This window comes from Thermococcus sibiricus MM 739, assembly GCF_000022545.1.
Lineage (GTDB): Archaea > Methanobacteriota_B > Thermococci > Thermococcales > Thermococcaceae > Thermococcus_A > Thermococcus_A sibiricus.
The window spans coordinates 286,410-340,417 of sequence record NC_012883.1; the positions used below are offsets into that span (position 1 = coordinate 286,410).

Sequence of the window (54,008 nt, forward strand, 5' to 3'; positions counted from 1 at the left end):
CGATTTTGCAGACGATGGTTTTGACTTGTTCCTTCATGAGCTCCCTGATGGGTGGTTAGTCAGGGTAGGTACTCCAACAGGACACATAATAGTGGATAAAAACATCAAGCTCTTTGAGGAAGTTACAACTCAAGATGTATGTGAGTTTAGGGAATTTGAAAATAAAAAACACCAAATGTTCAAGTATCATGAAGATTGGGGTAATCTCCGCTACTTACTCGAAATGGAAATGGAACATCCAATGTGGAATGAACAAAGTGAACTTTGTTTGGCCTGTGGTAACTGTAATTTAACATGTCCAACCTGTAGATGCTATGAGGTTCAAGACATCCCAAACCTTGATGGTGATACAGGTGCTAGGATTAGAAGATGGGATTCTTGTCAGTTAAGGAGTCACGGTCTTGTAGCTGGAAACCATAACTTTAGACCAACTAAAAAATCCCGTTTTATGAACAGGTATCTATGTAAGAACTCATACAACGAGAAGCTTGGTATAAGCTATTGTGTTGGATGTGGAAGGTGTACTTATTTCTGTCCAGCGGAGATAAGCTTTGTAGAAAACTTGAGAACTATTCTGGGATTAAAAGAAGATTCATGTCCACCTGAGATTACAGAGGAGATGCCGAAAAGAGGATTTGCTTATGGTACTTCTACTGGGGGTGAGGAACTATGAACAATCCAGGAGATTTAATCCCTAAGGAAATCATAATGCCTCAGGAAAATCCATATATCCTTCATAAAGCAAAAGTACTTAAAGTTTACAAATTAACAGAAACAGAAAAGTTATTCCTCTTCCGTTTTGAGGATCCAGAATTAGCTAAAAAATGGACTTTCAAACCAGGTCAATTCGTTCAACTTACAATTCCCGGTGTAGGGGAAGTTCCAATCAGTATATGCTCATCCGCTATGAGAAAAGGGTTCTTTGAATTATGTATCAGAAAAGCTGGGAGAGTTACTACAGTGATTCATAAACTTAAACCTGGAGACACAGTCTTGGTTAGAGGCCCCTATGGAAATGGGTTTCCTGTTGATGAGTGGGAGGGGATGGATTTACTCCTTATAGCGGCAGGCCTTGGAACTGCACCTCTTAGAAGTGTCTTTCTCTATGCAATGGACAACAGATGGAAGTACGGAAATATCACGTTCATAAATACTGCAAGGTATGGAAAAGACTTGCTGTTTTACAAAGAGTTAGAGGCAATGAAAGACCTTGCTGAAGCTGAAAATGTCAAGATAATCCAGAGTGTTACTAGGGATCCAGATTGGCCAGGACTAAAAGGAAGACCCCAGCAATTTGTTGTAGAGGCAAATACAAATCCAAAAAACACTGCAATAGCTGTGTGTGGGCCTCCAAGAATGTATAAAGCAGTTTTTGAGTCACTTATAAACTATGGTTATCGCCCAGAGAATATCTACGTAACACTTGAGAGGAAAATGAAATGTGGAATAGGCAAATGTGGTCACTGTAATGTAGGAACAAGTACCTCTTGGAAATACATATGTAAAGATGGGCCTGTATTTGGGTACTTTGACATAATCTCAACACCTGGATTGCTTGACTGAGGTGAGAAGAATGAGCGAGAAAGTTAAAATTGGATTTTACGCTTTAACTTCATGCTATGGCTGTCAGCTTCAATTTGCCATGATGGATGAAGTGCTCCAACTTTTAGATAAAGCAAATATAGAATGCTGGTTTATGCTAGAGAGAGGCAGTGATGAAGATAAAGAAGTTGATATAGCCTTCATAGAGGGGAGCGTTTCAACTCAAGAAGAAGTCGAGCTCGTAAAGAAGATCAGGGAAAAAGCAAAAATAGTCATAGCGGTAGGTTCATGTGCCGTTCATGGGGGTGTGCAAAGCTGGGATAAAGACAAAGAGTTCAATGAATTATGGAAAACTGTTTATGGAGATGCCCATGTCAAATTTGAACCAAAAATGGCCGAGCCAGTAGAAAAGTACATTAAAGTTGACTACAAGCTTTACGGTTGTCCACCAGAGAAGAAAGACTTCCTCTATGCATTAGGGACACTTCTCATTGGTTCATGGCCAGAAGATATAGATTATCCAGTGTGTGTCGAGTGTAGGCTCAGAGGCAATCCCTGCCTCCTTATAGAAAAAGGTGAACCATGTTTAGGTCCATTAACAGTTGCAGGATGTGATGCTAGGTGCCCGGCATTTAACATTGCTTGCATTGGATGCAGAGGGGCCGTTAAGGATGTTGCATGGTTCGATTCACTTGCATTGGAGTTGAAGAAAAAAGGCCTAAAAAAGGAGGAAATACTAGAGAGAATGAAAATATTCAACGCTCACAATCCCAAGCTTGAGGGGATGGTTAACAAGATATTTGAGGAGGGAGGATGATGTATATTCCGATTACAGTTGATCATATAGCCCGTGTGGAGGGAAAGGGCGGTATCGAGATAGTAACAAGTGATGAAGGGATTAAAGAAGTAAAGCTCAATATAATAGAAGGGCCAAGGTTTTTTGAAGCTATTACTCTTGGTAAAAAGCTTGAAGAAGCCTTGGCAGTCTACCCAAGGATTTGTTCATTCTGTTCAGCTGCTCACAAGCTTACTGCAGTGGAAGCAGCCGAAAAAGCTGTGGGTTTCACTCCAAGACCTGAAATTCAGGATCTAAGAGACCTACTTTACATCGGAGACATGATAGAAAGCCATGCCTTGCATCTTTACCTACTTGTTCTCCCGGATTATCTTGGCTATTCAAACCCCCTTGCAATGGTGGATAAATATATGAAAGAAATTGAGTATGCAATGGCCCTCAAGAACATTGGTTCGAAGATAATGGATTACCTTGCATCAAGAGCAATACATCAAGAAAACGCCATACTTGGTGGGTTTGGCAAACTTCCAACAAGGAGTCAGTTTGAGGAGCTTAAAAAGGAACTTAAAGAAGCCTTGCCTATGGCAGAGTACACTGTAGAGTTATTCTCGAAACTTGACCAGTATGAAGAAGTTAAAGACGAAGAAATGATCCACATGGCAGTTAAACCAAGAAACGGCGTTTATGGCATATTCGGAGACTATATCAAGGTAAGTGACGGATTTAAATTCCCTGTGGAAGATTACAAAAAGCACATAGTTGAAAAAGTTGTAGGCCATAGCTTTGCAAAGCACTCTTTCTACAATAATGAGAAGCATTTTATGGTTGGTGCGATCTCAAGAATAGTTAATAATGCTGACCTTCTCTATGGAAGAGCTAAGGAACTCTACAGTCAGTATAAAGACCTCCTAAGATACGACAACTGCTTTGCCAACAACTTTGCTCAAGCACTTGAGCTTGTTTACTTTGTGGAGAGGGCAATAGACATAATTGATGACACTCTCGCAAAATGGCCTATAAAAGAAAGAGATGAAGTAGAAATAAAGGATGGCTTTGGAGTAAGCATCACTGAGGCTCCAAGAGGGTTACTGGTTTATGCTCTTGAAGTCAAAGATGGGAAGGTAGACTATGTGGATATAATTACTCCAACTGCAATGAATCTAGCCATAATGGAGCGTCACGTTAGAATGATGGCAGAAAAACACTGGCAAGATGACCCAGAAACACTTAAATTGCTTACAGAGATGACTGTTAGAGCATACGATCCATGTATTTCATGTTCAGTACACGTAGTTAAGCTCTGATTTTCTCCAAACTTTTTAAGCACTTTCTCTAATTTTTGTTTGGTGGGAGTAATGAGCACTTTAATCCTTGCGCTTGGCAATGAGCTTATGAAAGATGATGGGGTGGGATTAAAAGTTGGTAGGATTTTAGCTGAGAAAGGGTATAATGTCCTTGAAGTGGGTACCGACATTTTTAGACTTCAACGGCATTATAGTGGTGAAGAAAGGATAATTATCATAGATGCAATATTGAGTGAAAAGTATAAACCTGGTCAAGTTGTTCATTTAAAGGGAGATGAAGCTTTTGAAAAGCTTAGAGCTGAAATACGAAGTGCTCATTTCATGGGGACAATTGATGGACTCAAACTGTTGAGGCTTATTGACAAGAGGCTTGCAAAAGCCGAAATCCATTTCGTTGGCATTGTTGCTAAAGAAATTGATCTTGGGATGGAACTTAGCGAGGAAGTTAAAGGTAATATTCATAACATTATTAATATAATAGAATCTCTTGTGGAATAGTTTTGCAAAAAATTTTCATACGTTTAAAGATGTAGGAGGGTGGAATAGTTCGAAAGTCTTTTAAATAAATTCTTTTTACCCCACTACAGCTTTAAAAATATAAAAATATAAAGGATGACTGAAATGGCATGGCATATCTTTATTCCAGATTCACTCCTCGAAGAGACATCGGATCCAAAAATCAAGACGTATAAAGTTGGACAAATTGGCAGGGCAGCAGCAATCTTTGGCGTGGAACACATATGGATTTACAAAGCTGGTGGCAGAGAAGGCAAATTCATTAAGCTTGTCTTGGAGTACATGGAAACCCCACAGTATCTACGAAAAACGCTCATTCCCCTTACTAAGGAGCTCAAATATGCGGGGATTTTGCCCCCACTAAGGACACCCCATCATAAACTCAAAAGAGAACCAAAAGTTGGAGAAATCAGAGAGGGAGTTATAATCAAAAAAGGTAAGAGGCTTTATGCAGATATTGGTCTTGATGAACTCGCCCTTGTGGAGGGGAGTGGAGAAGGCCGTATGACATTTGAAATAATATCAGTAATCCCTCTCAAAGTAGCACCAACAAAACCTCGGGAATATTGGGGGTATAGGGTTCACTTAACGAGGATGTCTCTGGCAAAAACACTTAAAAAGGCAAAACTTAACCTTGCAATCGCGACCTCACGAATGGGTGAGGATGTGAGAAAAGTGAACCTTCCTCCATTGGAAGGAGAAGTGGGATTTGTATTTGGATCTCCTCGGAAGGGGATAATGGAGATCCTGAGAGACTTCAATGAGGATTATCCCTTTGATTTAATCCTCAATACAATTCCAAATCAAAAAACGAAAACCGTTAGAACGGAGGAAGCCGTGTTGGTGACATTGGCGATATTTAATGTCATAAGGAGGGATTGAAATGGGAAGAATTAGCAGACCAAGAAGAGGTTCATTGGCATATTCTCCAAGAAAAAGAGCCAAGAGCATAGTCCCAAGAATTAGAAAGTGGCCGCAGGAACAAGAGGTTAGAATGCTTGGATTTGCAGGATACAAGGCCGGAATGACTCATGTGCTTATGATAGACGATGCTCCGGGGCTTACAAAGGGCAAAGAAATATTTGTCCCAGTCACGATAGTTGAAGCCCCACCACTCATGGTCTATGGCATTAGGGCTTACAAAAGAGGATACTTTGGTCTTGAAACCGCTACCGAAGTCATAGTTCCTGATTTCAAGCTTGAAAATTACCCATCAAAGAGAGCAAAGAATGTCACATTTTACAAACTCCTTGAAAGGAGAATCAAAACTCTTCCAAAAAACTACACAGAAGAAGTTTTCCAACAAAAGCTTGGGGAACTTGAAGATCTTGTAAAAACTGGAGAAGTTGTTGAATTAAGGGCATTAGTAGCAACTCAACCTTGGTTGGCACGCATAAAGAAAAAGCCAGAAGTTATGGAATATGCTGTCGGTGGAACAAGCATTGAAGAGAAATTCAATTATATCAAAGAGAAGCTTGGAAAAGAAATCAGAGTTGGAGAAATCCTTCAGGAAGGAGAACTTCTTGATATTGTGGCAGTTACTAAAGGGAAGGGAACCCAAGGGCCTGTCAAAAGATGGGGAGTTAAATTGACTTCTCACAAGGACAGCAAGGGCAGAAGAAAAGTTGCAACCATCGGCCCATGGCATCCCGCAAGGGTTATGTGGACAGTTCCAAGGGCTGGACAAATGGGTTTCCACCACAGAACAGAGTTTAACAAGAGACTTTTAAGAATAGGTGAGAATGGTAAACTCACCCTTAACGGGGAGAAAATCGAGATTACACCAAATGGTGGATTTCCACACTATGGAGTAGTCAAGAACGACTTCATAATGATTGCTGGAACTATACCTGGAGCAATAAAGAGAATCATTAGAATGAGGCCTGCAGTAAGGCCACCCGCAAAGAGGCCACCTGCTGAAGCTCCGCAGATCACATACATTAGTAGGGAATCAAAGCAATGAGGTGAGGATTTATGAAAGTTAAAGTATTTTCACTCAATGGCGAGCCGATAGAAGAGATAACGCTTCCGAAGGTATTCCAAACCCCATTTAGGCCAGATCTTATTAAAAGAGCTGTCATTGCCTCATGGACACACAGAATTCAACCCCAAGGGAGGGACCCCTTGGCAGGTAAAAGAAGGGTTACAGAGAATATAGGAAAAGGCCGTGGCATGGCAAGGGTAGAGAGAATAAAGACTTCCCCTAGATTTGCTGCATTTGTACCTTTTGCAAGAGGCGGAAGGAGAGCTCACCCACCAAAGGTTGAGAAGGTGATTTGGGAAGGCATAAACAAGAAAGAGAAGAAACTTGCTTTGATGAGTGCAATTGCTGCTACTGCTAACTATGATCTTGTAAGAGCTAGAGGACATGTAATTGACAACATACCTCAAGTTCCTCTTGTTGTTGAAAATGAACTTGAAAAAGTTTACAGAACCGCCCAAACAAGGGAAATATTCAAAAAACTCGGTATATGGGAAGACATTGAGAGAGCAAAGAGAAATACCAAAGTTAGGGCTGGAAAGGGCAAAATGAGAGGTAGAAGGTACAAAAAGGCAAAAGGCCCACTTATTGTGGTTGCAAAGAACGAGGGGATAATTCAAGGTGCAAGAAATCACCCAGGTGTGGATGTAGTTGTAGTTGACAACTTGGGGGTAGAGCTATTAGCTCCAGGTGCCCATCCTGGAAGACTTACCATATGGACAAAGGGAGCGATAGAGAGATTAAGGGAGTTTTATGGGTGATGAGACATGGATCCCTATAAGGTTATTGTAAGGCCTGTGGTTACAGAAAAAGCAATTTCAATGGTGGAAAGAGAAAATAAGCTTACTTTCATAGTGGACAAAAGAGCAACTAAGCCAGACATAAAGAAAGCGGTTGAAACAGTTTATGAAGTAAAAGTAGATAAAGTAAATATTGTTATAACTATGAAAGGCGAAAAGAAAGCTTATGTAAAGTTAAAACCTGAATACAGCGCAAGTGAGGTTGCTGCTAGAATAGGATTATTCTGAGGTGAGTGAGAATGGGTAAGAGTTTAATTCAACAAAGGAGAGGAAAGGGAACAACAACATTTAGAGCTCCATCTCATAGGTATAGAGGTGCTGTTAAATATGTTCCACTAAACTTTACTCAAGATAAGACTCTTGCTGGGAAAGTTGTTGAGATTTTGCATGATCCCGGAAGAACAGCCCCTGTTGCTAGAGTTAAGTTTGAAAATGGTTTAGAAAAACTTATCCTTGCTTCAGAAGGACTTTTAGTTGATCAAGAAGTTTATATTGGTCCAGAAGCTCCAATTGCAATTGGGAACACACTTCCACTCGAGAAAATCCCAGAGGGAACGTACGTTTACAACCTTGAAGCTTCACCCGGGGATGGCGGAAAATTCGTGAGGTCTGGAGGAAGTTATGCTTTAGTAGTTTCAAGAGAGAAAAATAGGGTTATTGTTCAACTTCCAAGTGGTGAACTCAAAGGTTTTCACCCTGGCTGCAGAGCAACAATAGGGGTAGTTGCTGGTGGAGGAAGGCTTGAAAAGCCAATAGTCAAAGCGGGTAAGGCATACTACATCATGAAAGCAAGAAACAGATTCTGGCCTAAGCCAAGAGGTGTCAAAATGAATGCTGTTAACCACCCGCATGGTGGTAAGGAGCATCATATTGGTAAACCAAGTACAATATCAAAGAGAGCTCCACCTGGAAGAAAAGTTGGTCACATAGGAGCGAGAAGAACTGGAAGAAAGAAGTGAGGTGGTTTAGATGGCAAGAAAAAAGGAGTTTAAATATCGCGGTTACACATTTGAAGAACTTATAAATATGTCGCTTGAAGACCTAAGCAAGTTACTTCCCTCAAGACAAAGGAGAAGCCTTAAGCGTGGTCTAACACCAGAACAAAAGAAACTCCTTAGGAAAATAAGGCTTGCAAAGAAAGGTAAATACAAAAAGCCCATAAGAACTCACAGTAGAGACATGGTTATACTCCCTGAAATGGTTGGGATGATGATCTATGTCCACAATGGTAAAGAATTTGTCCCAGTACAAATTAGAGAGGAAATGATTGGTCACTATATTGGAGAATTTGCTTTAACAAGAAAGAGAGTTCAACACGGATCACCGGGTGTTGGTGCTACAAGATCATCAATGTTCGTGGCAATCAAGTGAGGTGGTAAATAATGGCAAAGTTTTCCTACTCTTTCCAAAATTTTGACCCTGAGAGAATGGCAAAAGCAAGTAGGAGAGATTTGAGGATCTCACCAAAGCTTTCAATAGAAGTTTGCAGAGAAATCAAAGGCATGATGGTTAATGATGCTATAAAACTACTTGATGATGTGATTGCTAAGAAAAGACCTATTCACCTAAGGAGGTTCAACGACTCACAGGGACACAAGAGAGGCGACGGCTTTGGCCCTGGAAGATACCCAGTAAAAGTTGCTAAGGAAGTCAGAAAGTTGCTCTTAAATGTAAGGAATAATGCAGAACAGAAGGGCTTAGATCCAGATAGATTAAGAATAATCCATGTAGCAGCTCACAGGGGCCCAGTATTGAGAGGTTACATTCCAAGGGCATTCGGAAGAGCCACTCAGTTCAACGAACAGACAACACACATTGAGATAATTGTTGAGGAGATTAGGAGGTGAATCCATGGCGATCGAGAGATACTTCATAAAGGAAGGCATTAAGGAAATGCTCATCGATGAATATCTTGAAAAGGAATTAAGAAGAGCAGGTTATGGTGGACTAGATATCAAAAAGACTCCTCTCGGAACCAAGGTTGTTATCTTTGTCGAAAGGCCCGGATTTGTTATTGGAAGAGGAGGTAGAAAGATTAGAGAATTAACAAGGATTCTTGAAAGGCGTTTTAATCTAGAGAACCCACAAATAGAAGTGGAAGAAATCAAAAACTCCTACTTTAACGCCAAAGTCCAAGCAACCAGACTTGCCCAAGCACTAGAAAGAGGAGTTCACTTTAGAAGGGCTGCATATGCAGCAATAAGGGCCATTATGAGTAATGGTGCTAGAGGAGTAGAAATCAGGATCAGTGGTAAACTAACAGGAGAAAGAGCTAAGAGTGTTAGGTTCTACCAGGGATACATAGCAAAAGTTGGAAACCCTGCAGAAACCTTAGTTTCAAGAGGATATGCTCAAGCTTTACTTAAACTTGGAGTTCTTGGAGTAAAAGTTTCAATAATGCCACCTGATGCAAGACTTCCAGATGAGATTGAAATTGTTGAGAAGCCAATTGAAGAAGAGGTGAGCGAACAATGAAGCCAAGTGAGATTAGAGAGATGAACTTGGAAGAAATTGAGAAGAAAATTATAGAACTTAGACTTGAGCTTGCTAAGGAGAGAGGAATGCTCACTATGGGCACCTCCTTGGAAAACCCAATGGTTATTAGGGATCTCAGGAGGGATATCGCCCGTCTGTTGACAATAAAAAAGGAAAAGTTGAGGAGTAAAAGGTGATGGTTAGTGCCTAGGATTGTGAACCCCTTGGATGAGATGTTATTTAAAGAAGTATTGAAAGAACAGCAGAGAATAAGGGTTTATATTGAAAAAGCACGCTATGGAAAGCTCAAAACGATAATAGAGGGTATTGATGAGAAAGAGTTTAATCTTGATGAGATAGCAAAAAAACTCAAGGCGAAATTGGCATGTGGAGGAACAGCCAAAAATGGAAGAATAGAGCTTCAAGGAGACCACAGAGAAAAGGTGAAGCGCTTATTGACAAACTTTGGATTTTCAGAGGACTTGATAGAGGTAGAATGACAAAAAAGACATTGCTCATGCATGAACTCATAGGATTGAAAGTTAAAGTGGTCAAGAGCTCTCATCCAGGGTTGATAGGGATTGAGGGATATGTAATTGACGAAACTAAAAACACTCTCACAATCCTTGGAACTAAAGTGTGGGCAATCCCAAAAATCGTTGCGGAGTTTGAATTTGAAGTTGGCGATAAAAAAATTCGAATAAAGGGAGAAGAACTGGTTGGAAGGCCTGAGATGAGGTTAAAAAAGAGGTGAAAAGCATGAGAGACATTGGATTGAAAATACAGCCTCCTGCGGAAAAGTGTGATGATCCGAAGTGTCCATGGCATGGCCATACAAAAGTGCACGGTAGAGTATTCGAAGGAATAGTTGTTAGTGATAAACCAAGACACACTATCACTGTTGAGAGACAGTACTATCACTATCTAAGAAAGTACGAACGTTATGAACTCAGGAGAAGCAGGGTTCATGCTCATAATCCACCCTGTGTCAATGCAAAGGCTGGGGATAAAGTGATCGTAGCTGAGACTAGGCCCCTTAGCAAAACAAAGAGCTTTGTAGTAATAGCAGTTACACAAAAAGCAGAGGAGGGGTGATGAGACATGGCAAAGAAGGGTGCTGGTGCTACAAGAGGCGTATCCCCTGTGAGACCAACACGAGCTCTTCCTATCGGAGCTTACCTTAATGTAGCAGATAACTCTGGAGCAAAGGTCATTCAAGTTATTGGGGTAGTTGGTTACAAAGGCGTTAGAAGAAGACTAGCCTCAGCGGGTGTTGGAGATATGGTAATCGCAACAGTCAAGAAAGGAAGGCCAGATATAAGACACCAAGTTGTTAGAGCAGTTATAGTTAGGCAAAGAAAGGAATACAAGAGGCTTGATGGAATGAGGGTCAAGTTTGAAGATAATGCGGCAATCATAACAACTCCTGAAGGTGTTCCAAGAGGAACTGAAATTAGAGGGCCTGTGGCAAGGGAGGCAGCTGAAAAGTGGGTTAGAGTTGGAAGTATTGCGAGCATAATATTGTGAGGTGAGATAGATGAAATTGAAGAGTAAACAACCTAGGAAGCAGAGGAAGTTTTTGTACAATGCTCCTCTTCATTTAAGGCACAAAATAGTTAGTGCCCCCCTATCGGTAGAACTAAGACAAAAATATGGGATTAGGAGTTTACCAATAAGGAGCGGTGATAAGGTAAAGGTACTCAGAGGAGACTTCAAAGGTCATGAAGGAAAAGTGGTGGAAGTAGATCTTAAGAGATACAGAGTTCATGTTGAGGGAGCAACAATGAAGAAGGTAAGTGGAACCGAAGTGTTCTACCCTATCCATCCATCGAACGTTATGATTGTTGATCTAAATCTTGAAGATGAGAGAAGAAAGAAAATAATTGAGAGGAGGGCTTGAACATGGCGAGGAAAGGTGCTAAGAGACACCTTAAGAGACTTGCTGCTCCAACCCAATGGTATATTGAGAGAAAAGTCTTTAAGTGGGCAGTTAGGCCATCTCCGGGTCCACATGACATGAGGACTTCGATACCCCTCATTTACATAATTAGGGACTACTTGGGTTATGCAAAGACAGGAAGAGAGGTTAGGAAAGTCCTGAATGAGGAAAAGGTACTTGTGGACGGGAGAGTTAGGAAGGACTATAAGTTCCCAGTAGGTATAATGGACGTTGTGTCCATTCCTGAGACTGGAGAGCACTACAGGGTTCTTCCAAACAGAATTGGAAAATTGATCCTCCACCCAATAACTGAAGAAGAAGCCAAATTAAAGCCTCTTAGAATAAGCAATAAAAGGATGGTAAAAGGCGGTAACTTACAACTTAATTTCCATGATGGTACAAACCACTTGGTTAAGCTCAGTTCACTTACAGATGAAACCAAGGATTCATTTAGAACTGCAGACACTGTTCTAGTAAAGGTTCCAGAGAGAGAAATAGTGGAAGTAGTACCATTTGAAGTGGGTGCGTTTGTGTTTGTTGTCCAAGGTAAAAACGTTGCAAGAGTAGGGAAGATAGTTGAAGTGAGACACTTCCCAGGTGGATGGCCAGACGTGGTTACAATTGAAGACAGAGATGGAGAGCTCTTTGATACACTTAAGGATTATGCGTTTGTTTTGGGTAAAGAAGAGCCAAGGATTTCATTACCGTGAGGTGAAAAAAATGGTAGCTAACAGAGAGGCAATCCTAGCTGATTGGGAAGCTCATCCTATGAGAAAGCCGAGAATTGAAAAAGTCACTATAAACATTGGTGTTGGTGAGAGTGGGGAGAGATTAACAAAGGCAGAGAAAATGCTGGAGACATTTGTAGGGCAGAAACCAATAAGAAGAAAGGCAAAAAAAACTAACAGGGACTTTGGGATTAGGAGAGGAGAACCAATAGCCCTTAAGGTGACCCTTAGAGGAAAAAAAGCTTCTGACTTATTGAAGAGATTATTGGCTGCTGTTGACAACAGAATTAAGATTTCGAGCTTTGATGAGCATGGAAACGTCTGTTTTGGAATCGATGAGCACATAAACATACCAGGAGTCGAGTATGATCCAGAGATTGGTATATTCGGCATGGATGTATGTGTAACATTAGAAAGACCAGGTCACAGAATTGCCATAAGAAAGAGAAGAAGACACCATATTCCAACAAAACACAAGCTCACTAAGGAAGAGGGAATAATTTTCATGCAAGAAGAATTTGGAGTTCAAATTGTGGAGGGATGAGAATGGCAAAGGCTGATTACAATAAGAGAAAGCTCAGAAAATTTGGTAAAGGTGCGAGAAGATGCGTTAGATGTGGCCAATTCGGACCAATAATTAGGATACATGGATTGATGCTATGCAGGCACTGCTTTAGAGAGATAGCTCCAAAATTAGGATTTAAGAAATATGACTGAGGTGAGATGAGATGACTTTATTAGATCCCTTGGCAAATGCATTGTCACATATCACAAATAGCGAGAAAGTGGGTAAGAGCGAAGTGTACATAAAACCAGCTTCAAAGCTTATTGGTGAAGTACTAAGAGTCATGCAAGAAAATGGGTACATTGGAGAATTTGAATTTATTGATGATGGAAGGGCTGGTATTTACAGAGTCCAGCTTTTAGGAAAAGTCAATAAAGCAGGTGCAATAAAACCAAGATTCTCAGTAAAAGCTAAAGAATACGAGAAATGGGAGAAAAGATTTCTACCCGCGTTTGAATTCGGTATATTGGTAGTATCAACCTCTCAAGGGGTTATGACTCACAAGGAGGCCCTAGAAAAGGGCATTGGTGGAAGACTAATAGCCTATGTCTACTGAGGTGAGAAAAATGCCAGTTGATGCATGGGTGAGGGAAGAAGTTAAAATTCCAGAAGGAATCACAGTCGAAATAGAAGGTAACCTTGTGAAAGTGAAAGGACCAAAAGGAGAAATTGATCGTGAACTTAGCTATCCAGGGTTTAAACTTTTTACCGAGGACAATAAAGTTGTTATCTACAAGGGCTTCCCAAGGAGAAATGACATAGCAATTGCAAGAACATTCAGAGCCCATATAGCAAACATGATTAAAGGAGTCACCGATGGGTTTACCTACAGACTAAAAGTGGTTTATAGCCACTTCCCAATAACAGTAAAGGTCCAAGGTGACAAAGTATACATTGAAAACTTCCTTGGTGAAAAAGCTCCGAGGATTGCTGAAATACTCCCAGGGGTTACAGTAAAAGTCATGGGAGGAGAACTCCTAGTAGAGGGTATAGATAAAGAAAAGGTAGGTCAAACTGCAGCAAATATTGAGCAAGCAACCAAGGTGGTTGGGAAAGATAGGAGAGTATTCCAAGATGGTATTTACATTGTAGAAAAAGCTGGTAAGTCTATAAAGTTCTGAGGTGTGAGAAATGAATGAAAAAGTGAGACTGTTGAAAATAAGGGCCAAAATCAAGAGAAAAAAACCTAAGTTCCTTAGACAGGAATGGTGGAGATTTCCAAAGTTCAAAAATGATCCTAAGTGGCGGAAACCAAAAGGAACAGATAGTAAGATGAGAGTTAAGCTAAAGGGCAAAGCAAGGTCACCAAGTATTGGATGGAGCTCACCAAAGGCTGTTAGAGGACTTCACCCCAGTGGGTATGAGGAGGTACTTGTTTACAATGTTAAGGATCTTGAGCTTATTGACTCAAAAAGACAAGCAGCTAGAATTGCAGCCACTGTCGGAAAGAAAAAGAGAATCATGATAATTGAGAGGGCTAGAGAATTAGGTATTAAGGTGCTCAACGCGAGGTGAGAATCATGCTTAAGATGCAGAGAAGAATTGCTGCTGAATTGTTAAAATGTGGCGAGAATAGGGTTTGGATAGACCCTGAGAGGATCGAAGACGTTAAATCCGCAATTACTAGAGAAGATATTAGAAGATTGATAAATGAGGGCGTGATCAAGAAAAAGCTCCTTAAAGGACAAAGCAGATATAGAGCAAAAATTAGACAAGAAGCAAAGAAAAAAGGCAGGCACAGGGGTCATGGAAATAGAAAAGGTAAGAAAACTGCCAGAATGGGTAGAAAAGAGAGATGGATAATGACGATCAGAGCGCTAAGAAAGGAGCTTAGAAAGCTCAAAGCTGAGAAAAAGATTGATGAACACATATACCGCAGCCTTTACATAAGGGCTAAAGGCGGTCAGTTTAAGAGCAAGCACCAGCTTTACTTGTTCATGGAAGAGAGAGGGATATTAAAGAGGTGATATAAATGGCTCACGGACCAAGATATAGGGTTCCATTCAGAAGAAGGAGAGAAGGTAAGACTAACTATCACAAGAGGCTTGCACTTCTTAAATCAGGCAAGCCTAGATTAGTTGTGAGGAAGACACTTAACCATCATGTTGCACAAATAGTCCTTTACGCTCCAGAAGGAGATAAAACAGTTGTCTCAGCTCATACAAGAGAGCTTATGAGAGACTTTGGGTGGAAGGGACATGGTGGAAACACTCCAAGTGCTTATCTCCTTGGACTACTAATTGGGTACAAAGCTCTTGAAAAGGGTATAGAGGAGGCTATACTTGATATAGGGCTTCATCCGCCAACAAAGGGTTCAAGCATATTTGCAGTGCTTAAAGGAGCAGTTGACGCTGGTCTTAATGTTCCTCATAGTGAAGAAATTTACCCTGGAGAAGAGAGGATAAATGGGAAACACATAGCCGAGTATGCAAAAATGCTCAAAGAAGATGACGAGAACTACAAAAAGCAGTTTGGGGGATATCTTGTTAAGGGACTTGAACCTGAAAAGCTTCCTGAACACTTTGAAGAAGTTAAAGCGAGAATCATTGAGAAATTTGAGAAGGTGAGAGCATGAGTCAAGAATGGAAGGAATACGCTCAAAGAGTTTTAGAGGAATGGCAACCTAAAACAAAACTTGGTATGCTAGTTAAAGAAGGACAGATCACTGACATTCATGAGATTTTCAGAAAAGGATACCAAATAAAGGAGCCAGAAATAGTTGATGTGCTCCTTCCAGAGGTTAACTCAAGAGAGAACCAAGAAGTAATTGATATTGCCCTAACAGTGAGAATGACAGATAGCGGTAGAAGAGTCAGATTTAGGGTATTGGCAGTCGTTGGTAACAGAGACGGATATGTAGGACTTGGCATTGGCCACGGAAAGGAAGTTGGAATAGCAATAAGGAAAGCAATAAATTACGCTAAGATGAACATAATTGAGATCAAAAGAGGATGTGGTTCATGGGAATGCAGATGTAGAAGGCCTCATTCAATCCCGTTTGCTGTTGAAGGTAAAAGCAGTAGTGTGAAGGTCAAACTCATGCCAGGACCAAGAGGACTCGGACTTGTGATTGGTGACGTTGGTAAAAAGATACTTACTCTAGCAGGGGTCAAAGATGCTTGGTCTCAAACCCTTGGGGAGACAAGAACTACGGTTAACTTTGCAAAAGCAGTTTTTGAGGCTCTCTACAACACTAACAGTGTCGCTGTAAAGCCTGAAATGGCTGAACGGTATGGTATAGTTGTGGGTAAGGAGATGCCACAGAACTTTGAGCTGTGAGGTGAACTAAGATGTCAAAATTTGCATTGATTAGGGTAAGAGGTAGAGTGAACGTAAAGAGACCTGTGAAGGATACTTTGGCCATGCTTAGGCTCCATAAAGTAAATCATCTTGTGATAATTGATGAAAGTCCTTCATATAATGGAATGATCCAGAGAGTCAAAGACTACATAACTTGGGGTGAAATAAACGCTGAAACTCTAGCAAAACTCATTGAGAGAAGAGGGAGACTCTCAGGAAATAGACGTGTGACTGAAGAATACGTGCAGGAGAAACTTGGAATGACTATCAAAGAATTTGCAGAAAAAGTGATTGCAGGGGAAATGACACTTAGTGACTTACCGGGCCTCAAGCCAGTTTTCAGAATGCACCCACCAAGGGGCGGCTTTAGAAACAAGAAGAGGAGTTTCAAAGAAGGCGGATCTTTAGGCTATAGAGGGGAAGCAATAAATGAGCTTATAGAGAGAATGTTATGAGGTGTGCGAGATGATTAGGAGAAAAAGAAAAGTGAGAAAACTTCGTGGTTCCCACACTCATGGATGGGGTTGTAAGAAGAAACACCGTGGCAGTGGGCACAAAGGCGGTAAAGGAATGGCGGGAACAGGAAAGAGGAAGAAGACAAAGTGGACTTGGGTCATCAAATACATGCCAGAGCACTTGGGTAAGAGAGGATTTAAGAGACCAGTTGAGGCCCAAAATGAGGTAATGGCAGTTAACCTCAGATTTATAGATGAGCACTTAGATGAATTTATGCAACTCGGCATTGCCTACGAGGAAGAAGGAAAAATAGTCGTTGACACCACTCAATTTGCAGATAAAGTCCTTGGAAGTGGAAAAATAACTAAGCCTCTCGTTATTAAAGCGAGGGCATTCTCTCCTAAAGCTGAAGAAAAAATTGTTCAAGCTGGGGGAGAGGCCCTCCTTGCTTGATTTTTAATTATTAATATTTTTGAGGTGTAATCTATGGGAGCAAGGGATTTAATCTATAAAGTGGAGCATGCATTTCCAGAAATTGATCGACCAAAGAGACATGTAGCATTAAAAGAGAAATTTGCATGGACTGGAGTTGCATTATTATTATATTTTGTCATGGCTGAGATTCCTCTTTTCGGTATACCAGCAGAGGTCCAAGATTACTTTCAAACTTTGAGAGTGGTTCTTGCAGGTAGAAACGGCAGTCTCTTGACATTAGGTATTGGACCCATAGTAACTGCTGGGATTATCATGCAACTGTTAGTCGGTTCGGAAATAATAAGATTGGACTTGTCAAATCCAGAGGATAGAAGATTTTATCAAGCACTTCAGAAAGTTTTTGCAGTTTTCATGTGTTTCTTTGAAGCAGGAGTATATGTATTTGCAGGAGCTTTTGGAAATCCAGCAATTGCAATTAAACTGCTTTTAGTACTCCAATTAGCTTTTGGTGGAATAATGATCATGATCATGGATGAACTTGTAAGCAAATGGGGAATTGGGAGTGGTATAAGTTTATTCATTGCTGCTGGAGTCTCCCAAACAATCCTGACTCTCTCTCTTAATCCCCTTACGACTAGTGCGGCCCTTGATCCGTTAACAGGAGAGCCTGCAATAATCGGTGCTATACCTGCTTTTATCCAACATATAATCCAAGGCGATCTTTTGGGGGCCCTTTATAGAAGAGGAATGCCAGATATGGTTAGTGTTCTAGCCACTATAGTAATATTCCTTATAGTGGTGTATTTAGAAAGTATGCGGGTTGAGATTCCCCTCAGCTATGGAAGGGTAACTGTAAGGGGAAGGTACCCAATTAGGTTTATGTATGTGAGCAACATTCCAATCATTTTGACATTTGCTCTTTATGCCAACATACAACTCTGGGCCAGACTCCTCCAAAGAATAGGTTACCCCCTACTTGGAAGGTTTGATGAGAGTGGTGCGGTAGTTTCAGGATTTGTCAGATACGTGTTGCCCCCTAGGGATATATTCAGTGTCATGGCCGATCCAGTGAGGGCTTTGGTTTACGCTATATTAACAATATTCTTTGCTTTGATCTTTGGATTCCTTTGGGTTGAACTCACAGGACTTGATGCAAGGAGTATTGCAAGGCAACTTCAAAGAGCTGGACTACAGATACCAGGATTTAGAAGAGATCCGAGAATACTTGAAAGGGTTCTTCAGAGATATATCCCTTACGTTACCTTTTGGGGAGCTTTTACATTGGCAGTTGTAGCAGTGCTTGCAGATTTTCTAGGTGCATTGGGAACTGGAACAGGCATATTGCTTACGGTTGGTATTCTCTACAGGTTCTACGAAGAAATAGCAAGAGAACAAGCAAGTGAGATGTTTCCAGCATTGCGTAGATTTTTTGGATGATTTCTTCTTCTCTATCTTATTCCTGAAAAACCTTATAAACCAATTTTTCTTTGTAGTGTTTGGAGTGCGAGTTTTTATTAAGGTGATATAAAATGCCGTTTGTGGTGGTTATTACAGGTATTCCGGGGGTAGGAAAGAGCACGATCACACGATTGGCATTGCAGAGGACTAGAGCAAAATTTAGAGTTGTTAACTTTGGAGATATAATGTTTCAAGAAGCAGTAAAAGCAGGTTGGGTTTCTCACAGGGATGAAGTGAGGAAATTAAGTTTGAAGGTTCAAAGAGAATTACAATTGAAAGCTGCCCAGAGAATTCTTGAAATATCTCAAAAAGAACCTGTGTTGCTCGATACGCATGCTACAATTAAGACTCCTTTAGGGTATATGTTAGGTTTTCCAAGAGAGGTAATTGAAGTCATAAATCCGAGGTTTATGGTTATAATAGAAGCTAATCCGAGTGAGATACTGGGTAGGCGTTTGAGAGATTTAAAAAGAGATAGAGATGTTGAAACAGAGGATCAAATTCAAAGACACCAAGATTTAAATAGGGCTGCTACAATCAGTTATGCGATGCATTCCAATGCACTTATAAAGATAATTGAAAATCATGAAGACAAAGGTTTAGAAGAAGCTGTTAATGAATTGGTAAAAATACTTGATTTGGCGGTGAATGAAGATGCTTGAGGGAGTTTATTTGGCTTTGGATAAATTATTTGGGCCTTTGGTCATGAATGCTCATCCACTGTGGGTAGTAACCCTCTCTGGTGCCATACTTGGTGGATTTTTCACACTAGTAAATCACTTTTTAATTGACCAAGAGAAAATGAAAAAACTTCAAAAGATGAGCAAAGAGTTCCAAAAAGAGTGGAAAGCTGCTCAACAGGCAAAGGATGAAAAGAAACTAAGAAAATTACAACAAAAGCAAATGGAGTTACTAAAGCTTCAAAATGAGGTTATGAAGGACTCGATGTTCAAACCGATGCTCTTTACAATGCCGATATTTTTCATATTCTCTGGCTGGATGAGAAGATGGTATGTTGAGACTGCAATCGTGAAGTCACCATTTAACTTTTTCCTCTTTGATTGGTTCCATAGGTTCTATCATTCTGCTCTTCCAGCCAACGAACTTGGCTACATTGGTTGGTACATCTTGACTTCAATGATTGTTGGGCAAGTTTTAAGAAAGCTCTTAGATTCATATTAGTTAAATTTAAAAATGTTGCACAAAAAAGCTAAGCGAGGTGGAGAGGTATGAAGACAATGCACAGATCAAGATCATGGAGAAGGAAATACGTTAGGACTCCCGGAGGGAGAACTGTAATACACTTTGAGAGAAAAAAGCCAAAAGTAGCACACTGTGCAATGTGTGGAAGACCCCTTAATGGGATTCCTAGAGGAAGGCCCAATGAACTCAGAAAGTTGCCTAAAACAAAGAAAAGGCCTGAAAGACCAATGCCAAACCTTTGCCCAAGCTGCATGCGCAGGATTATGAAAGCACAAGCAAGGGCTACTTTATAAGGTTAGGTTAAATAAAGGGATGCTATATGTCAAGAAAATGCCTAGTAATCACAGTGAGTGGTTTGGCAGGAAGTGGGACAACGACTCTCTGTAGAAACTTATCTAGGTATTATGGATTTAAACACATATATGCAGGTTTAATATTTCGTCAAATGGCAAAAGAAATGGGAATGAGCCTACAACAATTTCAAGAGTATGCAGAAATGCATCCTGAAATCGATAGAGAGGTGGATAGGAGACAAATAGAGGCCGCAGAAGATTGTAATGTTGTTATTGAAGGTCGTTTAGCTGGCTGGATGGTGAAAGAGGCTGATTTAAAGGTATGGCTTGAAGCACCAATTCAAGTAAGAGCTCAGCGAGTGGCCAGAAGGGAAGGCATAAGTATTGAAGAGGCATTCATGCAAATTGCCGAGAGGGAAATGCAAAACAGAAAAAGATATTTAAACCTATATGGAATCGATATTAACGACCGTTCAATTTATGATTTAGTGATTAATACTTTCAAATGGGGTCCTGATGGGGTCTTCGCGATTGTGAAGGCCGCCATCGACCACCTATACCCCGACGGTGACGCGGGGTCGGGTGCAAACCCGGGCAACAAAAGTTAAGGAGGTGGAATGAAATGCCAGCAATTGATATTGGGAGGTTAGCTGTAGTTATTGCCGGAAGGAGAGCCGGACAAAAAGTGGTTGTTGTTGACATAATTGACAAGAACTTTGTCCTCGTTACAGGCGCTGGTTTGAACAAGGTGAAGAGGAGAAGGATGAACATAAAGCACCTTGAGCCCCTTCCGGAGAAGATTAACATCGAGCGCGGTGCTGACGACGAGGCTGTCAAGGCCGCTCTTGAACAAGCTGGAATAAGTCTTGAGTGATCTTGAGCGATTTGTTCATTCTCTTTTCACTTTGCAACCTTTCTTTTCTTAAGCTTCTGCCTGCGATGTCTTGTCAAATTTGGGAGCTTTATTAAGCAAAAAATAGAAAAGGGACATCATTACTCGGCGTATATCATTTTAATGGTCATTCCACCGTCCACAACGAAGTTCACACCTGTTATAAAGCCGGCTTTTTCGGAATCGGCCAAAAAGGCGCATATGTGGGCTATGTCCATTGGATCCCCGACCCTTCCTACGGGGTGCTGCTCATGGTCAATCGGCCTTAGGTTTGGCTCCTTTCTTAGCCGTGACTTCTTCCACCTTGAAGTTTCTATCCACCCGGGGCTCACGCAGACGACCCTTATTCTGTACTTTGCAAGGCTTATGGCGAGGGAATGAGTTAAAGCCACCAAGCCGCCCTTGGATGCCGAGTAAGGCTCGGTGTCAGGCTCAGACATGAAGGCCCTCGTGCTGGCGATGTTTATTATGACTCCTCCTCCCCTCTTTATCATCTCTTCGGCCGCATAGCGGGAGCAGATGTACGGCCCGGTGAGGTTCACCCTTATGACACGCTCCCACTCCTCAAGGGTTCTCTCGAATATGCTTTTCACGGACATTATGGCCGCATTGTTCACGAGTATGTCGACTCCCCCGTAGAGTTCCACGGTTTTTTTGACCATGTTCTTTACAGATTCTTCGTCGGCAACGTCAGTCTTTATGAAGGTAACGTCAAAGCCCTCTTTTCTCAGCATTTCCTCCCTCTCTCTGCCAGCCTCCTCGTCTATCTCCGCTATGACAACTTTAGCACCGTTTTGGGCGAACAGCTGGGCTATGGCGGCGCCTATGCCCTGTCCTCCACCCGTAACTATTGCAACCTTCTCCTCAAGGTTGTAGATGCTCATAAATTCTCCCCCCTCAGTATTCTGGTCTCTGGTAGACGGAGCGTAGCATAAGCTCCTCGACTCTGACGTCTTTGGGGAGTTTCAGCAGGCACCTGACGGCTTCTGCTATTTCATCCGGCTTCAGGTAGCCTTTCTCCTTGGGTTTTCCTGGCTTACTTCCTCCAAAGTACGTGTCAACAGCCCCGGGCCTGAGTTCAAAGAACCTCACGTCTGGGTTCTCGATCTGGAAAGTCCTGACGAGGGCCCTGGCAGCCCACTTGGTTGAGACGTAGCCCCCTCCGTAGGGAATGAGCCTTGCCGATACGTCGGAGGTTGTCACAAGTGCCAAACCGCCGGTTCTCTTCAAGCTGTCAAGGAAGGCCTTTAAGGTTCTCCAGACGCCGAGGAGGTTAACCTCTATCATCTCGTGGAACTCCTCTTCGCTCAGTTCTTCAAGCCGTTTAAAATAGCCTAAACCGGCGTTTGCAACAACAACGTCAACGTCTCCAAAGCGTTCGAGGACTTTCTTTGAAAACTCTTCCACGCTCTCTGCCTTTGAAACGTCGAGGTGGTGATAAAATACTTCCACACCCTGCTCCTGCATCAGCTCGTGGGCAATTTTTTCCAGCCTATCAACGCTCCTAGCACCAAGTGCAAGGGCGTAGCCGTCTCTGGCCAGAGCTCTGGCAATAGCTTCCCCTATACCGCGAGATGCCCCTGTTATCACAGCAACCTTCATATTTACACCTCCTTCAAAACAATAGGATAAATGAAAAAACGAAATGTTCAATCAGATGGAAGGTAAACATCTATATCCTTAACTTTGCCCTCCCTGACCATTAGGGCGAGCTCCCCCTTTAGAGCGTTCCCTTTGACCTCAACGCTTTTACCGTCCTTCAGGTGTAGAACGGTTCTTGCCTTGTTAAGGTCGAGCTTCCAGGTGTCTTTTCTGCCCGGGTTGTGGTAGGTGACTCTACACTTTCCGAGGAAGTTGAAACTCACATTTCCTTCTTCATCAAACAGCCCTTCTGGGAGGGCGGGCTTAAAGGTAAGGGTCAGTTCTCCGTTTTCCAAACTAAAGGGTTTATCGCCCACGAACATGTTTTTCCATATGCTGAGGAACTCGGCGTTGGCACCTGTAAGTCTTGCAACGAAGCCTGTTCCATGGAGGGACTCGTCGGGGTAGGCGCTACTGACTATGAACGAGGAATTTTCGAGGGGGCTTCTTCCATAGACTGCCGGGTCAAGGAAGGCAATGATAACGTGCTTGAAGTCCTGATAGAACTCGTCGTAAACCTTACTCTTTATAAGCTCAAGCATGTACTTGTATTCCATGTGGAGCCAAATGGACTCATTTTCTAGCCATCCGGGGGTGAACGCCCTCGCCCTGCCGATTTCTATTGGTTGGTCTTTCAGGGGGGCGTTGAGCTTGTACATCCTCAGCTTTCTGTCGTAAAGGTCGCTCTCTTTGACATTCCTGTAAACTCTCCTTAAAAGCTCCCTATTCTTGAAAACTCTGAACTGCTTGACGATACCCTCAAGGAAAAGGGGCATGCTCTTTCTCTCGAACCTTAAGATCTTTACTTCCCCGTCTTCTCCAAGTTTGTATTCTACGGGCTCGTAGTAGAAGTACATCGGAAGTAGGCCATTGTTCTCTTCCATGGCTTGCTCGAGACCGACCCATAGCTTGTTACGGAGTCTTCTTAGGCCCTCAAGAAGTTTTCCTGTCCTCACTTTTATCTCCTTGCCATTGAACCCGAGTTTTGTCCTCTCCCTGTACTCCTCGCGCAGTTTTGAGAGATTATCCCAGAGCCAGTGATCCTTCTTTTCGTCATTCCTCTGGTTGTATTCCTCGATAAACTTGAGTTCCCCACTGTAAAGATCCCAGATCTCCACGGGGATTCTTAGCTCTTCATCGGGGAACTCCTCAAAGGCTTCAATTATGAGATCAAAGAGCCTTACCAGCTCAGCACTTTCTCCCACTGAGGATCCAAAGAGTCCTGGAAGTCCATTGAGGGCATCGTACCATCCAGGCTTCCCTGCCTCCATCTCTATTCCAATTCCCGCTGGATCAAGCGTTGCGAATTTAATGAGGGCTAGGTTAAGGAGTTTGGTAATGAGATTTGTCCTATATATTTCTTCTCTCCTTCCTGCTCTCATTATGTGCTTATGCTCTTTCCTTGAGTCTATTAGTGCCTTCTTCTCTTTATCCTCCACAAGAGAGTTATACTGCCTTACCTTTCCCTTCTCAACAACATACCTTTTGCTCCTCGGGAGGACAACCATTGAATTATCGTAGTATGTGTAACTATAGTCTTCAAAGAGAAGCTCCTTCTTTTTGTCAGGGTATATTCCCAAGTAGCTTTCTATTAGGTCTAAGTTATATGTCCAATGATCGCACCAGTAGCCTTCACCGTGGACGGCGTCGATCTCTTCCTCGCAGTGTTTAAGGATTTGCCTGAGGAACTCCTCTTCGGATACTTTAAGCTTAATCCCACTGTCGTCAAGGAACATAATCAGCCTTCCTGGTGTGAAGGGTTCCTTTAAGAACTCGGTAAGCGGTTCAGGATTCTCAACGAGCTCTTTAAGGAAGTCGGAATTTTGAACCTTAAGGCGATATTTCACACCATTAATAATGAGCGGATTGTAACCGTCTGCCTGTATGAGGTTCATGAAAAACCTTATGTCATAGTTCCTTATCTCGGGATGAAAGAAAACGTTCTCCCGCCTGTTCTGATTAACATCTCTGTAAGCACCGTTTCCAGTCGAATAGTACTCGGGGGTGAGGGCGAAGTAGTTGTAATCCCTCTCCTGGTCGCCGTGTTTCCTCAGGTAGAGGTAGTAGACAAAGGGCCTTTCCTCTTCAAGGACAAGTGGATACCCACCCCGAAGGATGTTATCGAGGTAACACTGCTTGGCGTATTCATCAAAAAGCCTTAGGGAGGTTCTCGTTGATATATCATTTACTATCTCATCTATTATCGCATTTCCCTCGGCATATTTCTGCTCAAGGTACCTTTTGTCGGCAAAATTCTTTGCGTAGCCTTCGAGCATTGCTATATGGGGCACGTAGCCGATTACAGAGTAAAGTTTAACATCCTCTCCCGGTTTGAGTTGGAGCTCAATGGGGGAGAATGCCGAGGGGAGTTTGTTAAAGGTTATCTGTCTCGCCTTGACAAGCTCGCTTAACGGCCTGTTGATGAAGTTTTCGGGCCGGAGCATAGATGTATCACTACCAAAAACAAGATCAGGGTCAACTATAGGCCTCACAAGTTCGCTCTTTCCGTCTCTGTTTACAAGGGAGATATAGAATGTACCCTCAGTTAGTTCCTCCACCTTTGGGACATCTTCTGTTGAGGATCTGAGCTTGAAGAAGGGCATCCCCTTTTCGAGGTTGTGAACTTCCATCCAAGCCTTTATCGTTGTGAGCATGTACTTTAGGACGTAGTCGTTTACGCCGTAAGGAACAATAGTGGACATGCCGTCAAGCACTTCAATCCTTTTGGTGGTAGTAGAAATATTTTCTATTGTGACTTTCCTAACGAGGGCCGGAATCCTCTCCCCTGGGATGGTGTAATAAAGGATGTTGATTTTTAACCCGAGGTCCTTGTTGAGTTCCTCGATCTCAAGCTCGTTCCGCCCAATGTACATCCTCTGGGTGGCATGTTCATTGGGAGTGAAAGGCTCGTAGAAGGACCCTTCCTCCGGCAGTTTTATGAATGTCCTGAATCCGTGAGTTCTCACTCTCTGATAGGCCTTAACGGCAGACTCAAACTCCATTATTGGATGATCTTTGTCTTGTATACCAAAGGAGCTTATACACTGTGCCCTGTTAACGTAGAATACCCAGAGAGGTATACCCCTTTTTCCGGCTATGCCAGGCAGAAAGCTTGCGAATGGCTTGGAATAGTTATAGTTCTCCATAAAAAACCTGCCTTTCTCGTCGAAGCCATATGGTGTCATTTCTCATCACTCCTTGTAGATAGAAAGATTAGAGAAGAATTAGTTCTCAACAAGCCGGTAAACCCTCACGTAATCCACATACATCCTTGCGGGGAACTTAGTTCTTGCATTTGGTACTCCAGGCCAATTGCCCCCTACGGCCAGGTTGATGATTATATAGAAAGGCTTGTCGAAGACCCATTCATTATCCATAGTCTCCACTTGCTCCTTTGTGACCACATGGTAGAGTTTACCATCGACGTACCACTCTATCCTGTCGGGGAACCACTCTATGGTAAAGACATGGAAGTCTTCTGTAAAGTCGGGAACACCTTCAGGAAGCGTGTAGCTGTTTGTTATTGATCTGCCTCCAGAATAACCCGGCCCATGGACGGTACCGTGCACAGTTCTAGGTTCATGACCGACGAACTCCATTATATCTATCTCCCCACACTGAGGCCAGCCTACTTCACCAATGTTTGTTCCAAGCATCCAGAATGCCGGCCAGAGTCCTTTTCCATTTGGGAGTTTCATTTTTGCTTCAATCCTTGCGGGGGGCTCAACTTCAACTTTACCCTGGGTTTTGAGTCTTGAGGAGGTGTACATGTAAGTTCCGTATTCATCTGTAACCCACTCCTTTCTGGCCTCTATCACGAGGGTTCCGTTCTCGATTCTCGTGTTGTTGGGGGAGTAGTATTCAAGCTCGTAATTTCCCCATCCGGGAATTCCGTATGCGTGGCCGTTCCCTATCTCAAATGTCCAATAATTTTCATTCACTTTTTCCCCTTCGAAGTCATCGTACCATATGAGTTCCCATGTTCTACCGTTTTCCTCTATTGTTTTGGTGATATATGTGGTTTCCGTTGTTGAATTTGTCTGAGTTGATGGGCTTTTTGTGACCGACTCCGCCGGAGATGTTGAGAAAGTCTTTGTTGGGGTATTCCCTCCCTCTATGCACCCACCAATAAAGCCTACGAACACAACCACGAGCACTAAAAGTCCAAAGCTTCTTTTATCCATTTAAATTACCCCCTCGCAGGCTCTTTGACATTGGCTCGGGAAGTTTCTTCAGAGAATTTCACAATGAGCTCGTTGAGTTCTTCTATAAACTTCTCTGTACTTATAACATCCAATCCATACTTTCTGAGAGGGTTATAAGCTTCAGGATGCTCCGTTATAAGAAGGCCGTCTTTTAAAATTGCTGTAACACCCACGAGAATCTCGGAAGAGGGCATTTTCTGTCTGTTTTTCAGGAGTTTATTGGTTATCAATGCGGCTTTAACGATGATTTCATCTTCCAGCGGGACAATGCTATATATCTCCTTTAGCAATCCCATTTCGTATTCAGGGGATTTTCCAAGGAACGCCTTTGCGAGAAGGTATTCGTACACGCTGATTTGGGGGACAAAGATACTAAATTTCATCATTGCGAACTCCAAAAGAGGCCTATTTCTCTTTGTGTGCATCCTTAGGAGTGTAGAGCTGTCAAACACTATTCTATTTGGCAGTGTCATGGGGTTATTCCTCCCACTCTTTCAATTTTTTAAGTATGTCGAGGGCTTTCTCACTTTCTTCATCATCAAGACTTATTTTTTCGATTTTTTTGCCCAGATTGGCAGTGTGCCATGTCTCCAAAAGTATTCTGAGCACCTGGTCATAGGACTTTGCGTCGAGCTTTGCTTTGAGCTTCTTTATTGTGTTCCAGGTTTCTTCATCAACTGCTATGGTCTTCATATCATATCACCCCTGAGGTATTCTTTTCTAATCCTATCTGTTATGCCATCATTCTCTATGATCTCTCTGTACACACCAACACTTTCTTTCCGAGGAATTCTCTCTTTTGTTATCATATCGACTACATAAAGACCAAATCTCATCCTGAAGCCCATGGCCCACTCGTAATTGTCCGTCAGAGCCCAGTGGAAGTAGCCCCGGACATCAAAGCCCTCTTCGATGGCCTTTTCTATGTAATCTATATGCGATGCTATGAAGTAGGGTCTCAAAAGATCTTTGGAATCGGCGATCCCGTTTTCCATTATATATATGGGCTTTCCATAGGACGATGCAGCCTTTATGCTGTTGTATATTCCTTCTGGATAAACCTCCCATCCAATGTCGCTTACGGGGTGTCCATCTAAGGATGATTCATTTGGTGGGCAAGAGTAACCATAGCCAGGTACTCCCTTGAAAGCCGTGATTGGGATTTCCTTGAACTTAGGTTCTGAATGGGTAATAACCTCCCTCGAATAGTATGTCATGCCTATCCAGTCGAGCCGCTTTAAATGGGGTACCTTCAACATTGTTTCCATATCAAATTCAGCATTTAGCTCTCCCTCGGTCAGTGCTTTAAGCAGAAGTCCACTGTGGAAGAAGTCGACCATTTCAGCTGCTTTAACGTCCTTGGGGTTGTTAGGGTCTTTGGGGTAAGATGTTCCCACGTTGTTCGCGATTATTCCAACAGGCGCTTTTGAGAAATTCTTTATTGCTTCATAGGCCCTTGCGTGAGCGTTTATTATGTTAATAATTGCCTTCTTTGCGTTTTCTGGACTTATGACTCCCGGGGGAAATCCCGAATACGGAGCTAGGTAACCAAGCTCAACCATTACCATAGGCTCGTTGAATGTTGTCCACATGTCCACAAGATGCCCAAACTTGTAGGCAAGGTAAGCTGCAAACTTTGTGAACTCTATTATGGAGCGTTGGTTTACCCATCCGTTTCTTTCGTTTTTTAGGTTGGTTTCCCTAGATTCTATTGGATCATGTAGCCATAGAGGATGTGTATAATGGACAATGGTTATAAACACTTTGAATCCCATCTTCTTCAGGTTTGAGAGAACACTCATGTAGTGCTCAACTTCCTCAATGTTTGCAATATTGTTAAGTTCTTCAAGGACTTCTTTGGTGATTTTAACCTCTTTAATCAGCCCGTTACTATCAAGCTCGTAGTCGACGTCAATTCCATAGGTTGCACATGGGAATATTCTGCTCCATTCTAGGTTGAGGGAGTAGGCATTAGCCCCAAGCTTCTTTGCAAGGAGATGATCGATAGGATAAAGTTCGTAGTTATTTATACCTTCTTCGGGCAAATCTCCACTTACAAGTCCTTTTTTTAGATTGGTGGGATCCCTAACCCATTTCCACCAATCACTTCTTATGTCTAGGTGTCTATTGAATCTATCCCCCATTTCGAACTGGAAACCGGACTGAGCAACTCCCCAAAGAAACTCTTTTTCCATCTTCAATCCCCCTCATAACCAGTGAGATGTATCTCCTCAAGTTTCCTATTTAACTCTTCGAACATGATTACCATCTCCTCGTAAGGCTCATCTTTAATGTTTACAAGTCCATAGTTGCTGTTCTCTCCATCAAAGCGGCCTTCCTTGGGCTGGTCTGACCACTTGAACCAGTGATAGCCGACTGCGTATGGGAGCTTCATGAAGCTCTCTATGAATTTTCTCGTATATTCAGCCCTCTCTTTTTGAGTTTGAACTGTTATTCCTGCTCCTCTTGTGTTTGGAAGACCAGAATCCATAGCCCTAAAAGAGAATTCCGTTATCATTATAGGTCTTCCCGTGATGTTATGAATGTGGTCAAGGTACTCTTTTGGAGCCACCTCAAAGTTATAGAGGTTGAGGGATATTACATCAACATATTTCCCTGCAACTTCAAAAACGACATCTGGTGGCCTGATGAATGGAGCTACTGCGAATCTTACTCCCAATATGAGATGGTTTGGATCAACTTCCCGTATAGCTTTTGTAACTACACTAAAGTACCTTTCCGCATACCGTCTTGCAAACTCCCGTCTAGCCTCATTAAATGGAGCACTCGATGGGAGCTTCCCAGTGTAGTTAAGCAAATCATCAAAAGATGTATAACTTGTTTTAAGCTCTTCGTTTAGCTTGGAGATATCCCCATTGAAAATATCTTTTATGACATCCACTGCTACTCGTTTTCCGGGAGCGTCTGGGGGAAGTTTTATGAAATCGTCCAAAAGATGATTGCCGGATCTCCAGTCCGGACCCCAACGCAGTTCATTATCTGTAAAATATCCTATTATCAAAGGATCATCCTTGAGGGGAGCGACTTTAAAGGAGACTGCCTTTTTTACGTACTCTTCAAAATCTTTCTCGAATATATCTGGCATGGCTCCACTTTCCCAGTTAAAACCGTAACTTGCTCCTATATCAAGAAGGAGAGTGTAAGGAAGCATTACATAAAGTTCAGGAGAAGACCAAGCGCCAACAGTATTGAAACCCCACTCAACGAACCTTCTGGTTGTGGTGTTAATCCACCCTTCTATACTCCCGTATTTTCTAAGGACATTAAGATAGTAAGGAGAGTAACCAAGTGCGGGTGAATGATCTCCGAGGTAATTTATTGCGTTTACACCTTTAGATACAAAAACATAACCTTCAGGATCAACAAGCCAGTATTTTCCGTTTATAACTTCTACTCTAAAGTAACCTGAGCTTTCAACCCTCAATTCCTTCCATCCTCCAAACTTGGAATATCCTTCCGGAAACTCCACTTGGGGTTTTATTCTCTCTTCGCTTTGAGTTGTCGTGGTTGAAGTTTCTATATAAGTAGTAGTGGTTTTTTCAGTAGTTTTAGAGGTGGAAGTAGTTTGGTTTCCTCCAAGACATCCTAGGAATAATGTGGAAATCAGGATTACTCCGAGGATCATGCCATAAACTGCTTTTCTCAAATTCACATACCCCCTTTAAAATTAAAATAAAATTTAAAAATAGAAAGCTAAAGTTTCCTCCTTAGTACCAGCGGAATCATTACTAGTCCCAAAAGAGCTGCTGGACCACAAATTCCTCCAGCGCTTTCGGTGACTGTCTCGGTCTCAGTGAGTGTCTCTGTGACTTTTTCGGTCTTGGTAGTCGTTTTGGTTTCGGTTATGGTCTTTGTTTCAGTAACGGTCTGGGTTGTCTTGATGATCTTTGGTGCTTCGCTTGGGGAAAGCACAGTTGCGTCGTAAATTATCCATCCGTATTCGAAGCTTGTCCCCTCGCTTCCGCTGTAGGAGCCTATTGAAATTGACGTCCATTGCTGGTTCTCCACCGGCATACCGAAGAAGTCGAAAAGCTGTTCAACGACCTTGTCTATCATGGGTTTGATATCAATAACCACCTCTCCAGAAGTTGGAAGTGGCTCCTGTGGCATGAAGAGTAGTACACCCCATCCGCCTCCGGAAAGAGCCCTTTGAACAGTAAACTTTGCATTAGTATTAAGTTCTCCGTTTATGATTACTGTTGAGGTTACCTCACCAATTTCCGTTACATCACCAACAATTCCTCCGAAGTCGTCAAAGAATGGCACATATATTTCTCCGATTGGAGCTCCAGTGGCTGGGTCTTCGAACCATATGTTTATCCCGAACCTTACCAAGGTGTCATCTCTCTTGGACACGTCATACTTAACCTTCACCCACATGCTATCATAGCTGGAGAGCTCTGAGGCTGGAAGCGGAAGCTGAAGGTAATCATAGCCCCCGACAGGTGCTTTATCCCCCCACCACTGGGCAGGTGCTCTTCCGTCTATTATAACCTCTGGAGTTGCCCAAGCTATCCCGCCCCACTGTGTCTCAACGTTCTCGAGGTTAACGTAGAAGGCGAAATCTTCGGTTGCTTTGACAAACCTCATAAAGACTTCTCCTTGGCCACCAATGATGTTCCAGAAGTTGGTTTGCATCCAGACGGTTCTACCATCACTTAACTGGATTGGTTCCTCAAGCCACTGATCCCACCAAGTGAATTGGATCTCTCCTTCCTCTGCAGTTGAAGCCACAGCCTTTATATCCTCAAGGCTGGCGGCTGTTGCCATCCCGGCGAAAACCGCCAATACCATAAATACTCCCAGTAGCTTTTTGAGAGTTTCACTCATGGGGAATCACCACTTATAAATTGCACCCATTACATATAAACTTTTTCAAAATTATAGAATACTACATAAATTATAATAACTCAATGGTAAAATGATAGAAATTAAAGAAAAAATGGAGTCAGCCAATTGACGGAACATCCTCGGGCTTAACTACCCTGACGTCATGGATTATCCATCCGTACTGGAAGCCTGTGCCTTTACTGCCGCTGTAAGAGCCAACTGCCATTGACACCCAAGTGTTTTCTTTCCCGATGATTTTGGCGATCTCAGCCACTAGTGGCTTTACGTCTATGTAGACCTCTCCTGAAGGTACTGGGTCTTCAGGTATGAACTCAAAGCTCCACCAGTTGCCCGGATTCCAGCCTCTCTGGAGTGTAAAGCTGGCTTGGGTAGCTCTTCCATTGATTACCATGGTGGTCGTGACCTCCCCGAGGTTCTCTTTGTCACTGAGAACTAGTCCTCCAAAGTCATCGAAGAAGGGGATGTAAACCTCTGCCGCGGGCCATCCTTCGATGTTCTCGAACCATATGCCAATGCCAAACCTCACCAGTGTATCGCTCCTCTTTGTCACGTTGTAATCCACCTTGACCCATATACTATCGTAGTTGTTGATTTCACTGGCCTTGAGCGGAAGGTCGAAGAATCCGTAGCCTCCCACCTTAGGCTTGCCTCCCCACCATACTGCAGGTGATCTTCCAGCGAAGATGACTTCTGGAGTTGCCCAGGCTATTCCGCCCCACTGTGTCTCAACCTTCTCTAGGTTAACGTAGAAGGCGAACTCGTCTGTTCTGTGGATATAACGCATGAAGACTTCTCCTTGGCCACCAATGATGTTCCAGAAGTTGGTTTGCATCCAGACGGTTCTACCATCACTTAACTGGATTGGTTCCTCAAGCCACTGATCCCACCAAGTGAACTGAATGTCACCCGGCCCCTTGGTGGAAGCTATGCTCCAAAATTCCTTGAACTTTGTTGAGAAGATCACATTCTCTTCTAACTCTTCGGTGGCCTCTTTGATCAACCAATAGGCGTTTTTAATGTATTTTACCACTTTTAAATCGCCTTTTGGATATGAGATGGCGTTCATATATTCATTCTCAGCCTGAGTTTTGAGTTCCTCAGCTTTTTCAATGAGTTCAGGTTCAATGTTCAAATATTGTGCCTCTAAAAGAAGTGACTCGTATTCTTTCAAGAGGGAATGGTATTTCAGGGAATACTCACTGACCTCCTTGGCTGCTCTCATGAACAGGAAGGCCTTTCTTAAGTGGACAAACACTCTAAGATTGCCTGCTTGGGTGTAGACCGCCCCTCCGGATATTCTAGAGGCCTCGGAGTATTCTTTCTCTCCGAGCTCCTTTAGGGTCTGGGCAATTGCAGTTAAGTTGTCATTAAGAGACGAGAGATTTTCTTTAAGGATCATGTATTTGTTCAAGTCCCTTTGGTAGTTGAAATAGTAATAGAAACCAAGCACTGTGAAAATATTGGAAGCTTCGGTTGGCTTCTCTTCAAGTTTCTTTTCAGGTGTTGGGGGAGCGGTGAGCTGGATGACTCTGGCATCATACAGTATCCATCCGAGCTCGAAGTTGTTCCCGTTGCTTCCGGTGTAGGTTCCAAATGCTAAGGAGCTCCATATTATGTCCCCCTCAGTGTAGTCCGAGTACTCGTCAGCGATTATCTCTTTAACCACCTTATCAACGACAGGCCTTAGGTCAACAATGACCTCGCCTGAAGTCGCGAGTGGCTTCTCGGGTATGAAGTCAAAGGCAAAGTTGTTCCAGTTCCAAGCCTTCTGCACTCTGAAAGTAACGTTTTTGGCTTCTCCATTGATGCGCACGGTGAGCGTTACGCTCCCGACATCGGCAGGAGGGAACTGGGCACCCACGATTCCACCGTAGTCGTCAAAGAATGAGATGTAGACCTCTGCGAGCTGGTAACCATCTTGCTTCTCAAACCACATCATGAATCATGGCCTTACGAGGGTGTTCTCACTCTTAACGAGCTCAAAGTCAACCTTGGCCAGTATGCTGGCATAGTTCGTTCTATCCTTGGCGGGCATTGGGAGGTCAAACCACCCATAGCCTCCTGCTCTTGGAAGCGGAGTCCCGCCGCTGAGGCTTGGAGGAACCCTACCGGCCAGGACAACGTTTGGGGTTGCCCAAGCTATCCCACCGTACCGTGTTTGGATATTGGTCATGTTGACATAGAATACTACTGTATCCTCAGAACTTATGAACCTCATGTAGTTCTCGCCATCCCCACCGGCTATGTTCCAGAAGTTAGGCTCAACCCAGAGGGTGGTGTTATCGCTTCTCGTGACCAGTTGACCTGGCCATGTGCATACCTGCCTTGTTACCCCATTGTCGTCGTAGGGGGGAGCCCAGTAGTCACCAGATGTCCACTGGAGGACAACATCTCCCGGTTCTGCCTCGGTCGAGAGGTTTTTGACCTTGTAGAAGAGGGCCTCCTTTAGGGATTCAAATACTCCAGCTTCTTTCAGGATCCATCCGAGCTCGAAGCTGTTCCCGTTGCTTCCGGTGTAGGTTCCAAAACCTATGGAAGTCCAGGTTATCTGGTCTGCTGTCCAGTCGGAGTACGGGTCATCCACGATGGCTTGTATTGATCTCTCAGCGAATGGTGTGACGTTCAGGGTGACTGAGCCTCCCGTTGTTATGGGTTCTGTTGGAACGAACTTAATGACGAAGTGGTCTGCATTCCATGCTCTTTGGACTTTAAACTCCACTTCTTTGGGGGCCCCGTTTACGTAAACCGTAGCTGTAAGTGTTCCTATGTCTGCGGGTGGGTACTGGAGGTTCTTTTCATGATCATCGTAGAAGAAATCATCTTGGAATGCTATGTAGACTTCTGCAAGGGGCCAGGCTTTGCCAGTCCCGTATGGATCCCAGTCTGGGCTTTCAAACCACATTATTAAGCCGGTTCTTGCAAGGGTTTCTTCGCTTTTGGCCATTTCGAAGTCAACGCGGGCCCATACTTCTCCGAGGGTTGACACATCGGCCCCATTTACAGGAAGGCTGAAGAAGTCGTAACCTCCAACGAGTGGCTTGTCACCCCACCATGCTGCTGGTGCTCTTCCTACGAAGATGACGTTTGGAGTGGCCAGGGCGTCTATGGGGGAAGTGCTGCCGTCCCACCTTGGGGCAGTTTCAGTGTACGTTCTTTCAATGTTGCTCATGTTTGCGTAGAATGCTATTGTATCTTCTGAGCTTATGAACCTCATGTAGTTCTCGCCGTCACCGCTGGCTATGTTCCAGAAGTTAGGTTCCATGTAAATTGTTGTCCCATCACTCCTCTGAACAATCTGCCCCGGCCAAGGATTGCTTGGGGACCACTGAAGGGTTATGTCTCCCTGCTCTGACGACTTTGCTACTTCCTTAATCTCGGAAAGAGTAGTTGCTGCAACATATCCTCCAAGTAGAACCAATATCAAAAAGACCCCAGTTAAGTGCTTCAGTTTCCCTCTTAATGCCATTGATGATCACCAAAATACATTATGATGAAGTTATATATAAGATTTACCTAAAGCTATAACTAAGGAACCAGAATTATAATTTTGAAAAAATTTATAAGTTATGAGCCCTATAGTCCCGTAGGGAATATTAAAAATTTACTCGGGGGTATGGGAATGAACGACTCAAAAAGAAAGTTGATAACTAGTTTCGGAATTTTTTTGATTTTTATGGCAATGTTACCGTCTGCAAGCGCGCAAGTCTCTCTTCCAAGGGAAGACACGGTTTTCGTGACCGGTGCGCAATGGAGCCCTGCATCAACGTGGAACCTGTTCTCGCCATCCCAGACGTGGGGAACATACACATCGGGCGGATTCATGTATCTACCGCTCTTTCAGTACATAGCAGGTCTCAACATGTGGGTCCCCATAATAGGTGAGAGCTTTGAGCTCGTAAACGAGACAACTCTCCTCGTTTACCTCAGACCTGAAGCAAAATGGAGTGATGGAAAGCCCATTACTGCGGAGGACGTTGAATATACTTACAAACTCTCCAGAGAAGTTGGTTCTGGGCCTGCTGCAGGTTCAGAGCCCTACATCAGCGATGTTAAGGTAATTGATACACACACAGTTCAGTTCACAATTGGAGAGGAAAAGAACCTTCCTATGTTCTTGCTTTATGCTCTCCAGTTTGCCCCTGCACCGAAGCATATCATTGAGCAAGTATATGAAAAAGTTGGAGCAGATATCATAAACTGGAGAAACTGTGGTGGAACATGTGATGACATAGTCTCCACAGAGAGTGGAGATGTAAGGATAGATCTCCCCCAAGTAGTCTCGGGTCCCTACAAGCTGTACTACTTTGATGAACTCAGAATTGTCTATGAGAGAATAGACGATTGGTGGGGGAAAGACATCTTTGGACTACCGGGTCCAAAGTACCTAGTTCACAGAATCTACCTAAGTAATGAGCAGGCACTTCTGGACCTTAGACAGGGAAATGTTGACTGGTCGGGCATATTTATTCCAAATGTCGGTAACTTCAAGGAAATAGGCACGTTCTATAAGAGTAAACCTTACTTTAGGCCAGGAGCTTTTGTTATGCTCTACTTAAATCACAGGGATCCGATTTTCCAGGACACCAACTTAAGAAAAGCTATTGCCTATGCAATAGACTATCAAGAGGTCCTAACCAAAGCATTCTACGGTTATTCAGAGCAACCTTCAATGTCTTTGGTGTTTACGGTATTTCCCCACTATAGGATGTGGCTCAACACTACCCTTGCTCAAGAGTATTTCAGCAATCCCGAGGGCAGGATACAGACCAACAAGGAGTTCGCAAAGCAGATTCTTGCTCAGGCGGGATATAAGGATGTGGATGGTGATGATTATCTTGAAACTCCCACTGGTGAAAAGATCGAGCTTAACATAATAATACCAACCGGATGGACAGACTGGATGATTGCAGCCGATTTGATTGCAAGTGACCTCCAGGACATTGGACTTAACGTCGTGGCAAACCCAGTGGATTACGGTGCCTACTGGGGTATGGTAAACTCTGCTGGATACACCCTGGCCCTTGGATGGACAAGCTCCCCGTCCTTCTATCATCCATGGGACACCTACCGGTATGTTCTTGATCCAAGACTCACTCCCCCAACCGGGAACTGGGGCTTCTATAACAACTCCAAGGCTTTGGAGTTCCTCGTTCAGGCAGCAAAGGCTGAGACCTCGGAAGAGCTCATGAAATACTACACTGAAGTTCAAAGACTCATATATGAGGAAGTCCCTGCTATCCCAATTGCCTATTCGGTTCAGTGGTACGCTTACAGTGAAAAGTACTGGAAGGGATGGCCAAATGAAGACAACCCGTGGTGGACCGAAGTCGCTCCATACAGAGAGTACTCCCTACCACTCTGGCTCACTTTTGGTTTATCAAAAAGTGGAGAAGAGATTAAACCGCCACAGTGGGCCAAGCCCAAAGATGAAGGAGGAATTTTAATACCGAACAAAGAACTCCTCAGTCAGCTTACAGAAGTTTTTGTTCCCGAGATTACGCCAACCGAGACGTTTTCGACTTCATCCGCTTCGGAAACTGAGCCTCAATCACCCAGTGAACCACAAGAGCCGAGTAGAAGTTCAGGATTCATTATAGGGCTTGTAGGAATTATCATAGTAGTCATTATAATTGTGATAGGTGCCAGAAAACTTCTCAAATGATAGGTGGTAGTGATGAGACCATTATACAGGTATTTCCTCATTAAACTTTCTTTTTTACTCGCTACGTACTTTGTTGCCGTTAGTATCGCATTCTTTCTGCCCAGAATAGCTCCGGGCAATCCAGTGCAGCAGATTATAGCAGGACTATCCCAGGGTTCGCTCTCACCTGAGCTGCTCGATCAATATCAAAGGAGGCTTATAGAGGAGTTTGGGTTAAACAAGCCCCTCCATGTTCAGTATTTAGAATTCCTTAAAAACGCATTTTCAGGGAATCTGGGGACTTCGATATCTTCATTCAGACAGCCCGTGACGAAGTTAATAGCTTGGCATCTACCTTGGACGCTACTCCTGCTCATACCGGCTACCTTGGTTTCATGGGCCGTTGGAAACTATCTCGGTGCAAGGGCGGCTTACAGAAGAGGCACATTGTTCGAAAAGATCACTGTCTCAACGGGCATAATAACCTCCCAAATTCCATATTACTGGATGGCCATGGTTCTCATATTCGCCTTCGCAATTAAGCTTGGATGGGTGCCCTCGGGTTCAGCCTATGACCCAACTTTAGCTCCCTCCTTCAGCTGGGAGTTCATAAAAAGCTACCTCCGTCATTACATACTTCCATTCTTATCCATAGCCCTTGTGAGTACTGGAGGATGGATAATAGGCATGAGAGTCTTAGCAACAATGGAACTTGGGTCAACGTACGTCAATTTTTCCGAGAGGCTCAACGTTAGCAACGAGATTATATTTAGATATGTCCTCAGGAATTCCCTGCTCCCACAAGTGACAGGAATAGCAATCCAGTTGGGAACGGTTATGGCCGGACAGATTATCACGGAGCAAATTTTCAACTACCAGGGTATGGGTATCCTTCTTGCTAGGGCACTTGGAACGAGGGATTATCCATTGATACAAGGGATCTTTCTCATTCTGATAGGAACACTCCTGCTTGCGAACTTCATAGTGGAGTTCATCTACGTGCTAATAGATCCAAGAATAAGGCTTGGAGCAAGGGAGTGAGGTGATTAATTATGAACAAGGAAATACTTTATGTACTCTTCAGAAATAATAGGTTCTCCATAGGGTTCGCCATATTGATGTTTGAAATCCTTTTAGCTTTATTTGGTGCCTATCTCTACCCCGTGGATCCTTTTAAGCCTGCTGGGCCTCCGGCAGTTCCACCAAGTAGTGAGTATCTTCTCGGAACAGATCAGTTTGGAAGGGATATCCTTGCACAGGTGGTAATAGGTATAAGGAACTCTCTCTATGTAGGAGCCCTTACGGGATTATTCTCGATTCTCATAGGACTCATAATCGGAATTGTGGCTGGAATAAAAGGTGGGCTCATAGATGAAACGTTAATGGCCTTTACTAACGTTGTCATTACAATACCCAACGTCCTTCTAGCCATTATCATAGCGACCTACCTCGGCCTTGAGCATTCAGGACTCACATTGGTGGCTGCGATAATATCGCTGACTGCTTGGCCGTGGTTTGCGAGAGCAATAAGGGCACAGTTAATCAGTCTAAGGGAAAGGGACTTCGTTAACTTTTCCAAGATGACAGGTTACAGTGATCTTAAGATAGCAGTTTTTGACCTATTCCCCTACGTGACTACCTACACCATAGTTTCCTTTGTCACTTTCATGAACATAGGGATAAACGCAGAGGTTGGGCTCAGCATACTAGGATTAACACCAATTCAAATAATGACCCTCGGAAAGATGCTCTACTTCGCAGCAGTTACTCAGTCGTACTTCCTCGGTCACTGGTGGGTCTTCATACCTCCGGGAATACTTCTAGTGGCTCTTTCGACTTCACTGCTCTTGATAGCTACGGGAATAGAACAGGTATTTAACCCAAGACTGAGGGAGATGTGAGGTGTGAACGATGGACAAAAGAATGGTTCTTGAGGAGTTAAGGGCATACTATCGTCAACTCAAGGGAACGACCGAGTATCTCGTGAAGGCAGTGGATGGCGTTAATTTAGAAGTGTACAAGAAAGACATCCTTGGTCTTGTTGGTGAGAGCGGGTGTGGTAAGTCTACCCTCGCCAAAACCATGATGATAGATTTGACCCCCCCGTTGCAATATATGGGAGGTAGACTTGAGATTATAAGCAGAGATGGGGAAAGGTTTGAGATAGGTCAATTCAAAAGCAGAGATGAAGTTAAAAGACGTCTTTGGGGTAAACATATAACTTATGTCCCGCAAGACGCCCTGAACGCTCTCATGCCCACAATAAGGATTAAAAAAATTGCCTATGATGTTCTTCGCTCGCATAACAATGACATTAACTTCCAAGAAGCAGTGAAAACCACAAAAGAGCGGCTTGCTGAGCTTGACCTCCCTGACTATGTGGTTGAACTCTACCCCTTCCAGCTGAGCGGAGGGATGAGACAGCGAGTAGTGTTGGCCATGGCAACGCTTCTGAACCCGGAAATCCTTATAGTAGACGAGCCGACATCAGCACTCGATGTAACTACTCAGAAAATAGTCTTAAAGTCTCTCCTCAAGCTCAGGAAGTTAAATCTCGTGGACAGCATCATATTTATAACACATGATATAGCCACGGTGAGACAGATAGCAAACCGCATAGTGGTTATGTACGCCGGAAAGATAGTTGAAGTGGGTCCAGTAGATTCCGTAATTAGGGATCCTCTCCATCCCTACACGAAAGGTCTCATCGATTCTGTTACATCCATAGAGCCGGAGAAGAGGGAGAAGGGTATCTCCTACATCCCGGGACAGCCACCCAATCTTATAGATCCTCCAAAAGGATGTCGTTTCCATCCAAGATGTCCATATGCTATGGATGTTTGCAAGAAAGAGGAGCCAGGGGTTGTTGAAGTTGGAAAAACTCAAGTAGCGTGCTGGCTTTACGAAGGAGGTAGGAAAAATGACTAGAGAGATGCTCATCTGTGATAACGTCACGAAAGTATTCACATCAGGCTTCATCAAAAAAATAGTGGTCAAAGCGGTTGACAACGTGTCCTTTACGGTTAAAGAGGGCGAGATAATATCCCTGATAGGACAGAGCGGTTCTGGAAAAACCACTCTTGGAAAGATAATACTCCGGCTTATCCCTCCTACTTCTGGAAGGGTGCTTTTTTACGGGAGGGATATTTGGAAGGAGATAAAAACCAAAGAGGAGCGCAAAGAGTACTGGAGACAGGTGCACGCGGTCTTCCAGAACCCTATGGGGAGCTTTAACACTTTCTACAAGGTAGATAGAGTCCTAAACCAAGCTCTTGAGCTCATAGGTGTTGAACCCAATTCAGAGGAGGGCATACGCCTAAAAGAAGAGTCTCTTAAGGCAGTGGGCCTAAATCCAGGGGAGATCCTTGGAAAATATCCTCACCAGCTCTCTGGGGGTCAGGTTCAGAGGGTCATGATATCAAGAAGCTGGATTCTAAAGCCAAAGCTGTTAATCGCTGACGAAGCAGTTTCAATGCTGGACGTGTCAACGAGGGGTAGGATAGTAGAGATTTTCAAGGATCTCCGCAACAAGCTTGGAAGTTCTATAATATTCATATCCCATGACATAGGCTTATCCTACTTCATCTCTGACAGGGTCTTCATAATGTACAAGGGAAAGATCGTGGAGGCGGGGACACCTCAAGAAGTTATTGATAACCCGCAGCATGAATACACTAAGACGCTCGTAGAAAGTGTTCCAACCGTTTACAGGAAATGGGAGGACTTTATGGAGGTGTGAAAGTTGCTCAGGTTTCCTAAGGAGTTCCTATTTGGTTACTCTTGGTCTGGATTCCAGTTTGAGATGGGATTGAAAGGGAGTGAAGTGCCCCACAGTGACTGGTGGGCTTGGGTTCACGACGTGGAGAACATAGCCTCCGGTTTGGTTAGTGGGGACCTGCCAGAAAACGGCCCGGCCTACTGGCACCTTTACAAGCAGGATCATGACATCGCTGAAAAACTTGGAATGGGTGCCATAAGAGGGGGAATAGAGTGGGCGAGGCTCTTTCCGAAGCCCACCTTTGACGTTAAGGCAGACATTGAGAAGGATGAAGAAGGAAATATGGTTGCTGTCGATGTTCCGGAGAGAGCCATTGTGGAGATGGAAAAGCTGGCGGACATGAAAGCACTTGAACATTATCGAAAGATCTATTCGGACTGGAAAGATCGGGGTAAGGTCTTCATCTTGAACCTCTATCACTGGCCACTTCCGCTCTGGCTTCATGACCCAATCAAAGTGAGAAGACTCGGTCCTGACAGGGCTCCAAGCGGGTGGCTTGACGAGAGAAGTGTTGTGGAGTTTGCGAAGTTCGTGGCTTTCGTGAGCTACCATCTTGACGAGCTGGTGGACATGTGGAGCACCATGAACGAGCCCAACGTGGTCTTTGAAAACGGCTACTCAAGGCCAACTTCTGGCTTTCCACCGGGTTATCTGAGCTTTGAGGCCTCTGAAAAAGTCGCCAAAAATCTCATCCAGGCCCACGCCCGTGCGTACGACGCCATAAAAGAGCACTCTGACAAGCCCGTTGGACTAATATACGCTTACACATGGCTAGACTCTCTAAGGGAAGACATCGAAGATGAAGTAAAGAGAATACGCGAGACAAACCTTCACCGCTTCGTGGACTCTGTTTACTTCGGCAGTTCGAGCCTCTCTGAGGGTAGGGAAGACTTGAAAGGCCGCGTCGATTGGCTTGGGGTGAACTATTACTCAAGGCTTGCCTTTGATAAGGTGGGAGATTACATAATGCCCGTATCAGGTTATGGATTTTCGGGTGTCAAGAGGGGCTACGCAAAGTCAGGAAGGCCATGTAGTGACTTCGGATGGGAGATATATCCCGAGGGACTTGAGAAGCTTCTCAAAGAACTTCATGAGAAATACAGCGTTCCAATGATTATAGCAGAGAACGGGATTGCCGACGAGAGCGATAGGTACAGGCCCTATTACCTCGTGAGTCATCTCCAGGCGATTCATAACGCTATGAAAGCCGGGGCGGATGTAAGAGGTTACCTGCACTGGTCATTAACGGACAACTACGAGTGGGCTCAGGGCTTCAGGATGCGCTTCGGACTCCTTCATGTAGACTTCGAAACTAAAAAGCGGTACCTGAGACCTAGTGCCCTCGTGTTCAGGGAGATAGCGACACATAAGGAAATACCCGAAGAACTGAGCCATTTGGCAGATTTAACGCCCCTGATGCGGCAGTGACTATATTTCCCTTTTTATTTTTGCCCTTATTTTTGCTGCCAATTCTATTATTCCAATGAGCGTTATGAGTAGCATAAAAAGGCCCACCTTGAAGGTAAGTGTGTGCACTTCATTTCTAAGGGCAATGACGGTATAAAGGCTCAGCAGAAAGAACCAGACCATAAAAAAGAGAAAATGTCTGTATCGATCAACTTCCATTTTCCTTCCACCATCAGAATGTCCCATCGTAGAAATATTAAGTTTTTGGGTTTCGTTTTTCACGATGTATTTATCTTAACTAAACTTTTTGTTTCGACAAAAGGGTTCAAGACTGAAATTACCAGATTGTATTGGAGGTTAGACCTTATTTCTTCCCCGTTCTTTCTTTGAAGTATGATGAAAAACTTAAATCTAACTCCCCCCACACCTTATTCTGTTAGTACTTATTTGACACTGTAAAGGTTTATAACCTCTTTTCTCAATTTTTTGTAGGTGGGTAGAATGGGTAGAAAAAAAGAAAGGCGAGAGGCAATACTTCCCGCTGATCTCAAAAGAGAAATCATTATCAAGGACGAGAAAGCTGAAACCAACCCAAAATGGGGTTTTCCTCCAGAGAAAAGGCCTATTGAGATGCATATGCAGTTTGGTATTATAAGTCTTGATAAGCCTCCGGGCCCCACGAGCCATGAAGTTGTGGCGTGGATAAAAAAGCTTCTTAACCTTCAAAAAGCTGGCCACGGAGGAACTTTGGACCCAAAAGTTACTGGAGTTTTACCTGTAGCTTTAGAAAGGGCCACGAGGGTTGTTCAAGCACTTTTGCCGGCAGGTAAAGAGTATGTGGCTTTGATGCACCTTCATGGTGAAGTACCAGAGGATAAAATAAGGGTAGTTATGAAGGAATTCGAAGGGGAAATAATCCAAAGGCCTCCTTTGAGAAGTGCCGTTAAGAGAAGACTTAGAACTAGAAAGGTGTATTATATTGATGTCCTTGAGATAGAGGGCAAGGATGTGCTTTTTAGGGTAGGAGTTGAAGCAGGGACATACATCCGTTCGCTCATCCATCATATTGGTTTGGCTTTGGGAGTAGGCGCTCACATGTCCGAGCTGAGAAGAACAAGAAGTGGGCCGTTTAAGGAAGATGAAACCCTTGTTACCCTGCATGACCTTATAGATGCCTACTATTTCTGGAAAGAAGATGGCATTGAGGAATATTTTAGGAGAGCAATCCAGCCGATGGAAAAAGCTGTGGAGCATCTTCCGAAGGTGTGGATAAGGGATTCCGCAGTTGCTGCCATTACTCATGGTGCTGACTTAGCAGTTCCCGGGATAGTAAAGCTCCATAAAGGCATAAAACCCGACGACCTTGTTGCGATAATGACCCTCAAGGATGAACTCGTCGCTTTAGGCAAGGCAAAGATGAACACACAGGAGATGCTTACTAAAACCAAGGGCATTGCAGTTGATGTTGAGAAAGTTTTCATGCCAAGGGACTGGTATCCGAAGATGTGGTAAGCTTTTCATTTTCCCACTTAGATTTATAAACCCCTCATCTAACTTTCGATCATGAGCCACTATTATTCTCAAGAGCCGAACGTTCCGTTAAAGACCAAAATGATTGAGGTAGTCATTAGAGGAGAGCGTTTTAGATTCATAACCTCCAGCGGTGTCTTCTCCTTTGGAAAACTTGATAGGGGGACGAAGTTACTTATAGAGAACATGGTACTTGAAGAAAACTGGCAGGTTTTGGATTTAGGATGCGGCTATGGGGCGATTGGAATAGTGGCTTCACGCTTTGTGGATTATGCTGTAATGACCGATATAAACAAAAGGGCCGTAAGCATAGCAAAGAAAAACTTAAAAATCAACAACGTTATGAATGCCGAAGTAAGATGGGGCCATCTCTATGAACCTGTGAAGGGAGAAAGGTTTCACAGCATAATAACGAATCCCCCAGTGCATGCCGGGAAGGATATATTGAGGGAAATAGTTATAAATGCACCCTATCATCTCTACGATGGAGGATTACTTCAAATTGTCATTCGCACTAATCAAGGCGCAAAGTATATTAAGGGCCTCATGGAGGAGAATTTCAACGAAGTAAAAGAAATTGCGAGGGGATCGGGCTTTAGAGTGTATGCCGGGATAGCCTAGCCTGGGATGGCGCGGGCCTTGAGAGCCCGTGGGCGTTTGCCCGCCGGGGTTCAAATCCCCGTCCCGGCGCCAAAATCCTCTTTGAAGGATTGAGGTATGGAGGTGTAATTATAATGGCTGACTTTAGACATATCGTGCGTGTAGCAAATGTTGATATAGACGGGCACAAACAACTTAGATTGGCCCTTACTGGAATTAGAGGGATAGGAGTAAACTTTGCAACAGTAATATGCAGAATAGCTGGTTTAGATCCAAAAATGAAAGCAGGTTATCTTACAGAAGAGCAAGTGAAGGCTATAGAAGCAGTCCTTGAAGATCCTGCGAAACATGGCCTCCCTTCATGGATACTCAATAGACCTAAAGATTACGAACAAGGGAGAGATATGCATCTTATCGGAGCAAAGCTTGTTATGGCATGGCGTGAGGATGTTAACAGACTTAGGAAAATCAGGGCTTACAGGGGTATCAGACATGAACTTGGTTTACCATTAAGAGGACAAAGAACTAGGTCGAACTTTAGAAGAGGATTAACACTTGGTGTGAGCAGAAGGAAGAAGTGAGGTGGTACAAATGGGAGATCCAAAAAGACAAAGAAAAAGGTATGAAACTCCCTCTCATCCATGGATTAAGGAAAGACTTGATAGGGAGAGGGTATTAGTACAAAAATATGCTCTTAAAAACAAGAAAGAGCTTTGGAAGCATGAAACTCAACTTAAGAACTTTAGGAGAAGAGCTAGACGTTTACTTGCTGCAAGAGGAAAACAAGCTGAAATTGAGAGGGCTCAACTTCTTCAAAGATTAGCGAGATTGGGCATACTTCCAGAAGGAGCACACCTTGATGACGTGCTTTCACTTACAATAGATGACATTCTAGAGAGGAGGCTTCAGACATTGGTATTCAAGAAAGGTCTTGCAAGGACTATTAAGCAAGCAAGGCAGTTGATTGTCCATGGACATATCGAGGTAAATGGACAAATAATTAGATCACCGAGTTATCTTGTACTCAAAGAGGAAGAAGATGGAATAACTTATGGAAGGGCATCACCGTTTGCTAACTCCCAACACCCGGAGAGAATGGTTATTGAAGAGGTTCAAAAGGGTGAGGCACAATGAGTGAAGAGCAACAAACGGTTAACATAAAGAAGAAAGAGAAATGGGGTGTAGCTCACATTTACGCCTCTTACAATAACACTATTATTCACATTACAGATCTCACCGGGGCAGAGACTATCTCAAAGTGGAGTGGGGGGATGGTGGTAAAAGCAGATAGAGACGAGTCATCTCCATATGCAGCAATGATCGCAGCTAGAAGAGCAGCTGAAGAAGCCATGGAAAAAGGAATTAATGGAGTTCACATAAAGGTTAGAGCCCCAGGGGGAAGCAAGAGCAAGAACCCAGGCCCTGGTGCCCAAGCTGCAATTAGAGCACTTGCAAGAGCAGGTCTAAGAATTGGTAGGGTAGAGGATGTTACTCCAATACCACACGATGGTACGAGACCAAAAGGTGGCAGAAGGGGAAGGAGAGTTTGATTCTCCCCCTTAAAACTTCTTTTTTGGTGAGAAAAATGCAAATAAAAATTCTTGAAAAAAGAGATGATGCAATCCGATTCATCTTAGAGGGTATGGACATTGCGTTTGCAAATGCTCTTAGGAGAACGATAATAGGGGAAGTGCCAACTTTTGCAATTGATGAAGTGGAATTCTACGAAAATGATTCTGCACTCTTTGATGAGATAATAGCCCATAGATTATCTTTGATTCCTCTAACTACTCCTTTTGATAGATTTGAACTTGAAAGCATGGAGTTAGAGGATTATACTGTGACTTTAAGTTTAGAAGCTGAAGGACCGGCGATAGTTTATTCCGGAGATTTAAAGAGTGATGATCCAGATGTGAAGCCGGTAAATCCAAACATACCTATTGTAAAGCTTGCAGAGGGCCAGAGGTTAGTGTTTAATGCATATGCAAAAATGGGAAAAGGAAAAGATCATGCTAAATGGCAGCCAGGCTTTGCACACTACAAATACTTGACAGAGGTTCATGTAAGTAAAGAAGTTCCTAAATGGGAGGACATTAAAAAAGCTGCAAAAAAGAAAAAGTTACCTGTTGAAGAAACTGAGAATGAATTGATAATAACTACTATAAGAAGCTTTTACATTCCGAGAGAATTTGAACAATACATTGGAGAAAAAATAAAGGAAGAGGTAGTACCGAATACATTCGTCTTTACAGTGGAAAGCAACGGAGAGCTCCCTGTTGAGGAAATGATAAGCGTAGCGCTCAAAATTTTAATGAGAAAGAGCGATAAATTTATAAACGAGCTTCATAAATTAGCCGAATAGCGCGGGGGTTGCCGAGCCTGGTCAAAGGCGCGGGATTTAGGGTCCCGTCCCGTAGGGGTTCGCGGGTTCAAATCCCGTCCCCCGCACCATAATGATCACCCCGTCCCTCGATGCGAGAATTAAAGAAAGGAGGAATGTTCATGAAGAGGACTGGTCCAACTGATATTAATTTGAGAAGACTCATTCGCTATCTAAGGAAGAAGTCAAATGAAGAGAATGTCAAAGTATGGAAGGATATAGCATGGCGCTTAGAAAGGCCAAGAAGGCAAAAAGCCGAAGTAAATATAAGCAAGATAAATAGACACACAAAAGAAGGAGATATTATTGTAGTTCCCGGTAGTGTCTTGGGTGCAGGGGACTTGGATCACAAAGTCATTGTAGCTGCATGGAAATTCAGCGAGAAGGCAAAGGAGAAGATAATTCAAGCTGGTGGAGAGGCAATAACAATTGAAGACCTCATTGAGAGAAACCCGAGGGGTAGTGGAGTAATCATAATGGAGTGATGAGCTATGAGGATTATTAATGCTGAAGGATTAATCCTTGGAAGGCTTGCCTCAAAAGTTGCAAAAATGCTTCTTGAAGGAGAAGATGTTGTTATTATTAATGCAGAGAAGGCAATAATCACAGGAAATAGGGAGTTCATATTCGAGAAGTACAAGCAGAGGACAGAACTTAGGACAAGGACAAACCCAAGAAAGGGTCCATTTTACCCAAAGAGAAGCGATGAGATAGTTAGAAGGACTATTAGAGGAATGCTCCCTTGGAAGACAGACAGGGGAAGAAAAGCCTTCAAACGACTCAAAGTTTATGCTGGAGTTCCAAAAGAGTTTGAAGAGAAAGAGATTGAGACTATAATTGAGGCTCATATGTCAAGGGTTAAAACCCCCAAGTATGTAACGGTTGGAGAGGTTGCTAAATTCCTTGGTGGAAAGTTCTGAGGTGATGATAATGAGGATAATCCAAACCGCAGGAAAGAGGAAAAGTGCAGTTGCGAGAGCTACCATAAAAGAAGGAAATGGTAGAGTGAGGGTTAATTACAAGCCTGTTGAAATACTTGAGCCAGAAATAGCCAGATTTACAATAATGGAGCCATTAGTTATTGCTGGAGAGGAGATACTAGGTAAAGTAGATGTTGATGTTAAAGTTGAAGGCGGAGGATTTATGGGGCAGGCTGAAGCGGCTAGAATTGCAATAGCAAGGGCGTTGGTTGAATGGACAGGAGACATGAACCTTAAAGAAAAGTTTATGAAGTATGATAGAACTATGCTCGTGGGTGACTCAAGAAGAACAGAACCACACAAACCCAACCGCTCTACAAAGGGTCCAAGAGCAAAGAGACAGAAGAGTTACCGTTGATCTCCTTCAAACTTTCCTTAAAATTTAAAAACCAAAAAGGTGGTTCACTTGATAGTTCCTGTGAGATGTTTCACCTGTGGAAAGGTGATTGGAGATAAATATTACATATTCAAAGAACGTGTGGAAAAAGGGGAAGATCCTGAAAAAGTCTTGGATGACCTTGGACTTGAAAGATACTGCTGTAGAAGAATGTTCCTAAGTCATGTTGAGTTAATAGATGAGATAATGCACTACAGGGTGTACTAAACAACCACATTTCTTTGGAGGGGCCGTGGGGTAGCTTGGTCCATCCTCCTGGCTTGGGGTGCCAGAGACCCGGGTTCAAATCCCGGCGGCCCCACCAAAATTTGCATGGGTGATAAAAATGTTTAGATATACAAGATTTGAAAAGGCGAGAATTATAGGGGCGAGGGCTTTACAGATAGCTATGGGGGCACCAGTACTAATTAATGTTCCAGAAGGTGCTAGTCCATTAGATGCTGCAATAGTGGAATTTGAGAAGGGTATAATCCCAATAACCGTTATAAGACCCAGTTAGGTGATCCGATGACAGTAATTGAAAATGTGGTGGGTAGAATTTCAGTCCTCAAAGGTGGCAAATACTCCGTTGAAATTGACGTTATTACTACCTCTGGCTTTGGAAGATTTGCAGCGCCTATTGATGAAGACCCTTCCCTATATATTGTGGAAGCACACAGAGCTGTGAGTGAGGTTGATGAGATAATCGGGCCTGAACTAATAGGCTTTGACTCCCAAGAACAAGAGCTTATAGATTCCTATCTCTGGGAGATAGATGGTACCGAGGATCTAAGTCACATAGGTGCTAATACTGCATTGGCAGTTTCAGTAGCCGTTGCAAAGGCCGCTGCGAATGTGAAAAAAGTGCCTCTGTACAGTTACATTGGAGGGACTTTTACCACTGAGCTCCCAGTCCCAATGCTCAAATTTGCTGAAGATGATAATTTTGAGTATATTGTGCTTGTTAGGGATTTGATGGAAATCTCCGATGTAGTCGATGCAATGGTAAAAATCAAAGAAAACTCCAGGGAAGTAGCTCTAGAAGGACTATCAAAGGCTTCAGAACTGGCAGGTGATGAGTTGGGAGTGGAAGTTGCACTAGGACTAATACAAAAGAGAAAAATGAAGCTTGAAGAAGTACTCCGAACAGTTGAGGATTATAATATTGCCTATATTAAACCATTGGGCGAAGAAGAGTTATTTCTTGAGCTCATAGCTGGAACTCATGGGATATTTGTGGACGGTGAGTACCTCTTTAAAACAAGGAACATACTAGATAGGAGATATTACAATGCTCTATCAATCAAGCCAATTAATTTGGGCACACTTACAGATCTTTACAACTTGATTAATGACGTTAAATCTGAGAGAATAGCTCCAATATTAGCTGAAGCAAAATACGAATCTGCTGATGAAGCATTGCCTCATTTGGCAGTGGGATTTAAATGTCCCGCCATAATGTTTCACGAGGGATCCCTCGTTAAAATAAATGAGCTTATTAGGATAGCAGAAGATTTGGGTGAAAGAGGAAGAATAATAACATTTGAGGGGTGAAGAAAATGGAAGAATATTTGGTTCCACTCGATCAATACCTTGCTGCAGGTGTTCACATTGGAACGCAGCAGAAAACAAAGGATATGAAGCGCTTTATATATAGGGTTAGACAAGATGGTCTTTACGTTCTAGATGTTAGAAAAACCGATGAAAGACTAAGGGCTGCAGGAAAGTTCCTTGCAAAGTTTGATCCGGATAGAATATTGGCAGTGAGCGTTAGACTTTATGGTCAGAAGCCAGTCAAAAAATTTGGAGAAATTACAGGAGCAAGGTCGATACCTGGAAGATTTTTACCAGGTAGTATGACAAATCCATTGGTTAGGAATTTCTTTGAGCCTGATGTGCTAGTAGTAACAGACCCGAGGGCAGATCACCAAGCCATGAAAGAGGCAATTGATATTGGTATCCCGGTAGTGGCCCTTGTTGACACTGAAAATCTTCTGAGTTATGTGGACTTAGCTATACCTACAAACAATAAAGGGAGAAAATCCTTGGCTCTTATTTACTGGATTTTGACTAGGGAAGTTCTCTTTAACAGAGGCGATATAACAAGCAGAGAAGATTTTAAAGTCCCAATAGAAGAATTTGAGATGAGAATAGGTGGTGGTTGACTTCTTTCCACTCTTTGGTTTTTCCTTCCCTTATTCTCTATCGAAAAATGTATTAATTCTTGAAGTGTTATTCTTTTGGTGGTGTCTATGGAGTTAAAGGATGTAATAAATAGACGATTATCAGTAAGATATTACGAAGATCGAGAAGTTGAGGAAGATAAGATCAGAGATTTAGTTAAAGTTGGCATAAGGGCTCCTACTGCGAGTGGTCTTGAAAACTGGTTGTTTGTTGTTTACAAAGATAAAAATTTCAGAAAACGAATTCACGAGACGATATATGAAGCTCATGCAGAGTACTACCGTGCACACGGTTTGCCCGAGGAAAAAATAGAAAAACTGAGAATGAGGATATTTGAAAAAGGAATGTACAAAGCCCCAGTTTACATTGGAGTTTTTGTGGATAAAGAAACACGCTTCTTAAAAGGAGAGGAGTACAAGGAAATTGAATTTCTATGGAGCATTGAAAGCGCTGCAATGGCAATAGAAAACCTCATGCTGAAGGCAGTAGAGCTAGAATTGGGAACGTGCTACATAGGAGTTACCAGTTTGGAGAAATACCAAAAAAAGCTCAGGAAAATGACTGGACTTGATGATAATTGGTACCTTGTTGGATTGATCCCTGTAGGGTATCCTGCTGAGAAAATAGTTCCCAGACCAAGAAGAAAACCCCTTGAGAAAGTTCTTAAGGTAATTTAAATTCGGTGAAAAGGAATGTTAAATGCAGTAATAATCAGATACGGTGAGATAGGCACAAAATCATCGAAAACTAGAAGATGGTTTGAAAGCATTTTGGTCAACAACATAAAGGAGGCCCTCTTAAGTGAGGGCATAGAATACAAGAACGTCTTTGCAAAGCATGGCAGGATTATTGTAAAGACTAACAAAGCGGAAAAAAGTGTGGAAGTTCTTAGGCGGGTTTTCGGTATAGTATCGCTTTCACCTGCTGCTGAAATATACGTAGAGCTGGACAAAATATATAGAACCTCCTTAAAGCTGTTTAGAAGAAAAATGCGGGCACTTGAATTAGAAAGCCCAAGATTCAGAGTAACTGTAAGGAGAATAACCAAGGAATTCCCTCTAAAAAGCCAAGAGTTAGCAGCTAAAGTTGGGGAGTACATATTAGAAAATGAGGAATGTAAGGTGGATTTGAAGAATTATGATATTGAAGTGGGAATTGAGCTAATGGAAGGGAAGGCATACGTCTATGTTGATAAGTTCCAGGAATTTGGTGGCCTTCCAGTAGGAACTCAAGGGAAGGTCATGGCTCTTTTAAGCGGGAGTATAGATTCTTCGGTTGCAGCTTTTCTGATGATGAAGCGTGGATGTGAAGTAATCCCGGTTCATATCTATGTTGGAGAGAAGACCTTGGAGAAGGTTCGAAAGATTTGGAACCAGCTAAAAAAGTACCACTATGGGGGTAAAAGTGACTTAATAGTTATTAAGCCGCAAGAAAGAGAAAAGATTATTCAAACACTAAAACAGCTTAAAAAAGAAAATTATACATGCGTTTTCTGCAAGTATATGATGATTAAAAAAGCGGATGAGATTGCAAGGGAATTTGGAGCAAAAGGAATCGTCATGGGTGATTCTTTAGGTCAAGTGGCATCTCAAACACTCGAAAATATGTATATAGTAAGTCAGGCAAGCGACCTACCAATTTACAGGCCTTTGGTGGGGATGGATAAGGAAGAGATAGTGGCAATCGCAAAGACCATTAGGACATTTGAACTTTCTACACTGCCAGAGGATGAAGTACCGTTTATTCCAAAGCATCCGGTAATAAGAGGCTCTTGGGAGGAGTTCAAAAAGCTTTACAAAACAATCTTCGGTGAAGAGCCGAGGAAAAGGGGATGTCAATGAAAAAGTGGGTAAAAGTGTTGGGATTTTCCTTTCCCTTTCTTGCTTTTGGTGGCATCTTTATCACTATCCACTTGAATCCTTGGTTTTCCCTAACAGAAAATGCCCTTAGTGACATGGGTTCTATTAAAAACCCTATTGGATACTTTTTCAATTTCTTGTTGATTCTTCTTGGCTTTGTAGGGATGGTATTTGGCGTTGAAATGTTAAAGGAAAAAACAGTCACTATCCTCTTTCCCCTTGGCATGTTCTCTTTGTTGCTCGTGGGAATATTCCCCGAAGAGTATAAACCCCATTCGTTTTTTGCGCTATCCTTTTACATTCTGCTCTTCGCGGATATCTTTATCTACGGCTTGAGGAAAAGGAGAAAAAACAGCTCTGCTATTGCATGGCTTCTTGGCAGCCCGATAGTATTCATGATGATGCTTTACCTTACCAAGGTGTTCGAAGGACTTGCCATCCCGGAACTTGTAGGGGCCCTCTTCATAAATGCTTGGATAATATACCTAACCCTGGGGGTGGAAGAGTGAAGGCTGTTGCGCTTCTAAGTTCGGGAATAGACTCTCCTGTGGCAATCTACCTAATGCTCAAAAAAGGTTTTACGGTTTATCCGATCCACTTCATGCAGAGTGAGGTCAATCACCAGAAAGTTAGGAGAATCTGGATGAGACTTAAAGAGCTTTATCCCGACAGTTTAGAAGAACTGATTGCCGTTGATGCCTTTGAATACCAAAAACCCATCTTCGACAAGCTGATAGAGTTGAAAAAAGAAAAGTGGATATGCATTTTTTGCAAATTCAGCATGCTCATGAAAGCCGCAGAGATAGCAAAAGAAAAAAATGCCATGGTAATAATCACCGGAGATTCTCTCGGCCAAGTTGCCTCTCAAACCCTTGATAATCTTTTAATAATAAGCCTTGCAACTGATCTGCCGGTGCTCAGGCCGTTGATAGGAATGGATAAAGTGGAAATCGAGAAAATTGCAAAAGAGATAGGCACGTTTGAGATAAGCATAGAGCCCGAAGAAAGCTGTAATTTCGTGCCGAGGCATCCCATAATAAGAGGGGCTCTCGGCGAGTTCAAAAAGATTTATAGAGAAGTTTTCGGAAAAGAGTGTTGAATACACATTTTTGTATAAGATTGCCGCAAAAGAAACACTTATAAGCACCGATTAAGAGGCCAATACGGTGATCAAGAATGAACGTGTTCAACAGTCCACTTGAGCTTTTTGAAAAATTTAAACCAACCCCCCTGCTCAAGCTTTCACTTTCAGATGAGAGGGGGGATGTATTTTGCCAAGTTGGAGTTCTTTAACCCCTTCAGCAGGAGCATAAAGGACAGAGCAGTTTTTAACATGCTTATGAAAGCCATTGAGCGTGGAGACATTAACGGTGTCAGAAGACTTTTTGAGGCGACTTCCGGCAACGTCGGGATTTCTCTGGCAGCCCTCAGCGACGTTCTGAGAATAGGGTTTAGAGCATACTTGCCAAAGCCGACGCCAATGACTACCCAAATCTTGCTCAAAGTACTCGGTGCGGAGGTAGTTATGACCGATTTTGAGGTCATAGATCCCGACATGGTCAAATATGTCATCGAAGAAGCGAAAAAAGCCGGGGCAGTTAATCTGAACCAATTCGAGAACGACGACAATTTTGATGCCCACTATCGCTTTACTGCCAGAGAAATAGACGAACAGCTGAAAAGCATAGGCAAAAGACCTGACGTTATAATAGCAGGGATAGGCACTTCGGGCCACATAGGTGGAATAGCGAAATATTTCAAGGAACGTTACAACACAAAAGTTATTGGAGTGGTACCGGCCAAAAGCGAAAAGATACCAGGCATAAAAAGGCTTGAAACAAAGCCAAAATGGTTTTTTAAGGTGGAGATTGA

At 43.0% G+C, this 54,008-nt stretch carries 72 protein-coding genes and 3 tRNA genes (2 of these 75 cut by a window edge); 63 read left to right on the top strand and 12 right to left on the bottom strand.

Annotated elements, in window-relative coordinates:
- The 36 genes from hydB to TSIB_RS01545 form a co-directional block, all read left to right on the top strand.
- On the top strand, window positions 1-673 hold the 3' portion of the coding sequence (hydB, locus tag TSIB_RS01370; protein WP_048160767.1) for an NADPH-dependent hydrogenase/sulfhydrogenase 1 subunit beta. The gene continues 431 nt to the left of window position 1, outside the view; only the last 673 of its 1,104 coding nucleotides appear in the window; the start codon falls outside the window, past its left edge; it ends in the stop codon at window positions 671-673.
- Window positions 670-1,563: an NADPH-dependent hydrogenase/sulfhydrogenase 1 subunit gamma gene (gene hydG / locus TSIB_RS01375; protein WP_015848569.1), complete on the top strand. Its 894-nt coding sequence runs from the start codon at window positions 670-672 to the stop codon at window positions 1,561-1,563. The genes hydB and hydG overlap by 4 nt, the downstream gene beginning before the upstream one ends.
- Before the next feature lie 10 nt (window positions 1,564-1,573).
- Window positions 1,574-2,359 carry an NADPH-dependent hydrogenase/sulfhydrogenase 1 subunit delta gene (gene hydD / locus TSIB_RS01380; RefSeq protein ID WP_048160153.1) on the top strand — a complete coding sequence of 262 codons (786 nt, stop codon included), beginning with the start codon at window positions 1,574-1,576 and terminating at the stop codon, window positions 2,357-2,359.
- On the top strand, window positions 2,359-3,642 hold the full coding sequence (locus TSIB_RS01385) for a Ni/Fe hydrogenase subunit alpha (protein WP_015848571.1): 1,284 nt from the start codon (window positions 2,359-2,361) through the stop codon (window positions 3,640-3,642). Before hydD ends, TSIB_RS01385 begins: the two co-directional genes overlap by 1 nt.
- A gap of 51 nt (window positions 3,643-3,693) precedes the next feature.
- Window positions 3,694-4,140 (top strand): hydrogenase maturation protease, encoded by a 447-nt coding sequence (locus tag TSIB_RS01390; protein ID WP_048160155.1) that lies wholly within the window; start codon window positions 3,694-3,696, stop codon window positions 4,138-4,140.
- A 123-nt stretch (window positions 4,141-4,263) separates the two neighbouring features.
- Window positions 4,264-5,040: a putative RNA uridine N3 methyltransferase gene (locus tag TSIB_RS01395; RefSeq protein ID WP_048160156.1), complete on the top strand. Its 777-nt coding sequence runs from the start codon at window positions 4,264-4,266 to the stop codon at window positions 5,038-5,040.
- 1 nt (window position 5,041) lies between these two features.
- On the top strand, window positions 5,042-6,121 hold the full coding sequence (locus TSIB_RS01400) for a 50S ribosomal protein L3 (protein ID WP_015848574.1): 1,080 nt from the start codon (window positions 5,042-5,044) through the stop codon (window positions 6,119-6,121).
- Between the two features lie 11 nt (window positions 6,122-6,132).
- On the top strand, window positions 6,133-6,900 hold the full coding sequence (gene rpl4p / locus TSIB_RS01405; RefSeq protein ID WP_015848575.1) for a 50S ribosomal protein L4: 768 nt from the start codon (window positions 6,133-6,135) through the stop codon (window positions 6,898-6,900).
- A gap of 6 nt (window positions 6,901-6,906) precedes the next feature.
- Complete coding sequence (locus tag TSIB_RS01410; protein ID WP_015848576.1) at window positions 6,907-7,167, top strand: 50S ribosomal protein L23; 261 nt, start codon at window positions 6,907-6,909, stop codon at window positions 7,165-7,167.
- A gap of 11 nt (window positions 7,168-7,178) precedes the next feature.
- Entirely contained in the window at window positions 7,179-7,898 is a 720-nt protein-coding gene (locus TSIB_RS01415) for a 50S ribosomal protein L2 (RefSeq protein ID WP_048160157.1), read from the top strand.
- Between the two features lie 10 nt (window positions 7,899-7,908).
- Window positions 7,909-8,310, top strand: coding sequence for a 30S ribosomal protein S19 (locus TSIB_RS01420; protein WP_015848578.1), 402 nt, complete (start codon window positions 7,909-7,911; stop codon window positions 8,308-8,310).
- An 11-nt stretch (window positions 8,311-8,321) separates the two neighbouring features.
- A complete protein-coding gene (gene rplV, locus TSIB_RS01425; RefSeq protein ID WP_015848579.1) occupies window positions 8,322-8,786 on the top strand; it encodes a 50S ribosomal protein L22 in 465 nt (154 codons plus the stop codon).
- A 4-nt stretch (window positions 8,787-8,790) separates the two neighbouring features.
- Window positions 8,791-9,414 (top strand): 30S ribosomal protein S3, encoded by a 624-nt coding sequence (locus tag TSIB_RS01430; protein WP_015848580.1) that lies wholly within the window; start codon window positions 8,791-8,793, stop codon window positions 9,412-9,414.
- The gene (rpmC, locus tag TSIB_RS01435; protein ID WP_015848581.1) at window positions 9,411-9,611 is read left to right on the top strand and encodes a 50S ribosomal protein L29; all 201 of its coding nucleotides are present in this window, start codon (window positions 9,411-9,413) and stop codon (window positions 9,609-9,611) included. Before TSIB_RS01430 ends, rpmC begins: the two co-directional genes overlap by 4 nt.
- Before the next feature lie 36 nt (window positions 9,612-9,647).
- On the top strand, window positions 9,648-9,914 hold the full coding sequence (gene yciH, locus TSIB_RS01440; RefSeq protein ID WP_266105275.1) for a stress response translation initiation inhibitor YciH: 267 nt from the start codon (window positions 9,648-9,650) through the stop codon (window positions 9,912-9,914).
- Window positions 9,800-10,168, top strand: coding sequence for a ribonuclease P protein component 1 (locus TSIB_RS01445; RefSeq protein WP_015848583.1), 369 nt, complete (start codon window positions 9,800-9,802; stop codon window positions 10,166-10,168). The genes yciH and TSIB_RS01445 overlap by 115 nt, the downstream gene beginning before the upstream one ends.
- A gap of 5 nt (window positions 10,169-10,173) precedes the next feature.
- Window positions 10,174-10,509, top strand: a complete 336-nt coding sequence (locus TSIB_RS01450) for a 30S ribosomal protein S17 (RefSeq protein ID WP_015848584.1) — start codon at window positions 10,174-10,176, stop codon at window positions 10,507-10,509.
- Window positions 10,510-10,515: 6 nt separating this feature from the next.
- Window positions 10,516-10,941 carry a 50S ribosomal protein L14 gene (locus TSIB_RS01455; protein WP_015848585.1) on the top strand — a complete coding sequence of 142 codons (426 nt, stop codon included), beginning with the start codon at window positions 10,516-10,518 and terminating at the stop codon, window positions 10,939-10,941.
- Between the two features lie 10 nt (window positions 10,942-10,951).
- Entirely contained in the window at window positions 10,952-11,314 is a 363-nt protein-coding gene (rplX, locus tag TSIB_RS01460; RefSeq protein ID WP_015848586.1) for a 50S ribosomal protein L24, read from the top strand.
- Between the two features lie 2 nt (window positions 11,315-11,316).
- A complete protein-coding gene (locus tag TSIB_RS01465) occupies window positions 11,317-12,063 on the top strand; it encodes a 30S ribosomal protein S4e (protein ID WP_015848587.1) in 747 nt (248 codons plus the stop codon).
- A 10-nt stretch (window positions 12,064-12,073) separates the two neighbouring features.
- Window positions 12,074-12,625: a 50S ribosomal protein L5 gene (locus TSIB_RS01470; RefSeq protein ID WP_015848588.1), complete on the top strand. Its 552-nt coding sequence runs from the start codon at window positions 12,074-12,076 to the stop codon at window positions 12,623-12,625.
- Between the two features lie 2 nt (window positions 12,626-12,627).
- A complete protein-coding gene (locus TSIB_RS01475; protein WP_048160160.1) occupies window positions 12,628-12,798 on the top strand; it encodes a 30S ribosomal protein S14 in 171 nt (56 codons plus the stop codon).
- Window positions 12,799-12,809: 11 nt separating this feature from the next.
- Window positions 12,810-13,202, top strand: coding sequence for a 30S ribosomal protein S8 (locus TSIB_RS01480; RefSeq protein ID WP_015848590.1), 393 nt, complete (start codon window positions 12,810-12,812; stop codon window positions 13,200-13,202).
- Between the two features lie 10 nt (window positions 13,203-13,212).
- Entirely contained in the window at window positions 13,213-13,767 is a 555-nt protein-coding gene (locus TSIB_RS01485; protein WP_048160161.1) for a 50S ribosomal protein L6, read from the top strand.
- A 10-nt stretch (window positions 13,768-13,777) separates the two neighbouring features.
- Window positions 13,778-14,161, top strand: a complete 384-nt coding sequence (locus TSIB_RS01490) for a 50S ribosomal protein L32e (RefSeq protein WP_015848592.1) — start codon at window positions 13,778-13,780, stop codon at window positions 14,159-14,161.
- A 5-nt stretch (window positions 14,162-14,166) separates the two neighbouring features.
- On the top strand, window positions 14,167-14,613 hold the full coding sequence (locus tag TSIB_RS01495) for a 50S ribosomal protein L19e (protein ID WP_015848593.1): 447 nt from the start codon (window positions 14,167-14,169) through the stop codon (window positions 14,611-14,613).
- A gap of 5 nt (window positions 14,614-14,618) precedes the next feature.
- Window positions 14,619-15,221, top strand: a complete 603-nt coding sequence (locus TSIB_RS01500) for a 50S ribosomal protein L18 (RefSeq protein WP_015848594.1) — start codon at window positions 14,619-14,621, stop codon at window positions 15,219-15,221.
- Entirely contained in the window at window positions 15,218-15,925 is a 708-nt protein-coding gene (gene rpsE, locus TSIB_RS01505; protein ID WP_015848595.1) for a 30S ribosomal protein S5, read from the top strand. The genes TSIB_RS01500 and rpsE overlap by 4 nt, the downstream gene beginning before the upstream one ends.
- 11 nt (window positions 15,926-15,936) lie before the next feature.
- Window positions 15,937-16,401, top strand: a complete 465-nt coding sequence (locus TSIB_RS01510) for a 50S ribosomal protein L30 (RefSeq protein ID WP_015848596.1) — start codon at window positions 15,937-15,939, stop codon at window positions 16,399-16,401.
- Between the two features lie 10 nt (window positions 16,402-16,411).
- Entirely contained in the window at window positions 16,412-16,855 is a 444-nt protein-coding gene (locus TSIB_RS01515) for an uL15m family ribosomal protein (RefSeq protein WP_015848597.1), read from the top strand.
- Between the two features lie 33 nt (window positions 16,856-16,888).
- A complete protein-coding gene (gene secY / locus TSIB_RS01520) occupies window positions 16,889-18,274 on the top strand; it encodes a preprotein translocase subunit SecY (protein ID WP_015848598.1) in 1,386 nt (461 codons plus the stop codon).
- A 92-nt stretch (window positions 18,275-18,366) separates the two neighbouring features.
- Window positions 18,367-18,957, top strand: coding sequence for an adenylate kinase (locus TSIB_RS01525; protein ID WP_015848599.1), 591 nt, complete (start codon window positions 18,367-18,369; stop codon window positions 18,955-18,957).
- Complete coding sequence (locus TSIB_RS01530) at window positions 18,950-19,477, top strand: DUF106 domain-containing protein (RefSeq protein WP_015848600.1); 528 nt, start codon at window positions 18,950-18,952, stop codon at window positions 19,475-19,477. Before TSIB_RS01525 ends, TSIB_RS01530 begins: the two co-directional genes overlap by 8 nt.
- Window positions 19,478-19,524: 47 nt before the next feature.
- A complete protein-coding gene (locus TSIB_RS01535) occupies window positions 19,525-19,791 on the top strand; it encodes a 50S ribosomal protein L34e (protein WP_015848601.1) in 267 nt (88 codons plus the stop codon).
- Between the two features lie 26 nt (window positions 19,792-19,817).
- The gene (gene cmk / locus TSIB_RS01540) at window positions 19,818-20,399 is read left to right on the top strand and encodes a (d)CMP kinase (protein WP_015848602.1); all 582 of its coding nucleotides are present in this window, start codon (window positions 19,818-19,820) and stop codon (window positions 20,397-20,399) included.
- Window positions 20,400-20,413: 14 nt separating this feature from the next.
- Window positions 20,414-20,665 carry a 50S ribosomal protein L14e gene (locus tag TSIB_RS01545; RefSeq protein WP_015848603.1) on the top strand — a complete coding sequence of 84 codons (252 nt, stop codon included), beginning with the start codon at window positions 20,414-20,416 and terminating at the stop codon, window positions 20,663-20,665.
- Between the two features lie 119 nt (window positions 20,666-20,784).
- Here the strand turns inward: TSIB_RS01545 and TSIB_RS01550 are convergent, their stop codons facing one another.
- The 11 genes from TSIB_RS01550 to TSIB_RS01600 form a co-directional block, all read right to left on the bottom strand.
- Window positions 20,785-21,567 carry an SDR family oxidoreductase gene (locus TSIB_RS01550; RefSeq protein WP_015848604.1) on the bottom strand — a complete coding sequence of 261 codons (783 nt, stop codon included), beginning with the start codon at window positions 21,565-21,567 and terminating at the stop codon, window positions 20,785-20,787.
- A gap of 13 nt (window positions 21,568-21,580) precedes the next feature.
- A complete protein-coding gene (locus TSIB_RS01555) occupies window positions 21,581-22,285 on the bottom strand; it encodes an SDR family oxidoreductase (RefSeq protein ID WP_015848605.1) in 705 nt (234 codons plus the stop codon).
- Window positions 22,286-22,332: 47 nt separating this feature from the next.
- A complete protein-coding gene (locus tag TSIB_RS01560) occupies window positions 22,333-25,509 on the bottom strand; it encodes a hypothetical protein (protein ID WP_015848606.1) in 3,177 nt (1,058 codons plus the stop codon).
- A gap of 39 nt (window positions 25,510-25,548) precedes the next feature.
- Window positions 25,549-26,508, bottom strand: coding sequence for a glycoside hydrolase family 16 protein (locus tag TSIB_RS01565; RefSeq protein WP_015848607.1), 960 nt, complete (start codon window positions 26,506-26,508; stop codon window positions 25,549-25,551).
- Between the two features lie 5 nt (window positions 26,509-26,513).
- Window positions 26,514-27,002, bottom strand: a complete 489-nt coding sequence (locus tag TSIB_RS01570) for a PIN domain-containing protein (protein WP_048160162.1) — start codon at window positions 27,000-27,002, stop codon at window positions 26,514-26,516.
- A gap of 4 nt (window positions 27,003-27,006) precedes the next feature.
- Window positions 27,007-27,222 carry a hypothetical protein gene (locus TSIB_RS01575; RefSeq protein WP_015848609.1) on the bottom strand — a complete coding sequence of 72 codons (216 nt, stop codon included), beginning with the start codon at window positions 27,220-27,222 and terminating at the stop codon, window positions 27,007-27,009.
- Window positions 27,219-28,724, bottom strand: a complete 1,506-nt coding sequence (bgaS, locus tag TSIB_RS01580) for a beta-galactosidase BgaS (protein WP_015848610.1) — start codon at window positions 28,722-28,724, stop codon at window positions 27,219-27,221. The genes TSIB_RS01575 and bgaS (TSIB_RS01580) overlap by 4 nt, the downstream gene beginning before the upstream one ends.
- Before the next feature lie 2 nt (window positions 28,725-28,726).
- Window positions 28,727-30,202, bottom strand: coding sequence for a glycoside hydrolase 5 family protein (locus TSIB_RS01585; RefSeq protein WP_015848611.1), 1,476 nt, complete (start codon window positions 30,200-30,202; stop codon window positions 28,727-28,729).
- A 41-nt stretch (window positions 30,203-30,243) separates the two neighbouring features.
- Window positions 30,244-31,380, bottom strand: a complete 1,137-nt coding sequence (locus TSIB_RS01590) for a CGP-CTERM sorting domain-containing protein (protein WP_015848612.1) — start codon at window positions 31,378-31,380, stop codon at window positions 30,244-30,246.
- Between the two features lie 118 nt (window positions 31,381-31,498).
- Window positions 31,499-33,214: a hypothetical protein gene (locus TSIB_RS01595; RefSeq protein ID WP_148206145.1), complete on the bottom strand. Its 1,716-nt coding sequence runs from the start codon at window positions 33,212-33,214 to the stop codon at window positions 31,499-31,501.
- Between the two features lie 129 nt (window positions 33,215-33,343).
- The gene (locus TSIB_RS01600) at window positions 33,344-34,867 is read right to left on the bottom strand and encodes a hypothetical protein (protein ID WP_015848614.1); all 1,524 of its coding nucleotides are present in this window, start codon (window positions 34,865-34,867) and stop codon (window positions 33,344-33,346) included.
- Window positions 34,868-35,074: 207 nt separating this feature from the next.
- Here TSIB_RS01600 and TSIB_RS01605 point away from each other — a divergent pair, with 207 nt between their 5' ends.
- Genes TSIB_RS01605 through bgaS (TSIB_RS01630) form a run of 6 tightly spaced genes read left to right on the top strand, consistent with a single transcriptional unit; the run spans window position 35,075 to window position 42,248 of the window.
- Window positions 35,075-37,063, top strand: coding sequence for an ABC transporter substrate-binding protein (locus tag TSIB_RS01605; RefSeq protein ID WP_228359819.1), 1,989 nt, complete (start codon window positions 35,075-35,077; stop codon window positions 37,061-37,063).
- Between the two features lie 12 nt (window positions 37,064-37,075).
- Complete coding sequence (locus tag TSIB_RS01610; protein ID WP_015848616.1) at window positions 37,076-38,083, top strand: ABC transporter permease; 1,008 nt, start codon at window positions 37,076-37,078, stop codon at window positions 38,081-38,083.
- A gap of 11 nt (window positions 38,084-38,094) precedes the next feature.
- On the top strand, window positions 38,095-38,943 hold the full coding sequence (locus TSIB_RS01615; protein ID WP_015848617.1) for an ABC transporter permease: 849 nt from the start codon (window positions 38,095-38,097) through the stop codon (window positions 38,941-38,943).
- A gap of 10 nt (window positions 38,944-38,953) precedes the next feature.
- Entirely contained in the window at window positions 38,954-39,970 is a 1,017-nt protein-coding gene (locus TSIB_RS01620; RefSeq protein WP_015848618.1) for an ABC transporter ATP-binding protein, read from the top strand.
- The gene (locus TSIB_RS01625; protein WP_015848619.1) at window positions 39,963-40,781 is read left to right on the top strand and encodes an ABC transporter ATP-binding protein; all 819 of its coding nucleotides are present in this window, start codon (window positions 39,963-39,965) and stop codon (window positions 40,779-40,781) included. The genes TSIB_RS01620 and TSIB_RS01625 overlap by 8 nt, the downstream gene beginning before the upstream one ends.
- A 3-nt stretch (window positions 40,782-40,784) precedes the next feature.
- Entirely contained in the window at window positions 40,785-42,248 is a 1,464-nt protein-coding gene (bgaS, locus tag TSIB_RS01630; protein WP_048160164.1) for a beta-galactosidase BgaS, read from the top strand.
- On the opposite strand, the gene TSIB_RS01635 is transcribed toward bgaS (TSIB_RS01630), so the two are convergent.
- Window positions 42,249-42,473 carry a hypothetical protein gene (locus TSIB_RS01635; protein WP_015848621.1) on the bottom strand — a complete coding sequence of 75 codons (225 nt, stop codon included), beginning with the start codon at window positions 42,471-42,473 and terminating at the stop codon, window positions 42,249-42,251. It lies immediately after the preceding gene.
- Between the two features lie 255 nt (window positions 42,474-42,728).
- Here TSIB_RS01635 and TSIB_RS01640 point away from each other — a divergent pair, with 255 nt between their 5' ends.
- From TSIB_RS01640 to TSIB_RS01735, 21 genes are all read left to right on the top strand, one after another.
- Window positions 42,729-43,739 carry an RNA-guided pseudouridylation complex pseudouridine synthase subunit Cbf5 gene (locus tag TSIB_RS01640; protein ID WP_048160166.1) on the top strand — a complete coding sequence of 337 codons (1,011 nt, stop codon included), beginning with the start codon at window positions 42,729-42,731 and terminating at the stop codon, window positions 43,737-43,739.
- A gap of 51 nt (window positions 43,740-43,790) precedes the next feature.
- Window positions 43,791-44,378, top strand: coding sequence for a class I SAM-dependent methyltransferase (locus TSIB_RS10135; protein ID WP_015848624.1), 588 nt, complete (start codon window positions 43,791-43,793; stop codon window positions 44,376-44,378).
- A tRNA-Ser gene (locus TSIB_RS01645) sits at window positions 44,364-44,450 on the top strand. Before TSIB_RS10135 ends, TSIB_RS01645 begins: the two co-directional genes overlap by 15 nt.
- A 41-nt stretch (window positions 44,451-44,491) precedes the next feature.
- On the top strand, window positions 44,492-44,938 hold the full coding sequence (locus tag TSIB_RS01650; RefSeq protein WP_048160167.1) for a 30S ribosomal protein S13: 447 nt from the start codon (window positions 44,492-44,494) through the stop codon (window positions 44,936-44,938).
- 10 nt (window positions 44,939-44,948) lie between these two features.
- Window positions 44,949-45,491, top strand: a complete 543-nt coding sequence (locus TSIB_RS01655) for a 30S ribosomal protein S4 (RefSeq protein WP_015848626.1) — start codon at window positions 44,949-44,951, stop codon at window positions 45,489-45,491.
- Entirely contained in the window at window positions 45,488-45,907 is a 420-nt protein-coding gene (locus tag TSIB_RS01660) for a 30S ribosomal protein S11 (RefSeq protein ID WP_015848627.1), read from the top strand. The genes TSIB_RS01655 and TSIB_RS01660 overlap by 4 nt, the downstream gene beginning before the upstream one ends.
- A 35-nt stretch (window positions 45,908-45,942) precedes the next feature.
- Window positions 45,943-46,719, top strand: a complete 777-nt coding sequence (locus TSIB_RS01665; protein ID WP_048160168.1) for a DNA-directed RNA polymerase subunit D — start codon at window positions 45,943-45,945, stop codon at window positions 46,717-46,719.
- Window position 46,720: 1 nt separating this feature from the next.
- Window positions 46,721-46,808: transfer RNA gene (locus tag TSIB_RS01670), tRNA-Leu, on the top strand.
- 51 nt (window positions 46,809-46,859) lie between these two features.
- Window positions 46,860-47,222, top strand: coding sequence for a 50S ribosomal protein L18e (locus TSIB_RS01675; protein WP_048160169.1), 363 nt, complete (start codon window positions 46,860-46,862; stop codon window positions 47,220-47,222).
- Between the two features lie 6 nt (window positions 47,223-47,228).
- A complete protein-coding gene (gene rplM, locus TSIB_RS01680; protein WP_015848630.1) occupies window positions 47,229-47,657 on the top strand; it encodes a 50S ribosomal protein L13 in 429 nt (142 codons plus the stop codon).
- A gap of 10 nt (window positions 47,658-47,667) precedes the next feature.
- Window positions 47,668-48,075 (top strand): 30S ribosomal protein S9, encoded by a 408-nt coding sequence (locus TSIB_RS01685; RefSeq protein ID WP_048160170.1) that lies wholly within the window; start codon window positions 47,668-47,670, stop codon window positions 48,073-48,075.
- 48 nt (window positions 48,076-48,123) lie between these two features.
- The gene (locus TSIB_RS01690) at window positions 48,124-48,321 is read left to right on the top strand and encodes a DNA-directed RNA polymerase subunit N (RefSeq protein ID WP_048160171.1); all 198 of its coding nucleotides are present in this window, start codon (window positions 48,124-48,126) and stop codon (window positions 48,319-48,321) included.
- A gap of 19 nt (window positions 48,322-48,340) precedes the next feature.
- Window positions 48,341-48,418 (top strand) — tRNA-Pro (locus TSIB_RS01695).
- A 21-nt stretch (window positions 48,419-48,439) separates the two neighbouring features.
- Entirely contained in the window at window positions 48,440-48,613 is a 174-nt protein-coding gene (locus tag TSIB_RS01700; protein ID WP_048160172.1) for a DNA-directed RNA polymerase subunit K, read from the top strand.
- A gap of 8 nt (window positions 48,614-48,621) precedes the next feature.
- Window positions 48,622-49,647, top strand: coding sequence for a hypothetical protein (locus TSIB_RS01705; protein WP_015848634.1), 1,026 nt, complete (start codon window positions 48,622-48,624; stop codon window positions 49,645-49,647).
- 5 nt (window positions 49,648-49,652) lie between these two features.
- Window positions 49,653-50,258, top strand: a complete 606-nt coding sequence (gene rpsB / locus TSIB_RS01710) for a 30S ribosomal protein S2 (protein ID WP_048160173.1) — start codon at window positions 49,653-49,655, stop codon at window positions 50,256-50,258.
- 87 nt (window positions 50,259-50,345) lie between these two features.
- Window positions 50,346-50,954, top strand: coding sequence for a nitroreductase family protein (locus TSIB_RS01715; RefSeq protein ID WP_015848636.1), 609 nt, complete (start codon window positions 50,346-50,348; stop codon window positions 50,952-50,954).
- A gap of 15 nt (window positions 50,955-50,969) precedes the next feature.
- Window positions 50,970-52,118: a tRNA uracil 4-sulfurtransferase ThiI gene (gene thiI / locus TSIB_RS01720; RefSeq protein WP_015848637.1), complete on the top strand. Its 1,149-nt coding sequence runs from the start codon at window positions 50,970-50,972 to the stop codon at window positions 52,116-52,118.
- The gene (locus TSIB_RS01725) at window positions 52,115-52,645 is read left to right on the top strand and encodes a DUF998 domain-containing protein (RefSeq protein WP_148206147.1); all 531 of its coding nucleotides are present in this window, start codon (window positions 52,115-52,117) and stop codon (window positions 52,643-52,645) included. The genes thiI and TSIB_RS01725 overlap by 4 nt, the downstream gene beginning before the upstream one ends.
- The gene (locus TSIB_RS01730; protein WP_048160174.1) at window positions 52,642-53,235 is read left to right on the top strand and encodes an adenine nucleotide alpha hydrolase family protein; all 594 of its coding nucleotides are present in this window, start codon (window positions 52,642-52,644) and stop codon (window positions 53,233-53,235) included. Before TSIB_RS01725 ends, TSIB_RS01730 begins: the two co-directional genes overlap by 4 nt.
- 165 nt (window positions 53,236-53,400) lie before the next feature.
- Window positions 53,401-54,008: the 5' portion of a cysteine synthase family protein gene (locus tag TSIB_RS01735; protein WP_015848641.1), read on the top strand. 214 nt of this gene lie beyond the right edge of the window; 608 of the gene's 822 nt are visible here — the first part of the coding sequence; the start codon lies at window positions 53,401-53,403; its stop codon lies beyond the right edge, outside the window.

Coding starts and splice junctions, on each gene's coding strand:
- hydG (WP_015848569.1), top strand. CDS start 670: ATGAACAATCCAGGAGATTTAATCCCTAAGGAAATCATAATGCCTCAG.
- hydD (WP_048160153.1), top strand. CDS start 1,574: ATGAGCGAGAAAGTTAAAATTGGATTTTACGCTTTAACTTCATGCTAT.
- TSIB_RS01385 (WP_015848571.1), top strand. CDS start 2,359: ATGTATATTCCGATTACAGTTGATCATATAGCCCGTGTGGAGGGAAAG.
- TSIB_RS01390 (WP_048160155.1), top strand. CDS start 3,694: ATGAGCACTTTAATCCTTGCGCTTGGCAATGAGCTTATGAAAGATGAT.
- TSIB_RS01395 (WP_048160156.1), top strand. CDS start 4,264: ATGGCATGGCATATCTTTATTCCAGATTCACTCCTCGAAGAGACATCG.
- TSIB_RS01400 (WP_015848574.1), top strand. CDS start 5,042: ATGGGAAGAATTAGCAGACCAAGAAGAGGTTCATTGGCATATTCTCCA.
- rpl4p (WP_015848575.1), top strand. CDS start 6,133: ATGAAAGTTAAAGTATTTTCACTCAATGGCGAGCCGATAGAAGAGATA.
- TSIB_RS01410 (WP_015848576.1), top strand. CDS start 6,907: ATGGATCCCTATAAGGTTATTGTAAGGCCTGTGGTTACAGAAAAAGCA.
- TSIB_RS01415 (WP_048160157.1), top strand. CDS start 7,179: ATGGGTAAGAGTTTAATTCAACAAAGGAGAGGAAAGGGAACAACAACA.
- TSIB_RS01420 (WP_015848578.1), top strand. CDS start 7,909: ATGGCAAGAAAAAAGGAGTTTAAATATCGCGGTTACACATTTGAAGAA.
- rplV (WP_015848579.1), top strand. CDS start 8,322: ATGGCAAAGTTTTCCTACTCTTTCCAAAATTTTGACCCTGAGAGAATG.
- TSIB_RS01430 (WP_015848580.1), top strand. CDS start 8,791: ATGGCGATCGAGAGATACTTCATAAAGGAAGGCATTAAGGAAATGCTC.
- rpmC (WP_015848581.1), top strand. CDS start 9,411: ATGAAGCCAAGTGAGATTAGAGAGATGAACTTGGAAGAAATTGAGAAG.
- yciH (WP_266105275.1), top strand. CDS start 9,648: ATGTTATTTAAAGAAGTATTGAAAGAACAGCAGAGAATAAGGGTTTAT.
- TSIB_RS01445 (WP_015848583.1), top strand. CDS start 9,800: ATGTGGAGGAACAGCCAAAAATGGAAGAATAGAGCTTCAAGGAGACCA.
- TSIB_RS01450 (WP_015848584.1), top strand. CDS start 10,174: ATGAGAGACATTGGATTGAAAATACAGCCTCCTGCGGAAAAGTGTGAT.
- TSIB_RS01455 (WP_015848585.1), top strand. CDS start 10,516: ATGGCAAAGAAGGGTGCTGGTGCTACAAGAGGCGTATCCCCTGTGAGA.
- rplX (WP_015848586.1), top strand. CDS start 10,952: ATGAAATTGAAGAGTAAACAACCTAGGAAGCAGAGGAAGTTTTTGTAC.
- TSIB_RS01465 (WP_015848587.1), top strand. CDS start 11,317: ATGGCGAGGAAAGGTGCTAAGAGACACCTTAAGAGACTTGCTGCTCCA.
- TSIB_RS01470 (WP_015848588.1), top strand. CDS start 12,074: ATGGTAGCTAACAGAGAGGCAATCCTAGCTGATTGGGAAGCTCATCCT.
- TSIB_RS01475 (WP_048160160.1), top strand. CDS start 12,628: ATGGCAAAGGCTGATTACAATAAGAGAAAGCTCAGAAAATTTGGTAAA.
- TSIB_RS01480 (WP_015848590.1), top strand. CDS start 12,810: ATGACTTTATTAGATCCCTTGGCAAATGCATTGTCACATATCACAAAT.
- TSIB_RS01485 (WP_048160161.1), top strand. CDS start 13,213: ATGCCAGTTGATGCATGGGTGAGGGAAGAAGTTAAAATTCCAGAAGGA.
- TSIB_RS01490 (WP_015848592.1), top strand. CDS start 13,778: ATGAATGAAAAAGTGAGACTGTTGAAAATAAGGGCCAAAATCAAGAGA.
- TSIB_RS01495 (WP_015848593.1), top strand. CDS start 14,167: ATGCTTAAGATGCAGAGAAGAATTGCTGCTGAATTGTTAAAATGTGGC.
- TSIB_RS01500 (WP_015848594.1), top strand. CDS start 14,619: ATGGCTCACGGACCAAGATATAGGGTTCCATTCAGAAGAAGGAGAGAA.
- rpsE (WP_015848595.1), top strand. CDS start 15,218: ATGAGTCAAGAATGGAAGGAATACGCTCAAAGAGTTTTAGAGGAATGG.
- TSIB_RS01510 (WP_015848596.1), top strand. CDS start 15,937: ATGTCAAAATTTGCATTGATTAGGGTAAGAGGTAGAGTGAACGTAAAG.
- TSIB_RS01515 (WP_015848597.1), top strand. CDS start 16,412: ATGATTAGGAGAAAAAGAAAAGTGAGAAAACTTCGTGGTTCCCACACT.
- secY (WP_015848598.1), top strand. CDS start 16,889: ATGGGAGCAAGGGATTTAATCTATAAAGTGGAGCATGCATTTCCAGAA.
- TSIB_RS01525 (WP_015848599.1), top strand. CDS start 18,367: ATGCCGTTTGTGGTGGTTATTACAGGTATTCCGGGGGTAGGAAAGAGC.
- TSIB_RS01530 (WP_015848600.1), top strand. CDS start 18,950: ATGCTTGAGGGAGTTTATTTGGCTTTGGATAAATTATTTGGGCCTTTG.
- TSIB_RS01535 (WP_015848601.1), top strand. CDS start 19,525: ATGAAGACAATGCACAGATCAAGATCATGGAGAAGGAAATACGTTAGG.
- cmk (WP_015848602.1), top strand. CDS start 19,818: ATGTCAAGAAAATGCCTAGTAATCACAGTGAGTGGTTTGGCAGGAAGT.
- TSIB_RS01545 (WP_015848603.1), top strand. CDS start 20,414: ATGCCAGCAATTGATATTGGGAGGTTAGCTGTAGTTATTGCCGGAAGG.
- TSIB_RS01550 (WP_015848604.1), bottom strand. CDS start 21,567: ATGAGCATCTACAACCTTGAGGAGAAGGTTGCAATAGTTACGGGTGGA.
- TSIB_RS01555 (WP_015848605.1), bottom strand. CDS start 22,285: ATGAAGGTTGCTGTGATAACAGGGGCATCTCGCGGTATAGGGGAAGCT.
- TSIB_RS01560 (WP_015848606.1), bottom strand. CDS start 25,509: ATGACACCATATGGCTTCGACGAGAAAGGCAGGTTTTTTATGGAGAAC.
- TSIB_RS01565 (WP_015848607.1), bottom strand. CDS start 26,508: ATGGATAAAAGAAGCTTTGGACTTTTAGTGCTCGTGGTTGTGTTCGTA.
- TSIB_RS01570 (WP_048160162.1), bottom strand. CDS start 27,002: ATGACACTGCCAAATAGAATAGTGTTTGACAGCTCTACACTCCTAAGG.
- TSIB_RS01575 (WP_015848609.1), bottom strand. CDS start 27,222: ATGAAGACCATAGCAGTTGATGAAGAAACCTGGAACACAATAAAGAAG.
- bgaS (WP_015848610.1), bottom strand. CDS start 28,724: ATGGAAAAAGAGTTTCTTTGGGGAGTTGCTCAGTCCGGTTTCCAGTTC.
- TSIB_RS01590 (WP_015848612.1), bottom strand. CDS start 31,380: ATGAGTGAAACTCTCAAAAAGCTACTGGGAGTATTTATGGTATTGGCG.
- TSIB_RS01600 (WP_015848614.1), bottom strand. CDS start 34,867: ATGGCATTAAGAGGGAAACTGAAGCACTTAACTGGGGTCTTTTTGATA.
- TSIB_RS01605 (WP_228359819.1), top strand. CDS start 35,075: ATGGCAATGTTACCGTCTGCAAGCGCGCAAGTCTCTCTTCCAAGGGAA.
- TSIB_RS01610 (WP_015848616.1), top strand. CDS start 37,076: ATGAGACCATTATACAGGTATTTCCTCATTAAACTTTCTTTTTTACTC.
- TSIB_RS01615 (WP_015848617.1), top strand. CDS start 38,095: ATGAACAAGGAAATACTTTATGTACTCTTCAGAAATAATAGGTTCTCC.
- TSIB_RS01620 (WP_015848618.1), top strand. CDS start 38,954: ATGGACAAAAGAATGGTTCTTGAGGAGTTAAGGGCATACTATCGTCAA.
- TSIB_RS01625 (WP_015848619.1), top strand. CDS start 39,963: ATGACTAGAGAGATGCTCATCTGTGATAACGTCACGAAAGTATTCACA.
- TSIB_RS01635 (WP_015848621.1), bottom strand. CDS start 42,473: ATGGGACATTCTGATGGTGGAAGGAAAATGGAAGTTGATCGATACAGA.
- TSIB_RS01640 (WP_048160166.1), top strand. CDS start 42,729: ATGGGTAGAAAAAAAGAAAGGCGAGAGGCAATACTTCCCGCTGATCTC.
- TSIB_RS10135 (WP_015848624.1), top strand. CDS start 43,791: ATGAGCCACTATTATTCTCAAGAGCCGAACGTTCCGTTAAAGACCAAA.
- TSIB_RS01650 (WP_048160167.1), top strand. CDS start 44,492: ATGGCTGACTTTAGACATATCGTGCGTGTAGCAAATGTTGATATAGAC.
- TSIB_RS01655 (WP_015848626.1), top strand. CDS start 44,949: ATGGGAGATCCAAAAAGACAAAGAAAAAGGTATGAAACTCCCTCTCAT.
- TSIB_RS01660 (WP_015848627.1), top strand. CDS start 45,488: ATGAGTGAAGAGCAACAAACGGTTAACATAAAGAAGAAAGAGAAATGG.
- TSIB_RS01665 (WP_048160168.1), top strand. CDS start 45,943: ATGCAAATAAAAATTCTTGAAAAAAGAGATGATGCAATCCGATTCATC.
- TSIB_RS01675 (WP_048160169.1), top strand. CDS start 46,860: ATGAAGAGGACTGGTCCAACTGATATTAATTTGAGAAGACTCATTCGC.
- rplM (WP_015848630.1), top strand. CDS start 47,229: ATGAGGATTATTAATGCTGAAGGATTAATCCTTGGAAGGCTTGCCTCA.
- TSIB_RS01685 (WP_048160170.1), top strand. CDS start 47,668: ATGAGGATAATCCAAACCGCAGGAAAGAGGAAAAGTGCAGTTGCGAGA.
- TSIB_RS01700 (WP_048160172.1), top strand. CDS start 48,440: ATGTTTAGATATACAAGATTTGAAAAGGCGAGAATTATAGGGGCGAGG.
- TSIB_RS01705 (WP_015848634.1), top strand. CDS start 48,622: ATGACAGTAATTGAAAATGTGGTGGGTAGAATTTCAGTCCTCAAAGGT.
- rpsB (WP_048160173.1), top strand. CDS start 49,653: ATGGAAGAATATTTGGTTCCACTCGATCAATACCTTGCTGCAGGTGTT.
- TSIB_RS01715 (WP_015848636.1), top strand. CDS start 50,346: ATGGAGTTAAAGGATGTAATAAATAGACGATTATCAGTAAGATATTAC.
- thiI (WP_015848637.1), top strand. CDS start 50,970: ATGTTAAATGCAGTAATAATCAGATACGGTGAGATAGGCACAAAATCA.
- TSIB_RS01725 (WP_148206147.1), top strand. CDS start 52,115: ATGAAAAAGTGGGTAAAAGTGTTGGGATTTTCCTTTCCCTTTCTTGCT.